The sequence below is a fragment of the Pseudomonas sp. B13(2017) genome, assembly GCF_002113245.1.
Lineage (GTDB): Bacteria > Pseudomonadota > Gammaproteobacteria > Pseudomonadales > Pseudomonadaceae > Aquipseudomonas > Aquipseudomonas putida_Z.
On the sequence record NZ_NEJX01000017.1, the window covers coordinates 54,934 to 112,261 of the forward strand.

Annotated in this window: 52 protein-coding genes (2 of these 52 running past the window's edge); 18 read left to right on the forward strand and 34 right to left on the reverse strand. The window is 63.6% G+C overall.

Features of this window, described 5'->3' with window-relative positions; translation table 11 throughout:
- Positions 1-211, forward strand: the 3' portion of a protein-coding gene (gene fdxA / locus CAG44_RS20490; RefSeq protein ID WP_004375459.1) for a ferredoxin FdxA. The gene continues 113 nt to the left of window position 1, outside the view; 211 of the gene's 324 nt are visible here — the last part of the coding sequence; its start codon lies off the left edge, out of view; its stop codon occupies positions 209-211.
- A gap of 618 nt (positions 212-829) precedes the next feature.
- Here fdxA and rpoS read toward each other — a convergent pair.
- From rpoS to CAG44_RS20530, 8 genes are all read right to left on the reverse strand, one after another.
- On the reverse strand, positions 830-1,837 hold the full coding sequence (rpoS, locus tag CAG44_RS20495) for an RNA polymerase sigma factor RpoS (protein ID WP_013971277.1): 1,008 nt from the start codon (positions 1,835-1,837) through the stop codon (positions 830-832).
- 108 nt (positions 1,838-1,945) lie between these two features.
- Positions 1,946-2,803 carry a peptidoglycan DD-metalloendopeptidase family protein gene (locus CAG44_RS20500; protein ID WP_084785063.1) on the reverse strand — a complete coding sequence of 286 codons (858 nt, stop codon included), beginning with the start codon at positions 2,801-2,803 and terminating at the stop codon, positions 1,946-1,948.
- Positions 2,804-3,023: 220 nt separating this feature from the next.
- Positions 3,024-3,662, reverse strand: a complete 639-nt coding sequence (locus tag CAG44_RS20505; protein WP_015269209.1) for a protein-L-isoaspartate(D-aspartate) O-methyltransferase — start codon at positions 3,660-3,662, stop codon at positions 3,024-3,026.
- 35 nt (positions 3,663-3,697) lie between these two features.
- Positions 3,698-4,447 (reverse strand): 5'/3'-nucleotidase SurE, encoded by a 750-nt coding sequence (gene surE, locus CAG44_RS20510; RefSeq protein ID WP_025337991.1) that lies wholly within the window; start codon positions 4,445-4,447, stop codon positions 3,698-3,700.
- Positions 4,435-5,493 (reverse strand): tRNA pseudouridine(13) synthase TruD, encoded by a 1,059-nt coding sequence (gene truD, locus CAG44_RS20515; protein ID WP_085593278.1) that lies wholly within the window; start codon positions 5,491-5,493, stop codon positions 4,435-4,437. The genes surE and truD overlap by 13 nt, the downstream gene beginning before the upstream one ends.
- Positions 5,490-5,963, reverse strand: a complete 474-nt coding sequence (gene ispF / locus CAG44_RS20520; protein ID WP_015269207.1) for a 2-C-methyl-D-erythritol 2,4-cyclodiphosphate synthase — start codon at positions 5,961-5,963, stop codon at positions 5,490-5,492. The genes truD and ispF overlap by 4 nt, the downstream gene beginning before the upstream one ends.
- A gap of 176 nt (positions 5,964-6,139) precedes the next feature.
- Complete coding sequence (fghA, locus tag CAG44_RS20525) at positions 6,140-6,994, reverse strand: S-formylglutathione hydrolase (RefSeq protein ID WP_085593280.1); 855 nt, start codon at positions 6,992-6,994, stop codon at positions 6,140-6,142.
- Positions 6,995-7,002: 8 nt separating this feature from the next.
- Complete coding sequence (locus CAG44_RS20530) at positions 7,003-8,115, reverse strand: S-(hydroxymethyl)glutathione dehydrogenase/class III alcohol dehydrogenase (RefSeq protein ID WP_016712915.1); 1,113 nt, start codon at positions 8,113-8,115, stop codon at positions 7,003-7,005.
- 107 nt (positions 8,116-8,222) lie between these two features.
- Between CAG44_RS20530 and CAG44_RS20535 the strand changes: the two genes are divergently transcribed.
- Positions 8,223-9,119 carry a LysR substrate-binding domain-containing protein gene (locus CAG44_RS20535; RefSeq protein ID WP_025337988.1) on the forward strand — a complete coding sequence of 299 codons (897 nt, stop codon included), beginning with the start codon at positions 8,223-8,225 and terminating at the stop codon, positions 9,117-9,119.
- A gap of 130 nt (positions 9,120-9,249) precedes the next feature.
- On the opposite strand, the gene ispD is transcribed toward CAG44_RS20535, so the two are convergent.
- The 23 genes from ispD to rpsB all read right to left on the reverse strand — a co-directional run bounded on the left by ispD (position 9,250) and on the right by rpsB (position 35,369).
- Positions 9,250-9,957 carry a 2-C-methyl-D-erythritol 4-phosphate cytidylyltransferase gene (gene ispD, locus CAG44_RS20545; protein ID WP_085593282.1) on the reverse strand — a complete coding sequence of 236 codons (708 nt, stop codon included), beginning with the start codon at positions 9,955-9,957 and terminating at the stop codon, positions 9,250-9,252.
- A complete protein-coding gene (ftsB, locus tag CAG44_RS20550; RefSeq protein ID WP_004375443.1) occupies positions 9,954-10,235 on the reverse strand; it encodes a cell division protein FtsB in 282 nt (93 codons plus the stop codon). Before ftsB ends, ispD begins: the two co-directional genes overlap by 4 nt.
- Positions 10,236-10,403: 168 nt before the next feature.
- Positions 10,404-11,693 (reverse strand): phosphopyruvate hydratase, encoded by a 1,290-nt coding sequence (eno, locus tag CAG44_RS20555; RefSeq protein ID WP_025337986.1) that lies wholly within the window; start codon positions 11,691-11,693, stop codon positions 10,404-10,406.
- A 153-nt stretch (positions 11,694-11,846) separates the two neighbouring features.
- Positions 11,847-12,692, reverse strand: coding sequence for a 3-deoxy-8-phosphooctulonate synthase (kdsA, locus tag CAG44_RS20560; protein ID WP_025337985.1), 846 nt, complete (start codon positions 12,690-12,692; stop codon positions 11,847-11,849).
- A gap of 3 nt (positions 12,693-12,695) precedes the next feature.
- Complete coding sequence (locus CAG44_RS20565) at positions 12,696-14,324, reverse strand: CTP synthase (RefSeq protein WP_025337984.1); 1,629 nt, start codon at positions 14,322-14,324, stop codon at positions 12,696-12,698.
- Positions 14,325-14,593: 269 nt separating this feature from the next.
- Positions 14,594-15,877, reverse strand: a complete 1,284-nt coding sequence (gene tilS, locus CAG44_RS20570) for a tRNA lysidine(34) synthetase TilS (protein WP_085692883.1) — start codon at positions 15,875-15,877, stop codon at positions 14,594-14,596.
- A 140-nt stretch (positions 15,878-16,017) separates the two neighbouring features.
- Positions 16,018-16,965, reverse strand: coding sequence for an acetyl-CoA carboxylase carboxyl transferase subunit alpha (accA, locus tag CAG44_RS20575; protein WP_015269200.1), 948 nt, complete (start codon positions 16,963-16,965; stop codon positions 16,018-16,020).
- Between the two features lie 106 nt (positions 16,966-17,071).
- Positions 17,072-20,596, reverse strand: a complete 3,525-nt coding sequence (dnaE, locus tag CAG44_RS20580) for a DNA polymerase III subunit alpha (RefSeq protein WP_025337982.1) — start codon at positions 20,594-20,596, stop codon at positions 17,072-17,074.
- A 188-nt stretch (positions 20,597-20,784) separates the two neighbouring features.
- Entirely contained in the window at positions 20,785-21,408 is a 624-nt protein-coding gene (gene rnhB / locus CAG44_RS20585; protein WP_085593290.1) for a ribonuclease HII, read from the reverse strand.
- Position 21,409: 1 nt separating this feature from the next.
- On the reverse strand, positions 21,410-22,537 hold the full coding sequence (gene lpxB / locus CAG44_RS20590) for a lipid-A-disaccharide synthase (RefSeq protein WP_085692884.1): 1,128 nt from the start codon (positions 22,535-22,537) through the stop codon (positions 21,410-21,412).
- Position 22,538: 1 nt separating this feature from the next.
- Positions 22,539-23,315, reverse strand: coding sequence for an acyl-ACP--UDP-N-acetylglucosamine O-acyltransferase (gene lpxA / locus CAG44_RS20595; protein WP_025337980.1), 777 nt, complete (start codon positions 23,313-23,315; stop codon positions 22,539-22,541).
- Complete coding sequence (fabZ, locus tag CAG44_RS20600; RefSeq protein WP_004375427.1) at positions 23,312-23,752, reverse strand: 3-hydroxyacyl-ACP dehydratase FabZ; 441 nt, start codon at positions 23,750-23,752, stop codon at positions 23,312-23,314. The genes lpxA and fabZ overlap by 4 nt, the downstream gene beginning before the upstream one ends.
- A 114-nt stretch (positions 23,753-23,866) precedes the next feature.
- The gene (gene lpxD / locus CAG44_RS20605) at positions 23,867-24,922 is read right to left on the reverse strand and encodes a UDP-3-O-(3-hydroxymyristoyl)glucosamine N-acyltransferase (RefSeq protein WP_075043985.1); all 1,056 of its coding nucleotides are present in this window, start codon (positions 24,920-24,922) and stop codon (positions 23,867-23,869) included.
- 1 nt (position 24,923) lies between these two features.
- A complete protein-coding gene (locus CAG44_RS20610; protein WP_015269197.1) occupies positions 24,924-25,427 on the reverse strand; it encodes an OmpH family outer membrane protein in 504 nt (167 codons plus the stop codon).
- Positions 25,428-25,471: 44 nt separating this feature from the next.
- On the reverse strand, positions 25,472-27,832 hold the full coding sequence (gene bamA, locus CAG44_RS20615) for an outer membrane protein assembly factor BamA (protein WP_075043984.1): 2,361 nt from the start codon (positions 27,830-27,832) through the stop codon (positions 25,472-25,474).
- A 74-nt stretch (positions 27,833-27,906) separates the two neighbouring features.
- Positions 27,907-29,259, reverse strand: a complete 1,353-nt coding sequence (rseP, locus tag CAG44_RS20620; protein WP_085587702.1) for an RIP metalloprotease RseP — start codon at positions 29,257-29,259, stop codon at positions 27,907-27,909.
- A 71-nt stretch (positions 29,260-29,330) separates the two neighbouring features.
- Positions 29,331-30,521 (reverse strand): 1-deoxy-D-xylulose-5-phosphate reductoisomerase, encoded by a 1,191-nt coding sequence (gene ispC / locus CAG44_RS20625; RefSeq protein WP_085587678.1) that lies wholly within the window; start codon positions 30,519-30,521, stop codon positions 29,331-29,333.
- A complete protein-coding gene (locus CAG44_RS20630) occupies positions 30,518-31,333 on the reverse strand; it encodes a phosphatidate cytidylyltransferase (RefSeq protein WP_013971253.1) in 816 nt (271 codons plus the stop codon). The genes ispC and CAG44_RS20630 overlap by 4 nt, the downstream gene beginning before the upstream one ends.
- Positions 31,333-32,088, reverse strand: a complete 756-nt coding sequence (gene uppS, locus CAG44_RS20635) for a polyprenyl diphosphate synthase (protein WP_015269194.1) — start codon at positions 32,086-32,088, stop codon at positions 31,333-31,335. The genes CAG44_RS20630 and uppS overlap by 1 nt, the downstream gene beginning before the upstream one ends.
- Positions 32,089-32,103: 15 nt before the next feature.
- The gene (frr, locus tag CAG44_RS20640; RefSeq protein WP_025337974.1) at positions 32,104-32,661 is read right to left on the reverse strand and encodes a ribosome recycling factor; all 558 of its coding nucleotides are present in this window, start codon (positions 32,659-32,661) and stop codon (positions 32,104-32,106) included.
- Positions 32,658-33,401 (reverse strand): UMP kinase, encoded by a 744-nt coding sequence (gene pyrH, locus CAG44_RS20645; RefSeq protein WP_003252294.1) that lies wholly within the window; start codon positions 33,399-33,401, stop codon positions 32,658-32,660. The genes frr and pyrH overlap by 4 nt, the downstream gene beginning before the upstream one ends.
- A 180-nt stretch (positions 33,402-33,581) precedes the next feature.
- Positions 33,582-34,445: a translation elongation factor Ts gene (tsf, locus tag CAG44_RS20650; protein WP_013971250.1), complete on the reverse strand. Its 864-nt coding sequence runs from the start codon at positions 34,443-34,445 to the stop codon at positions 33,582-33,584.
- A gap of 186 nt (positions 34,446-34,631) precedes the next feature.
- On the reverse strand, positions 34,632-35,369 hold the full coding sequence (gene rpsB, locus CAG44_RS20655; protein WP_003252287.1) for a 30S ribosomal protein S2: 738 nt from the start codon (positions 35,367-35,369) through the stop codon (positions 34,632-34,634).
- A 462-nt stretch (positions 35,370-35,831) separates the two neighbouring features.
- Between rpsB and map the strand changes: the two genes are divergently transcribed.
- Genes map through dapC form a run of 3 tightly spaced genes read left to right on the forward strand, consistent with a single transcriptional unit; the run spans position 35,832 to position 40,586 of the window.
- Positions 35,832-36,614, forward strand: coding sequence for a type I methionyl aminopeptidase (gene map, locus CAG44_RS20660; protein ID WP_025337973.1), 783 nt, complete (start codon positions 35,832-35,834; stop codon positions 36,612-36,614).
- A 42-nt stretch (positions 36,615-36,656) separates the two neighbouring features.
- Positions 36,657-39,359, forward strand: coding sequence for a [protein-PII] uridylyltransferase (locus CAG44_RS20665; protein WP_085587676.1), 2,703 nt, complete (start codon positions 36,657-36,659; stop codon positions 39,357-39,359).
- Between the two features lie 30 nt (positions 39,360-39,389).
- Positions 39,390-40,586: a succinyldiaminopimelate transaminase gene (gene dapC, locus CAG44_RS20670; protein WP_085587674.1), complete on the forward strand. Its 1,197-nt coding sequence runs from the start codon at positions 39,390-39,392 to the stop codon at positions 40,584-40,586.
- A gap of 115 nt (positions 40,587-40,701) precedes the next feature.
- Here the strand turns inward: dapC and CAG44_RS20675 are convergent, their stop codons facing one another.
- The gene (locus tag CAG44_RS20675) at positions 40,702-42,348 is read right to left on the reverse strand and encodes a Na+/H+ antiporter (protein WP_085692885.1); all 1,647 of its coding nucleotides are present in this window, start codon (positions 42,346-42,348) and stop codon (positions 40,702-40,704) included.
- A gap of 591 nt (positions 42,349-42,939) precedes the next feature.
- Between CAG44_RS20675 and CAG44_RS20680 the strand changes: the two genes are divergently transcribed.
- The 4 genes from CAG44_RS20680 (at position 42,940) to CAG44_RS20695 (ending at position 46,086) form a co-directional block, all read left to right on the forward strand.
- Complete coding sequence (locus CAG44_RS20680) at positions 42,940-43,287, forward strand: ArsC family reductase (protein WP_170929287.1); 348 nt, start codon at positions 42,940-42,942, stop codon at positions 43,285-43,287.
- Positions 43,288-43,318: 31 nt separating this feature from the next.
- A complete protein-coding gene (dapD, locus tag CAG44_RS20685) occupies positions 43,319-44,353 on the forward strand; it encodes a 2,3,4,5-tetrahydropyridine-2,6-dicarboxylate N-succinyltransferase (protein WP_025337969.1) in 1,035 nt (344 codons plus the stop codon).
- Positions 44,354-44,473: 120 nt separating this feature from the next.
- Positions 44,474-45,679 carry a cysteine desulfurase gene (locus CAG44_RS20690; RefSeq protein WP_085692886.1) on the forward strand — a complete coding sequence of 402 codons (1,206 nt, stop codon included), beginning with the start codon at positions 44,474-44,476 and terminating at the stop codon, positions 45,677-45,679.
- The gene (locus CAG44_RS20695) at positions 45,676-46,086 is read left to right on the forward strand and encodes a SufE family protein (RefSeq protein WP_085692887.1); all 411 of its coding nucleotides are present in this window, start codon (positions 45,676-45,678) and stop codon (positions 46,084-46,086) included. The genes CAG44_RS20690 and CAG44_RS20695 overlap by 4 nt, the downstream gene beginning before the upstream one ends.
- Before the next feature lie 111 nt (positions 46,087-46,197).
- Here CAG44_RS20695 and tcdA read toward each other — a convergent pair whose 3' ends face one another.
- Positions 46,198-47,007, reverse strand: coding sequence for a tRNA cyclic N6-threonylcarbamoyladenosine(37) synthase TcdA (tcdA, locus tag CAG44_RS20700; protein ID WP_162276773.1), 810 nt, complete (start codon positions 47,005-47,007; stop codon positions 46,198-46,200).
- A 119-nt stretch (positions 47,008-47,126) separates the two neighbouring features.
- Between tcdA and CAG44_RS20705 the strand changes: the two genes are divergently transcribed.
- From CAG44_RS20705 to CAG44_RS20720, 4 genes are all read left to right on the forward strand, one after another.
- Positions 47,127-49,718, forward strand: a complete 2,592-nt coding sequence (locus CAG44_RS20705) for a glycosyltransferase (protein WP_075043974.1) — start codon at positions 47,127-47,129, stop codon at positions 49,716-49,718.
- A gap of 200 nt (positions 49,719-49,918) precedes the next feature.
- Positions 49,919-51,070 (forward strand): succinyl-diaminopimelate desuccinylase, encoded by a 1,152-nt coding sequence (gene dapE, locus CAG44_RS20710; RefSeq protein WP_085587666.1) that lies wholly within the window; start codon positions 49,919-49,921, stop codon positions 51,068-51,070.
- Positions 51,070-51,882: a putative RNA methyltransferase gene (locus tag CAG44_RS20715; RefSeq protein WP_025337963.1), complete on the forward strand. Its 813-nt coding sequence runs from the start codon at positions 51,070-51,072 to the stop codon at positions 51,880-51,882. The genes dapE and CAG44_RS20715 overlap by 1 nt, the downstream gene beginning before the upstream one ends.
- A 17-nt stretch (positions 51,883-51,899) precedes the next feature.
- Complete coding sequence (locus CAG44_RS20720; protein WP_003257701.1) at positions 51,900-52,274, forward strand: hypothetical protein; 375 nt, start codon at positions 51,900-51,902, stop codon at positions 52,272-52,274.
- A 122-nt stretch (positions 52,275-52,396) separates the two neighbouring features.
- Here CAG44_RS20720 and CAG44_RS20725 read toward each other — a convergent pair whose 3' ends face one another.
- Positions 52,397-52,606, reverse strand: coding sequence for a cold-shock protein (locus tag CAG44_RS20725; protein WP_003252255.1), 210 nt, complete (start codon positions 52,604-52,606; stop codon positions 52,397-52,399).
- A 231-nt stretch (positions 52,607-52,837) separates the two neighbouring features.
- Between CAG44_RS20725 and plsB the strand changes: the two genes are divergently transcribed.
- The 5 genes from plsB to CAG44_RS20750 all read left to right on the forward strand — a co-directional run.
- The gene (gene plsB, locus CAG44_RS20730) at positions 52,838-55,324 is read left to right on the forward strand and encodes a glycerol-3-phosphate 1-O-acyltransferase PlsB (RefSeq protein ID WP_085692888.1); all 2,487 of its coding nucleotides are present in this window, start codon (positions 52,838-52,840) and stop codon (positions 55,322-55,324) included.
- Positions 55,325-55,405: 81 nt separating this feature from the next.
- On the forward strand, positions 55,406-55,780 hold the full coding sequence (locus CAG44_RS20735; RefSeq protein ID WP_085692889.1) for a YbaY family lipoprotein: 375 nt from the start codon (positions 55,406-55,408) through the stop codon (positions 55,778-55,780).
- A gap of 40 nt (positions 55,781-55,820) precedes the next feature.
- Entirely contained in the window at positions 55,821-56,534 is a 714-nt protein-coding gene (locus CAG44_RS20740) for a hypothetical protein (RefSeq protein ID WP_085692890.1), read from the forward strand.
- Positions 56,535-56,656: 122 nt separating this feature from the next.
- Positions 56,657-57,055 carry a YbaY family lipoprotein gene (locus CAG44_RS20745; RefSeq protein WP_085692891.1) on the forward strand — a complete coding sequence of 133 codons (399 nt, stop codon included), beginning with the start codon at positions 56,657-56,659 and terminating at the stop codon, positions 57,053-57,055.
- A 33-nt stretch (positions 57,056-57,088) separates the two neighbouring features.
- Positions 57,089-57,328: the 5' portion of a DUF4197 domain-containing protein gene (locus CAG44_RS20750; protein WP_085692892.1), read on the forward strand. Its footprint extends 450 nt past the window's final position; the window shows 240 of its 690 coding nt (coding positions 1-240); its start codon is at positions 57,089-57,091; the stop codon falls past the right edge of the window.

The following is a 57,328-nucleotide window of genomic DNA, read 5'->3' on the forward strand; positions in this document are numbered from 1 at the left end:
CGAGTGCATCGACTGCGCCCTGTGCGAGCCGGAATGCCCAGCGCAAGCCATCTTCTCGGAAGACGAAGTGCCTGCGGGCATGGAGAACTTCATCGAGCTGAACGCCGAACTGGCGGAAATCTGGCCGAACATCACCGAGCGTAAGGACGCCCTGCCGGACGCTGAAGAGTGGGATGGCAAGACTGGCAAGATTGCAGACCTGGAGCGCTGATAGCGTCCGGACACGAAAAAGGCCCCTTGGGGCCTTTTTTTGTTTTCTGCGGGCAAAAAAAAGGGGCGGTTTGACCCGCCCACATTTTTTCCGTAGTCCCTGCTTGTCCCAAACATCATCCTGATGAAATCGCCTCTTGCGACGTCCCTGGCTTTCCTCCTGAAAGCCTGTGCATGTCCCTGTGCACAGTTCGAATACTAGCGACTTGAGCCGGGCGAGCAACCGCTAAACCTCACAGGGTGTTGCAGGTGACACATTTCCTCACAGCTGAATAAGCCAGGTTTTTCAATGAGTTGGGAAAACGCAGGATCTGGATACGACAATGATTTACTGAAGCGTACATAGAAGGCTTACAAAACAAGTAAGCAAAGGCTTACACGCGATGTTACTGGGGTAGCGCAGTACATAATGTCTTGGGGCTGCTTTGCAGCCCTTTCGCGACACAAGGCCGCTCCCACAGGATAGTGGTGCATCCAAGGGCGATGAAATACCTGTGGGAGCGGCCTTGTGTCGCGAAAGGGGCGCAAAGCGCCCCCGGCAATTTTGAATGGGCACCTCTGATCGAAACATACAAAAACGCCCCGAAATCATCGGGGCGCTTTGTATTGCAGGCTTCCGCTACTGGAACAACGACTCACTGGACAGGCCGTTCTTCTCGAGGATCTCACGCAAACGCTTGAGCCCCTCGACCTGGATCTGCCGCACCCGCTCACGGGTCAGGCCAATCTCCAGGCCGACATCTTCCAGCGTACTGCTTTCATGCCCGCGCAGGCCAAAGCGGCGCACCACCACTTCACGCTGCTTGTCGGTCAACTCGCCCAGCCATTGGTCGATGCTCTGCGACAGATCGTCATCCTGCAGCAGTTCGCACGGGTCGGTCGGGCGGTCGTCGGTCAGGGTATCGAGCAGGGTCTTGTCCGAGTCCGGGCCGAGCGACACGTCCACCGAAGACACCCGCTCGTTCAGGCCCAGCATGCGCTTGACCTCGGCGACCGGTTTCTCCAGCAGCGTGGCGATTTCTTCTGGCGAGGGTTCGTGGTCCAGTTTCTGGGTCAGCTCGCGCGCAGCGCGCAGGTAGACGTTCAGTTCCTTGACCACGTGGATCGGCAGGCGAATGGTGCGGGTCTGGTTCATGATCGCCCGCTCTATGGTCTGGCGAATCCACCAGGTCGCATAGGTCGAGAACCGGAAACCACGCTCCGGGTCGAACTTCTCGACGGCACGGATCAGCCCCAGGTTGCCCTCCTCGATCAGGTCGAGCAGCGACAGGCCGCGGTTCACGTAACGACGGGCAATTTTTACAACCAGGCGCAGGTTGCTTTCGATCATGCGCTTGCGGCCGGCAGGGTCGCCCTTTTGCGACAGGCGCGCAAAATGCACTTCCTCTTCCGGCGAAAGCAGAGGCGAGAATCCGATCTCGTTGAGATACAACTGGGTGGCATCGAGCGCCCGGCTGTAATCGATATACTTGTGTTGCTTGAGCGAAGAGCCCGACTTGGCCCTCGTCCGAACCGAAGATACAGCAGGTTCGTCTGACACCACATCCGTTTCCAAAACGATACCCGTCTCCATCAGAAGCAGGTCATCGTCGATGTCAAACTCCGGCACTTCTTTACTGAGAGCCATTGTTATAGTCCTTTGCTGAGTTCGAACTCAGACTCGAGCGGCACCTATCTCCCTGGCAGCGCTGGAGCCTGTCCCCTCTACATCACAGGAACAGGCCGGGTACAACGGTCAACGACGTGGCAGGAACTGGAGCGGATCGACGGGTTTGCCCTGGCGGCGAATCTCGAAATGCAGCTTCACCCGATCTGTGCCCGTGGACCCCATTTCAGCAATCGACTGCCCTGCCTTGACCTGCTGCCCCTCCCGAACCAACAGCCTGCGGTTATGGCCGTAGGCACTGACGTAGGTATCGCTGTGCTTGATGATGATCAGTTCGCCGTAGCCCCTCAAGCCACTCCCGGCGTACACCACTGCACCATCAGACGCAGCAAAAACAGGCTGTCCCAAATCACCGGCGATATCAATGCCTTTATTCAAACTACCGTTTGAAGCGAATTTTCCAATCAGCACGCCATTGGCAGGCCAGGTCCAGCCGCCTACCGCGCGCTCCGCGGCAGGCACCGTGGCGACCACCGGGGCGCTGCTGGAGGCTGCCGGCGTGGCCGGTTTGCTGGTGCTGGCAGGCGGTGTGCTGGTGCTTCCCACAGGCCGCCGGATGACCGTGGTCTTGCTCGACGACGACGGGCTGGACACCACCGTGGTGCTACCGGTAGAGCCGCTGCTGAAACGAATAGCTTGCCCCGGGCGAATGGTGTAAGGCGCCGCGATGCCGTTGCGCGCAGCCAGTTCCTTGTAGTCCCAGCCATAACGGAAGGCGATGGAGAACAGCGTATCGCCAGGCTTGACGATGTACTGCCCGGTGGTTACCGCCGGGCGCTTGGGCACGGTGTTATTGCGGTCGACCACCCGCGCGCTGTTGCTGCTGGTGCTCGAGCAACCCACCAGTAGCGTGCCCATGGCCAGTGCAATCACCAGAAGCGTGAAACCCGACCCGTCCTTGCGCTGCCGAATGACTGTGTGACCCACCCGCGCTCCCCTCATGGTGCCGAAAACGATATGAAGACAAGAAATGCAATATTATTGCAATTATAACCAAGCCCGCCCGCATTGGCAGGGTTGGTGAAAGACTGCTGCAAAGCCATGGCACACGCTGTGCGCTAGCGCTTCACCCCGCCAGATAGACAGGGCGTTGCTGCAAGAATTCGGTGCTGGCGCAAAAATATCGCGCGGCTCGAACCAGCAGTGTTCAGGCCAGCGGGCCGTTGAGCAGCGGTACGAAGCGCACTGCCCCCAGCACGCGGCGGGAGAATCCATGCTCCTCGCGCACGATCAGCATCAGCTGCTGGGTTTCGCCGGCCGGCCCCACCGGGATCACCATACGGCCACCGGGCGCCAGCTGGTCGAGCAATGCCTGCGGCACTTCCGGCGCCACGGCGGTGACGATGATGCCGTTGTACGGCGCCAGCGCCGGCCAGCCTTCGCAACCGTCGCCCCAGCGGAACACCACGTTGCGCAGGTTCAGTTCCACCAGGCGCTCCTTGGCCCGGTCCTGCAACACCTTGATGCGCTCCACCGAGAACACCCGCTCGACCAACTGGGCCAGGATTGCCGTCTGGTAACCCGAGCCGGTGCCGATCTCCAGCACCTTGTCCAGCGGCCCGGCCTCGAGCAGCAGCTCGCTCATGTGGGCAACCATGAACGGTTGCGAGATGGTCTGGTTGTGGCCGATCGGCAGCGCGGTGTCTTCGTAGGCGCGATGCGCCAGCGCCTCGTCGACGAACAGGTGGCGCGGGGTACGACGGATCACGTCGAGCACCTTGGTGTTCGAAACGCCCTCCTCGCACAGGCGCTGGATCAGCCGCTCCCGGGTACGCTGGGAGGTCATGCCGATGCCACGCCGCAGCATATCGTCCTCGCGCATCAGAGCAGGCCCTCCAGCCAACCGTCGAGCTGCTCGAAGGCATCACTGAAGGTGCGGTCGAGCTGCAGCGGAGTGATCGATACATAGCCTTGCATCACCGCGTGGAAGTCGGTACCCGGGCCACCATCCTCGGCATCCCCGGCCACGGCGATCCAGTAGCCTTCCTTGCCGCGCGGGTTGACCACCTTGGTCGGCGCCGCCGCCCGCGCCCGGTGACCGAGGCGGGTGAGCTGGATGCCACGAATGTGCTCCAGCGGCAGGTTGGGGATGTTGACGTTGAGCACGGTGCGCGGCGGCAAGGCCAGGCGCGACTGCGCCTCGACCAGGCGGCGGGCGATATGGGCCGCGGTTGGCAGGTTGTCCGGCTGGCGCGACAACAGCGAAAACGCCAGCGAGGTACCGCCGAGGAAACGGCCTTCCAACGCGGCCGCGACCGTGCCCGAATAGAGCACGTCGTCGCCCAGGTTGGCACCGAGGTTGATCCCCGACACGACCATGTCCGGCGCCTGTGGCAACAGCCCATTGAGCCCCAGGTGCACGCAGTCGGTCGGCGTGCCATTGAGGCTGATGAAGCCATTGGCCAAGGTCTGCGGATGCAGTGGCCGGTCCAGCGTCAGCGAACTGCTGGCGCCGCTCTTGTCTTGATCCGGGGCAATAACCACGCACTCGGCGTAATCCGCCAGCGCAGCGTGCAGCGCGGCGATGCCGGGTGCGGTAACACCGTCGTCGTTCGAAATCAGAATACGCATGAGCTGTCCGTCTGCCCCGCCGACACCAGATCCACGACTTCGCGCACCACCACGGTGGCGAAGCATCCGGCCGGAAGGACGAATTCCAGTTGCAGGATATCAGGCTCCGGATAATGCCACGTAAGACCGCCAATAGGGAGCCGCAGAATGCGTCGTTCGTGATCCATGCCCGCCAAGGCCAGCCACTGGCAAAGTGCCGGCTGCCGTGCGGCGATCGCATCCTCTTGTTGCGCAGTACTCCCCGTTGCCGGCGAATCGCCTGCCCCCCACAGCGGGCCGGTCGGATGCAGGTCAAGGATCGCCAGCCGAGGATCGGAACATTCCGACTCCCCAGCAGGAAAGAAGCTACGACTCGTGGTGAACGCCAACAGGTCGCCCACCTGCGCACGCGCCCAGCTGCCGTCGGCAACACGGGCTGCCAGCACCTGGTTGAACAGGTAGCTGCGTCCGGCCGAGAGCAACCGCGAACGCACGTTGCGCTGTTCAGGCAGGGCCTTGCGTGCGGCCCAATCGAGAGCGTCGTGAACGTTGCCGCCACCGTGGCCGAAGCGCTGGGTGCCGAAATAATTCGGCACACCGTGCTGCTTGAGCTGTTCCAGGCGCGCATCCACCGCCTGGTGATCGGCAGCCAGGGCAGTCAGGCGCAGCGTGAAGCCGTTGGCCGAATGCGCACCGCGCTGCAGCTTGCGCTGGTGGCGAACCTGCTTGAGCACACGCAGGCTGGCATCCTCGGCACGCGACAGGTCCGGGTCGGCCTTGCCTGGCAGGTGCAGGCTGAACCACTGGCGGGTCAGGGCCTGGCGGTCCTTGAGGCCGGCGTAGCTGATCGTGCGCACCGGCACCCCAGCGGCACGGGCCAGGCGGCGGGCCGCCTCTTCGGTGTTCAGGTCACGCTTCTCGACCCACAGCCACAGGTGTTCGCCCTGGCCCGAGAGGGGGATGTCCAGCACTTCGTCGACCTGGAAATCCTCGGCCACCGCCTTGAGGACAGCGGTACCCAGTGGTTCGCCCGATGCGCGCGGGCCCAACAGTTCCAGTTCGGTCATGCTGGCAGCAGCAGGGCTACCGAATGCACGGCGATGCCCTCCTCGCGGCCGGTGAAGCCGAGCTTCTCGGTGGTGGTAGCCTTGACGTTGACCTGGTCGAGTTCGACCTGCAGGTCTTCGGCGATCAGCTTGCGCATGGTCTCGATGTGCGGGGCCATCTTCGGCGCCTGGGCGACGATGGTGGCGTCGATGTTGCCGACCTTCCAGCCCTTGGCCTGGACGATGCCGACCACATGGCGCAGCAACACCCGGCTGTCGGCGCCCTTGAACTGCGGATCGGTGTCGGGGAAGTGTTTGCCGATGTCACCCAGCGCCGCCGCGCCAAGCAAGGCATCGCTCAGGGCGTGCAGCAGCACGTCGCCATCGGAGTGGGCCAGGAGGCCGTATTTGTGGGGGATACGCACCCCGCCCAGGGTAATGAAATCACCGTCGCAGAAACGGTGCACATCGTAGCCGTGGCCAATACGCATAGAAAAACGCCCTGAATGAGTCAGGGCGTGATTCTACCTGCTTTTGAGGCATTGGGGCTGCTTCGCAGCCCATCGCCGGCAAGCCAGCTCCCACAGGTACGGCACAGGGCCCGAGGTCCATGCGGTCGAGGTGGGAGCTGGCTTGCCAGCGATGAAGCAAGCACCACAGCTACGCCTTACATCCGCCCCAAGGCCACCGCATGATGACGCAGGTGCTCCTCGATGAAGCTGGCGATGAAGTAGTAGCTGTGGTCATAGCCAGGCTGCAGGCGCAAGTTCAGTTCATGCCCACCTTTGCGTGCCGCCTGCTCCAGGGCTTCAGGCTTGAGCTGCTTCTCGAGGAAGTCGTCGCGGTCGCCCTGGTCCACCAGCAACGGCGGGCATTCGCCGGCCGGGGTCTCGGCCAGCAGCACGCTGGCATCCCACTCGCGCCAGCGTGCACGGTCTTCACCCAGGTAGCGGCTGAAGGCTTTCTCGCCCCACGGGCAATCCATCGGGTTGCTGATCGGCGAGAACGCCGACACCGAGCGGTAGCGCCCCGGGTTGCGCAAGGCGCACACCAGCGCGCCATGCCCACCCATGGAGTGGCCACTGATGCTGCGCTCGCCCGAAGCCGGGAAGTGCGCCTCGATCAACGCGGGCAACTCCTCCACCACATAGTCGTGCATGCGGTAGTGCTGGGCCCAGGGCTGCTGAGTGGCATTGAGGTAGAAGCCGGCACCCAGGCCGAAGTCCCAGGCACCGTCCGGGTCGCCCGGCACCTGCTCGCCACGCGGGCTGGTGTCGGGGGCGACGATGATCAACCCAAGCTCCGCGGCCAAGCGCTGGGCGCCGGCCTTCTGCATGAAGTTCTCGTCGGTGCAGGTGAGGCCGCTGAGCCAGTACAGCACCGGCAGCTTCTCGCCCTGTTCGGCCTGCGGCGGCAGGTAGACGGCGAACACCATGTCGCAGCCCAGCACCTTGGAGTGATGCCGGTAACGCTTGTGCCAGCCGCCGAAGCTCTTCTGGCAGGAGATGTTATCCAGGCTCATGGCAAACCTCAGAAGTGGATCACGCTGCGAATGCTCTTGCCTTCGTGCATCAGGTCGAAGGCCTTGTTGATGTCTTCCAGGCCCATGGTGTGGGTGATGAAGGTATCCAGCGGGATCTCGCCCTTCTCGGACATTTCCACGTAGCTTGGCAGCTCGCTGCGGCCACGTACGCCACCGAACGCCGAACCACGCCATACGCGGCCGGTGACCAGCTGGAACGGACGAGTGGCGATTTCCTGGCCGGCACCGGCCACGCCGATGATCACCGACTCACCCCAGCCCTTGTGACAGCATTCCAGCGCAGCACGCATCAGCTGCACGTTGCCGATGCACTCAAAGGAGAAGTCCACGCCGCCGTCGGTGAGGTCGACGATCACTTCCTGGATCGGGCGGTCGTAGTCTTTCGGGTTGATGCAGTCGGTGGCACCCAGCTGGCGGGCGATTTCGAACTTGGCCGGGTTGATGTCGATGGCAATGATGCGCGACGCCTTGGCCTTGACCGCACCGATCACTGCCGACAGGCCGATGCCGCCCAGGCCGAAGATGGCCACGGTGTCACCCGGCTTGACCTTGGCGGTGTTGAGCACCGCGCCGATACCGGTGGTGACGCCACAACCCAGCAGACAGACCTTTTCCAGCGGCGCTTCTTTCTGGATCTTGGCCACGGAGATTTCCGGCAGCACGGTGTACTCGGAGAAGGTCGAGGTACCCATGTAGTGGAACAGTTGCTGGCCTTTGTAGGAGAAGCGCGTGGTGCCGTCCGGCATCAGGCCCTTGCCCTGGGTGGCGCGGATGGCCTGGCACAGGTTGGTCTTGCCCGAGAGGCAGAACTTGCACTTGCCGCATTCCGGGGTGTACAGCGGGATGACGTGGTCACCGACGGCGACCGAGGTGACGCCCTCGCCTACCGCCTCGACGATCGCGCCACCTTCGTGGCCGAGGATCGACGGGAAGATGCCCTCCGGGTCGGCGCCCGACAGGGTGTAGGCGTCGGTGTGGCAGACACCGCTGGCGACCACGCGCAGCAGCACTTCACCGGCCTTGGGCATGGCCACGTCGACTTCGACGATTTCCAGGGGTTTCTTGGCTTCGAAGGCTACGGCAGCACGGGACTTGATCATCAAAGGTCTCCAGACAGAGGGTCGATTCAGTCTGGCAGTGTAATTCACCGCCTTTTGATGAATAATCCGGCCAAAGACAAAACATTATTGCCATACAGGGATAATCAATGAGCAGCCGCTGGGAAGGCATCGACGAGTTCGTCGCCGTGGCCGAGTCGGGCCAGTTCACCGCGGCCGCCGAGCGCCTGGGGGTTTCCTCGTCGCACATCAGCCGGCAGATCGCCCGGCTGGAGGAACGGCTGCAGACGCGCCTGCTGTACCGCAGTACCCGGCGGGTGACCCTGAGCGAGGCCGGGCAGACATTCCTGCAGCACTGCCAGCGCCTGCAGGATGGCCGCGAGGAAGCCCTGCGCGCCATGGGTGACCTGGCCAGCGAGCCCAAGGGGTTGCTGCGCATGACCTGCGCGGTGGCCTATGGCGAGCGCTTCATCGTGCCACTGGTGACACGGTTCATGGCGCTGTACCCGCAGTTGCGGGTGGATGTGGAACTGAGCAACCACACCCTCGACCTGGTGCATGAAGGCATGGACCTGGCCATCCGCCTGGGCCGGCTGGCCGACTCACGACTGGTGGCAACCCGCCTGGCGCCCCGGCGCATGTACCTGTGCGCTTCGCCGGCCTACCTGGAACGTTACGGTCGGCCACACAGCCTGTCGGAACTGGCGCGGCACAATTGCCTGGTGGGCAGCTCGGATTTGTGGGCGCTGCAGCAGGACGGCCGCGAGATCAGCCAACGAGTCCAAGGCAACTGGCGTTGCAACAGCGGGCAGGCGGTGCTGGACGCGGCGCTGCAGGGGATGGGGTTGTGCCAGTTGCCGGATTATTACGTGCTGGAGCACTTGAACAGTGGTGCGCTGGTGTCGTTGCTGGAGGCGCACCAGCCACCGAATACCGCGGTGTGGGCGCTGTATCCGCAGCAGCGGCACCTGTCGCCGAAGGTACGGCGGCTGGTGGATTACCTGAAGGAAGGGTTGGCGGGGCTGCCGGAGTATCGGCAAGGCTGAAGGGGTGTGTTGGCTGTGCCGGCCTCTTCGCGGGCTCGCCCGCTCCCACAGGTACAGCGCCAACCTGAAGGTATGCGCTGTACCTGTGGGAGCGGGCATGCCCGCGAAGAAACCAGCACTGGTCAAAGCCTCAGCGGCGCCCTGCCCAACGCTGGCGCAACCACTCCAGGTCTTCCGGCCGGGTCACCTTGATGTTGTCGCTGCGCCCTTCGACCAGCCGCGGCGCCTGGCCGGACCATTCGATGGCGGAGGACTCGTCGGTTACCAGCACATCCGACACCAGGCACTCGGCCAGCGCCCGATGCAACGCTCCAAGGCGGAACATCTGCGGCGTATAGGCCTGCCAGATGGTGCTGCGGTCGACGGTAGCGCCCACCCGACCACCGGCATCGGCCCGCTTGAGGGTATCGCGCGCCGGCACCGCCAGCAGGCCACCCACCGGGTCGCCCGCCAGCTCCGACAACAGCTTGTCCAGATCGCTGCGCGCCAGGTTCGGTCGCGCGGCATCATGCACCAGCACCCAGTCGCTGTCCGCCGCCCCTTGGGCATGCAGCATCAGCAAGGCATTGAGCACCGAGTCGGCACGCTCGCGGCCACCTGCGGCGCGCTGGATGCGCGGGTCGCTGGCGCAGCGCAGGCGAGGCCAGTACGGGTCACCTTCGGCAATGCTGACCACCACGCCCTTGAGCATCGGGTGGCCAAGAAAACAGTCGAGGCTGTGCTCGAGAATGGTCTGCCCGGCCAGCTCCAGGTACTGCTTGGGGCGGTCGGCAGCCATGCGGGCACCTACGCCCGCAGCAGGGATCACGGCCCAGAAGGCCGGTAAGGTTTCGATCATTTCTGTGGCAACTGGAAGAGGGTTTCGCCCTCTTTGACCATCCCCAATTCGTGGCGAGCCCGCTCTTCAACGGTCTCCATGCCTTTTTTCAGCTCCAGCACTTCGGCATCGAGCACGCGGTTGCGCTCGAGCAAGCGCTCGTTTTCGGCATGCTGCTCGGCAATCTGCTGCTTCAGCTCGGTCACTTGCGCCAGGCTGCCATTACCCACCCACAGGCGGTACTGCAGGCCACCCAGCAGCAGGAGCAGGACGAGGAACAACCAATAGGGACTGCGCATCACGTTATCCAGGTTAAAAAGGCTGCCGGGTACTTTTTACTTCGGGGCCTCGAATAGCACGAAGCCTGGCCGAGGCCAGGCTTCGTCGACAGAAACCCGTTGGAATGTAGGAAAGAACAGTACGAACGTTCCTACAACTCCGGCTGCTGTCTTTTTACCATCTCTTGCTTAGCCGCGAAACTCGGCACGACCGCGGTAAACCGCTTTGGCACCCAGTTGCTCTTCGATGCGCAGCAGCTGGTTGTACTTGGAAACGCGGTCGGAACGGCACAGCGAACCAGTCTTGATCTGGCCAGCAGCAGTACCCACGGCCAGGTCGGCAATGGTCGAGTCTTCGGTTTCACCGGAACGGTGCGAAATCACCGCGGTGTAGCCAGCAGCCTTGGCCATCTGGATGGCTTCCAGGGTTTCGGTCAGCGAGCCGATCTGGTTGAACTTGATCAGGATCGAGTTACCGATGCCCTTCTCGATGCCTTCCTTGAGGATCTTGGTGTTGGTCACGAACAGGTCGTCGCCAACCAGCTGCACCTTGGTGCCGATCTTGTCGGTGAGGATCTTCCAGCCAGCCCAGTCGGACTCGTCCAGGCCGTCTTCGATCGAGATGATCGGGAAGCGCTCGGTCAGGCCTTTCAGGTACTCGGCAAAGCCTTCGGCGTCGAACGACTTACCTTCGCCAGACAGGTTGTACTTGCCGTCTTCGTAGAACTCGGAAGCCGCGCAGTCCAGGGCCAGGGTCACGTCGGTGCCCAGCTTGTAGCCGGCTTTCTCGACGGCTTCGGCGATGGCGCCCAGGGCGTCTTCGTTGGAAGCCAGGTTAGGGGCGAAACCACCCTCGTCACCAACGGCGGTGTTCAGGCCACGGGCCTTCAGCACGGCTTTGAGGTGGTGGAAGATTTCGGTACCCATGCGCAGGCCGTCGGAGAAGGTCTTGGCGCCAACTGGCTGAACCATGAACTCCTGGATGTCGACGTTGTTGTCGGCGTGCTCGCCACCGTTGATGATGTTCATCATCGGTACCGGCATCGAGTACTGGCCCGGGGTGCCGTTCAGGTTGGCGATGTGCGCGTACAGCGGCAGGTCCTGGTCCTGGGCAGCGGCCTTGGCGGCAGCCAGGGAAACGGCCAGGATGGCGTTGGCGCCCAGCTTGGCCTTGTTCTCGGTACCGTCCAGTTCGATCATGGCGCGGTCCAGGCCCTTCTGGTCGGCAGGGTCCTTGCCCAGCAGCAGGTCACGGATCGGGCCGTTGATGTTGGCAACGGCCTTCAGCACGCCCTTGCCCAGGTAACGGCTCTTGTCGCCATCACGCAGCTCCAGCGCTTCGCGCGAGCCAGTGGAAGCACCGGACGGCGCGCAGGCGCTGCCGATGATGCCGTTGTCGAGCAGTACATCGGCTTCCACGGTGGGGTTGCCACGCGAATCGAGAACTTCACGACCTTTGATGTCGACGATTTTTGCCATTGTTGTAAGCACTCCAGAATTGACGAAAACAACTTAGCTTAGGAAATTCTTGCCGTTCACCGGGCGGACTTGCAGTGGGCAGGCCGGGTGAAGGGAACCCCTGACCGACTGGTCAGGGGTGGATCGGACGGTACTTTACCCGAGAATCGAGCTTTACGCGGTTTCTACCGTCGGAAAACTTTTCACCAGGTCGTCCAGTTGCTTGAGCTGGGCCAGGAACGGCTCCAGTTTGTCCAGGCGCAGGGCGCATGGGCCATCGCACTTGGCGTTGTCCGGATCGGGGTGGGCTTCGAGGAACAGCCCGGCCAGGCCCTGGCTCATGCCGGCCTTGGCCAGGTCGGTGACCTGGGCGCGGCGACCACCGGCGGAATCGGCGCGACCACCCGGCATCTGCAGGGCGTGGGTCACATCGAAGAACACCGGGTACTCGAACTGCTTCATGATGCCGAAGCCGAGCATGTCCACCACCAGGTTGTTGTAGCCGAAGCTCGAACCACGCTCGCAGAGGATCAACTGGTCGTTACCGGCCTCCTCGCACTTGGTCAGGATGTGCTTCATTTCCTGGGGTGCGAGGAACTGGGCCTTCTTGATGTTGATCACCGCGCCGGTCTTGGCCATGGCCACCACCAGATCGGTCTGCCGCGACAGGAAGGCCGGCAGCTGGATGATGTCGCACACCTTGGCTACAGGCTCGGCCTGGTAAGGCTCGTGCACGTCGGTGATGACCGGCACGTTGAAGGTGCGCTTGATCTCTTCGAAGATCTTCAGCCCCTCTTCCATGCCCGGGCCACGGTACGAGGTTACCGACGAACGGTTGGCCTTGTCGAAGCTGGCCTTGAACACGTACGGGATACCGAGCTTCTCGGTCACCCGCACGTATTCCTCGCAGACCTTCATTGCCAGGTCACGGGACTCCAGGACGTTCATGCCGCCGAACAGGACGAACGGCTTGTCGTTGGCGATCTCGATGTTACCGACGCGAATGATCTTCTGGGTCATTGATCAGGCCTTGTTCTTCTGAGCCAGGGCTGCCTTGACGAAGCCGCTGAACAGCGGGTGGCCGTCACGCGGGGTCGAGGTGAATTCCGGGTGGAACTGGCAGGCGACGAACCATGGGTGGTCCTTGGACTCGACCACTTCCACCAGCGCACCGTCTTCGGAACGGCCGGAAACCACCAAGCCGGCGTCGACCAGTTGTGGCAGCAGGTTGTTGTTCACTTCGTAGCGGTGACGGTGACGCTCGGTGATCACGTCCTTGCCGTAGCAGTCGTGCACCTTGGAGCCGGCGGCCAGCTGGCAGTCCTGTGCGCCCAGGCGCATGGTGCCACCCAGGTCGGAGGCTTCGCTGCGGGTTTCGACGGCACCGGTGGCATCGGCCCACTCGGTGATCAGGCCGACGACCGGGTGGCCGCTGTTGCGGTCGAACTCGGTGGAGTTGGCGTCTTTCCAGCCCATCACGTTACGGGCGAATTCGATCACGGCCACCTGCATGCCCAGGCAGATACCCAGGTACGGCACCTTGTTCTCACGGGCGTATTGTACCGCGGTGATCTTGCCTTCCACGCCGCGCAGGCCGAAACCGCCCGGTACCAGGATGGCATCGGCGCCTTCGAGCAGGCTGGTGCCCTGGTTCTCGATGTCTTCCGAGTCGATGTAGCGCAGGTTGACCTTGGTGCGGTTGGTGATGCCGGCGTGGCTCATCGCTTCGATCAGCGACTTGTACGCATCCAGCAGCTCCATGTACTTGCCGACCATGGCGATGGTCACTTCGTGCTCGGGGTTGAGCTTGGCATCGACCACCTTGTCCCACTCGGACAGGTCGGCGCCATTGCACTGCAGGCCGAAACGCTCGACGACGAAGTCGTCCAGGCCCTGTGCGTGCAGCACGCCCGGGATCTTGTAGATGGTGTCGACGTCTTCCAGCGAAATCACCGCACGCTCTTCAACGTTGGTGAACAGCGCGATCTTGCGACGCGACGAAGCATCGACCGGGTGGTCGGAGCGGCAGATCAGCACGTCAGGCTGCAGGCCGATGGAGCGCAGCTCCTTGACCGAGTGCTGGGTCGGCTTGGTCTTGGTCTCGCCAGCGGTGGCGATGTACGGGACCAGGGTCAGGTGCATCAGCATGGCGCGCTTGGAGCCCACTTCGACGCGCAGCTGGCGGATGGCCTCGAGGAACGGCTGCGACTCGATGTCACCCACGGTACCGCCGATTTCCACCAGGGCCACGTCGGCATCGCCGGCGCCCTTGATGATGCGACGCTTGATTTCGTCGGTGATGTGCGGGATGACCTGGATGGTCGCGCCCAGGTAGTCACCACGACGCTCCTTGCGCAGTACGTGCTCGTAGATGCGGCCGGTGGTGAAGTTGTTGTTCTGGGTCATGGTGGTGCGGATGAACCGCTCGTAGTGGCCCAGATCGAGGTCGGTCTCGGCGCCATCGTGGGTGACGAACACTTCACCGTGCTGGAACGGGCTCATGGTGCCCGGATCGACGTTGATGTACGGATCCAGCTTGAGCATGGTGACCTTCAGGCCCCGCGCTTCCAGGATGGCCGCCAGGGAAGCCGAGGCAATGCCTTTCCCCAATGAAGAAACAACACCGCCCGTGACGAATATGTAGCGCGTCATGAAAAACCCTAGAAGTCTGCGTTAAGGCGGCCAGCGCCGCCGGAGAAAGCGAAGGAAGGCCGAAGCCCCCGATCACCTGCGTCAATCACAGTGCATCTCGAAAAACTGCCGCGTCTGTACAGACCAGGGGTATCCCCGGCATGGAGCTCGCTCGTCATTTCCAGAATCAGCCCAGCAAAAAACTGCTTGGTAATCGGCAACTCCTGTGTTTTCGCGGAACCCACAGAAGCTGTATCAAGAAGGGAGGGTAGTCTACCCGAATGTACCCTTCAGCTCAAACCTTGCGCGTTCGTCGGCAACTGCCAGGACAGCTGGCAATCAGCCTGCACCAGCCCGGGCAGGTTGGCCACCGCCAGCAGGCGCTCGCCCTGGTACAGCAGTGGCAGGCGCGGGCGCAGGAAAAGCGGCACCTGCAACTCGTTGAGCAGGCGCTTGAGGTCGCGCCGGCCGCGGCCGGGGAGGTCCAGCACTTCACCGCCCTGACGGTAGGCAATGCGCAAGCCGTGCAGCGGCGCTGCGCCAACAAGACGCACACTGCCGTTACCCGGCAACGGCAAAGGCTTGGCGGGATCGGCCCAGGCCAGTTCGCCGACGGGCAGCTGCAGCCAGTCACCGCTCAACCACCAGATGCGCCCATGACTGCGCAGCAGTTGCCCATCGGCAAGCCGCCAGGCGGGCTGGGCATCGGCGGCGGCATCGCGCAGGTCGGCCCAGCCGGCCCAGTGCCGGGTGTCGGGCAAGCGGGTACGGCGGCTCAGCCAGTATTGCAGGGCATTGCGCTGACGGGCCGGCGACAGCGCCACCAGAGTAGCCAGGTCGAGGGAGTCCAGCCCCGGCCAAGCCACCGGCGCGCCCTCCCCGGCGAGCGCCAGGTCGTCCTGGGCCAGCTCGTCCAGCAGGCCTTGGGCTTCGCCCAGGTGCTCGGCGGCGCGGGCCAGGTTCTGGCTGGCCTGCGGCCAACGTTGCTGAAGCAGCGGAAACACTTCGCTGCGCAGGTAGTTGCGGGCAAATTGTGTGTCAGCGTTTGACGGATCTTCGATCCAGGCCAGCCCATTGGCCTGGGCATGGTCCTGCAGTTGCTGGCGGGAACAGCCCAGCAATGGCCTGACCAGGCTGCCCTGCCCTAGCGCCCGCTGCCCCGGCATTGCAGCCAGGCCACGCAGGCCTGCGCCGCGCAGCAGGCGGAACAGCAGGGTCTCGGCCTGGTCGTCGCGGTGCTGGCCGGTGAACAGGATGTCACCCGGGCCGAGGGCTTGCCTGAAGGCAGCATAGCGGGCGTCGCGGGCGGCTTGTTCGAGGCTGGCACCGGGGGTGACCTGGACGTGGATGACCTGGAGTTCGATGCCGAGATTGTCGCAGACGGTTTGGCAGTGGGCGGGCCAGGCATCGGCGGCGGATTGCAGGCCGTGGTGGACGTGGATGGCGCGCAGTGGAGGGGATGCGTGATTGCGGGCGTAGTCGGCCAGCAGGTGCAGGAGGACGGTGGAATCGAGGCCGCCGGAGAAGGCGATGTACCAGGTGGGGGCGTTGAGCCAGGGGGTGAGGTTGATCATCTAGCCTCGCTCGATTCAAGAACGCATTCGCGGGCACGCCCGCTCCCACAAGTATGGCGCTAGCCCCGAGGGCAGTGCATTACCTGTGGGAGCGGGCGTGCCCGCGAACACCGGCGAAGCCGGTGCCATTCATCTCGCTATCAGAGACCGTAGCTCATCAGGCGATCGTAACGGCGGGCCAGCAGCGCGTCATGGTCGAGCTTGCCGAGCATGTCCAGCTGCTGTACCAGGTCGGCACGGATGCTTTCCGACATCTTCGCCGGGTCACGGTGGGCGCCGCCCAGCGGCTCCTGGATGACCTTGTCGACGATGTTCAGGCTCTTCAGGCGCTCGGCAGTGATGCCCATGGCCTCAGCTGCGTCGGCTGCCTTGTCGGCAGTCTTCCACAGGATCGAGGCACAGCCTTCCGGCGAGATCACCGAGTAGGTGGAGTACTGCAGCATGTTCAACTGGTCGCACACGCCGATGGCCAGCGCACCGCCGGAACCACCCTCACCGATCACGGTGGCGATGATCGGGGTTTTCAGACGCGCCATCACGCGCAGGTTCCAGGCGATGGCCTCGCTCTGGTTGCGCTCTTCGGCGTCGATGCCCGGGTAGGCGCCCGGGGTGTCGATGAAGGTCAGGATCGGCATCTTGAAGCGCTCGGCCATTTCCATCAGGCGGCAGGCCTTGCGGTAGCCTTCAGGGCGCGGCATGCCGAAGTTGCGGCGTACCTTCTCGCGCACTTCACGGCCCTTCTGGTGGCCGATGACCATGACCGGCTTGCCGTCCAGGCGCGCGGTACCACCGACGATGGCAGCGTCGTCGGAGAAGTGGCGGTCGCCGTGCAGCTCTTCGAACTCGGTGAAGATGTGCTCCAGGTAGTCCAGGGTGTAAGGACGACGCGGATGACGGGCCAGGCGGGCTATCTGCCAGCTGGTCAGGTTGCCGAAGATGCTTTCGGTCAGGGTGTTGCTCTTGTCTTGCAGACGGGCAATTTCATCGCTGATGTTCAGCGAGTTGTCGTTGCCTACCAGGCGCAGGCCTTCGATCTTGGCTTGCAGGTCGGCAATCGGCTGTTCGAAATCGAGAAAATTCGGGTTCATAGTCATCCGTCTTGGGTCTACGGCCAGGCGGCCGGCCGGTTGATCCGTTTGGCGCCCTACCTTAAGGGATCAGGCGCATTCAGGTCGAGATTAAATTTTTGTCGGTTCAACGATATTGCAGAAAGACGTTCTCACGCCCGAACTGGTCACGCAGCGCCTGAATCAGCCCATCGGCCGGGTCGATCGCCCACTGCTCGCCGAACTGCAGCATGGCCTTGGCGTCGCTGCCGGTGTACTCGAGGGTGATCGGGCAAGCGCCGCGATGGCGGGTAATCAGCTCGCCCAGCCACTTCAGCCGGTCGCCCTTGAGCGCTTCGTGTGCCACCTTCAGGCGCAGGCTCTCGGCCAGCTTGGTGCGGGCATCCTCCATGGTCATCACCTGCTTCACCCGCAGGCGCAGGCCACCGGAGAAATCGTCGTTGCTGACCTCGCCTTCGACCACCACCATGGCATCGGTCTGCAGCAAGGACTGTGCCGCCATGAAGGCATCGGCAAACAGCGACGCCTCGATGCGCCCGGAGCGGTCATCCAGGGTGACGAAGCCCATCTTGTCGCCCTTCTTGTTCTTCATCACCCGCAGGGCAATGATCATGCCGGCGATGGTCTGGGTTTCGCGTGACGGCTTGAGGTCGATGATGCGCTGGCGGGCGAAGCGGCGGATCTCGGTCTCGTACTCGTCGATCGGGTGGCCGGTGAGGTACAGGCCGAGGGTGTCCTTCTCGCCCTTCAGGCGTTCCTTGAGGGTCAGTTCGCGCACCTTGCGGTGGTTGGCGTAGACGTCGGCATCCGCCTCTTCGAACATGCCGCCGAACAGGTCGACGTGGCCACTGTCGGCGGTGTGGGCGGCCTGCTCGGCAGCCTTGATGGCCTCGCCCAGCGCCGAGAGCAAGGTTGCACGGTTGATGTCGATGTTGGCGTGGTAGGCCTTGATCTCGTCATGGAAGTGCGGGCCCAGACGGTCCAGCGCGCCACTGCGGATCAGCGCGTCGAGGGTACGCTTGTTGACCCGCTTGAGGTCGATGCGCTCACAGAAATCGAACAGGTCCTTGAACGGGCCACCCTGGGCGCGGGCCTCGACGATCGCCTCCACCGGGCCTTCGCCGACGCCCTTGATGGCGCCCAGGCCGTAGACGATGCGCCCGTCATTGTTGACGGTGAACTTGAAGTCGGAGAAGTTCACGTCCGGCGCGTCGAGGCGCAGCTTCATGCTTCGCACCTCCTCGACCAGCACCACCACCTTGTCGGTGTTGTGCATATCCGCCGACAACACCGCAGCCATGAATGGCGCCGGGTAGTGGGTTTTCAGCCAGGCGGTCTGGTACGACACCAGGCCATAGGCGGCGGAGTGGGATTTGTTGAAGCCGTAGCCGGCGAACTTCTCTACCAGGTCGAAAATGTTACCCGCAAGATCCGCATCGATATTGTTGGCCACGCAGCCTTCGATGAAGCCACCGCGCTGCTTGGCCATTTCCTCGGGCTTTTTCTTACCCATCGCACGGCGCAGCATGTCGGCGCCGCCGAGGGTATAGCCAGCCATGACCTGGGCGATCTGCATCACCTGCTCCTGGTACAGGATGATGCCGTAGGTCGGTGCCAGTACCGGTTTCAGGCCCTCGTACTGGTAGTCGGAGTGCGGGTAAGCCAGCTCGGCGCGACCGTGCTTGCGGTTGATGAAGTCGTCCACCATGCCCGATTGCAGCGGGCCCGGGCGGAACAGTGCCACCAGTGCGATCAGGTCTTCCAGGCAGTCGGGCTTGAGCTTCTTGATCAGCTCCTTCATGCCACGCGATTCAAGCTGGAACACCGCCGTGGTTTCGGCCTTCTGCAACAGCTCGTAGGTCTTGCGGTCGTCCAGCGGGATGAAGTCGATGTTGACGTCGGGCAGGTTCTTCTTGGCCTGCTCGCGGTTGATGATCTCCATCGCCCACTTGATGATGGTCAGGGTCCGCAGGCCGAGGAAGTCGAACTTCACCAGGCCGGCAGCCTCGACGTCATCCTTGTCGAACTGGGTTACCAGGCCGCCACCCTCTTCGTCACAGGCGATCGGCGAGAAGTCGGTGAGCTTGGTCGGGGCGATGACCACACCACCGGCGTGTTTGCCGGTACCGCGCGTCACGCCCTCGAGCTTCAGGGCCATGTCCCAGATCTCGCGGGCGTCTTCGTCGCCCTTGAGGAAGTCACGCAGGATCTCTTCCTGCTCGTAGGCCTTCTCCAGGGTCATGCCCACTTCGAAGGGGATCATCTTCGACAGGCGGTCGGCCAGGCCGTAGGACTTGCCCTGTACCCGCGCCACGTCTCGCACCACCGCCTTCGCCGCCATGGTACCGAAGGTGATGATCTGGCTGACCGCGTTGCGACCATAGGCTTCGGCCACGTAGTCGATCACCCGGTCACGGCCATCCATGCAGAAGTCGACGTCGAAGTCGGGCATGGAAATACGTTCAGGGTTGAGGAAGCGCTCGAACAGCAGGTCGTAGGCCAGCGGATCGAGGTCGGTGATCTTCAGCACGTACGCCACCAGCGAGCCGGCACCCGATCCTCGGCCCGGGCCAACCGGTACGTCGTTGTTCTTGGCCCACTTGATGAAGTCCATGACGATCAGGAAGTAACCGGGGAAGCCCATCTGGATGATGATGTCCAGTTCGAACTTCAGGCGGTCCAGGTAGACCTGGCGCTTCTCTTCGTAATTGGGTGTGGTCTCTTTCGGCCACAGCACCGCCAGGCGCTCTTCCAGGCCTTCGTGGGACACATGCCGCAGGTAGTCATCGATGCCCATGCCGTTGGGCGTGGGGAAGTCGGGCAGGAAGTACTTGCCCAGCTGCACCTGGATGTTGCAGCGCTTGGCGATCTCGACAGTGTTGGCGATGGCATCGGGCAGGTCGCTGAACAGCTCGGCCATTTCCTCGGCCGACTTCAGATACTGCTGGTCGCTGTACATCCTTGGCCGACGCGGGTCGTCGAGGGTCCACCCCTCACCGATGCATACGCGGGTTTCGTGGGCGTCGAAGTCGGACTGCTTGATGAAGCGCACATCGTTGGTTGCCACCAGCGGAGCGCCGAACTTGTCGGCCAACGCCACGGCGGCGTGCACGTACTCTTCGTCACGGGCACGGTTGGTACGCTGCACTTCGACGTAGAAGCGCTCGGGGAACATGCCCATCCAGTCTTGCAGCAGGGCCTCGGCTTCATCGTCCTTGCCGGCCAGCAAGGCCATGCCGATATCGCCTTCCTTGCCTGCGGAAAGGGCGATCAGGCCCTCGCTGGCGGGGGCGATCCATTCACGCTGGAGGATGACCAGGCCGTTGCGCTGGCCCTCGGTCCAGCCGCGCGAGATCAGCTCGGTGAGGTTGCGGTAGCCCTTGGGGTTCATGGCCAGGAAGCAGATACGCGACAGCGGTGCTTCCGGGTCGGCAGCGGCCAGCCACAGGTCGGCGCCGCAGATCGGCTTGATGCCGGCGCCCATGGCAGTCTTGTAGAACTTTACCAGCGAGCACATGTTGCTCTGGTCGGTGATCGCCACCGCCGGCATGTTCATCCCGGCCAGCGCCTTGGCCAGCGGCTTGATCCGCACCAGGCCGTCGACCAGCGAGAATTCGGAGTGGACGCGCAGGTGAACGAAGGGAACCGACATGGAAGATCCTGTAGCAGTGCTGAACGACAAGGGCGGGATTGTAGCTTAAATGGGGATGTTTTTTGGGGCTGCTTCGCAGCCCATCGCGGGCACGCCCGCTCCCACAGGGACCGCGTAGCTGTCAGGGATTGTACGATCCGTGTGGGAGCTGGCTTGCCGGCGATGGGCCGCAAAGCGGCCCCGGGGGTTCAGATCAGGGAATCGAGAACACCGGCACGCGCTTCCCACGCGGCTCGCACCGGGGCAAAGGAACGCCGATGAATGGGCGTAGGCCCCAACCGTGCCAGCGCCTCGAGGTGCACCGGGGTCGGGTAGCCCTTGTGCCCGCCAATGCCATAACCCGGGTAGATCAGCTCGAATGCGCTCATCTCCCGGTCACGGGTCACCTTGGCCAGGATCGACGCCGCCGCGATGGCCGGCACCTGGCTGTCGCCCTTGACTACCGGCGACGCCGGTACGGCCAGTTTCGGGCAGCGGTTGCCGTCGATCAGGGCCAGCTTCGGTGTAATGTGCAGGCCTTCCACGGCGCGCTGCATGGCCAGCATGGTCGCGTGCAGGATGTTCAGGCGGTCGATTTCCTCGACCTCGGCGCGGGCGATGCAGAAGCTCAGGGCCTTTTCGCAGATCTCGTCGAACAGCGCCTCGCGCTTGGCTTCGGTGAGCTTTTTCGAGTCGTTCAGGCCGAGGATCGGGCGCGCCGGGTCGAGGATCACCGCAGCGGTCACCACCGCGCCGCACAGCGGGCCACGGCCCACTTCGTCGACGCCGGCGACCAGGTCTTCGACCAGGTTGAAGTCCAGTCCAATTTGCATGTCAGCGGTCCTTGAGCAAGGCCAGTACCGCCTCTGCCGCCTGGTTGGAGGCGTCACGGCGCAGGGTGCGGTGAATTTCGTCGAAACTTTCGGTCTGCTGGCTGCCATCGGCCACCAGCGGCGCCAGGGTATTGGCCAGGGCTTCGCTGGTGGCGTCGTCCTGCAGCAACTCGGGTACCAGCGCCCGCTGGGCCAGCAGGTTCGGCAACGACACGTAGGGGCTCTTTACCAGGCGCTTGAGGATCCAGTAGGTCAGGGGCGCGAGGCGATAGGCCACCACCATCGGTCGCTTGTACAGCAGTGCTTCGAGGGTGGCGGTACCCGAGGCGATCAGCACCGCGTCACAGGCCGCCAGGGCCTGGTGCGACTGGCCATCGAGCAGGGTCAGCGGCAGCTGGCGCCCTTCGAGCATCTGCTCGACCTGGGCGCGACGCGCGGCATTGGCGCAGGGCAGCACGAAACGCACGCCCGGTACCTGCTGGCGCAGCCGTTCGGCAGCATCCAGGAACAGTGCGCCCAGCCGCCCTACTTCGCCGCCCCGGCTGCCCGGCATCAACGCGACCACCGGCCCTTCGCCCAGGCCCAGCGCGGCACGTGCGGCAGGGCGGTCGGCTTCGAGCGGGATGGTGTCGGCCAACGGGTGGCCGACGAAGCGCACCGGTACGCCCTGCTCTTCATAGAACCGCGCCTCGAATGGCAACAGCGTCAGCATCAGGTCGCAGCCTTCGCGAATCTTCAGCACACGCTTCTGCCGCCAGGCCCAGACCGACGGGCTGACGTAGTGCACGGTCTTGATCCCGGCCTGACGCAGTTTCAGTTCGATGTTGAGGGTGAAGTCGGGGGCATCGATGCCGATGAACACATCGGGCTTTTCGCCGATCAGGGTCTCGATCAGCAGCTTGCGGCGCTTGAGCAGCTCGCGCAGGCGCCCCAGCACTTCGACCAGACCCATGACGGCCAGGCGTTCCATGGGGAAATTGGATTGCAGGCCTTCGGCTTCCATCAAGGGGCCGCCAACGCCGATGAACCGTACGTCGGGGTGGCGCGCCTTGATGGCACGCATCAAGCCGGAACCGAGAATGTCGCCGCTGGCCTCACCTGCGACCAAGGCTACGCAAAGCTGGGCCATGTCAGCGGGTGATGCCGCGGGCGGAGTTCACGATCGACTGACGGAACAGATCGACCTCAGGGTGCTTCGCAGCCAGTTCGTCCAGCTCCTTGAGCGCGTCTTCGACGGTCAGGCCCTGGCGATAGACGATCTTGTAGCAACGGCGCAGCACATGGATCACCTCGTCGCTGAAACCCCGGCGGCGCATGCCTTCGAAGTTCATGCTGCGGGCTTCGGCCGGGCTGCCGAACACGGTGACGAAGGCCGGGACATCCTTGCCGATCGCCGTGCCCATGCCGGAAAACGCGTGGGCACCGATATGGCAGTACTGGTGCACCAGGGTGTAGCCGGACAGGATCGCCCAGTCCCCCACGTGCACATGGCCGGCCAGGGCCGTGTTGTTTACCAGGATGCAGTGGTTGCCGATGACGCTGTCGTGGCCGATGTGGGCATAGGCCATGATCAGGTTGTGGTCGCCCACGGTGGTTTCCGCACGATCCTGGACGGTGCCGCGGTGAATGGTCACCCCTTCGCGGATCACATTGTGATCGCCGATCACCAGGCGCGTCGGCTCACCCTTGTACTTGAGGTCCGGGGTGTCTTCGCCGATCGAGGAAAACTGAAAGATACGGTTGTGCTTGCCGATGCGGGTCGGCCCTTTGAGCACAACATGCGGGCCGATAACGGTGCCCTCCCCGATTTCCACATCGGGGCCAACGATCGACCAGGGGCCGACCTCGACACCATCGGCCAGCTTGGCCGACGGGTCGATAATGGCCCGAGGATCAATCGAATTCATAGGGAGCGTTCCGCGCAGGTGATTTCTGCCGAGCAAACCGGCTTGCCGTCGACCAGGGCGCGGCACTCGAATTTCCAGATCATGCTCTTGCGGCTGAGGAACTTGGCTTCCAGCACCAACTGGTCACCCGGCAGTACCGGCTGACGGAAACGCAGCTTGTCGGAGCCGACGAAGTAGTACAGGGTGCCATCGGCCGGCTTGGCGTCGAGCATCTTGAAACCGAGGATACCCGCGGCCTGTGCCATGGCTTCGATGATCAGGACGCCCGGCATGATCGGGTGAGCCGGGAAATGGCCGTTGAAGAACGGCTCGTTGATGCTGACATTCTTGTAGGCACGAATGCTCTGGGCCTCGTAGTCCAGCTCCGTCACGCGGTCCACCAGCAGGAACGGGTAACGGTGAGGCAGGTATTCGCGAATCTCGTTGATGTCCATCATTTCGGGGGGGAAGCCTGTAATAAGAATAGGGAGCGCAGGTGCTGACCACACGCTCCTTTTGCAGTCCAAAGAGGAGCCAGCTAGCGACTGTTCACTCTTGCTCAGGGAATGGTATCAGCCTTCTGATGTCGGCTGGCCACCTGAGGTCACGGTATCGACGCGTTTTTCCAGCTGCTGGAGACGCTTGGCCATGTCGTCCAGGTGGCGGATACGCGCGGCGCTCTTGCGCCATTCAGCCAGTGGCTGCATGGCAGTGCCGGAAGAATAGGCACCCGGTTCGGTGATCGAACGGGTCACCATGGTCATCCCGGACACGAAAACGTTATCACAGACATCGATATGACCCACCATGCCGACACCTCCGGCAATGGTGCAATGCTTGCCGATGCGCGTGCTGCCGGAAATTCCGACACAGGCGGCCATGGCCGTGTGCTCACCGATCTGCACGTTGTGGGCGATCTGGATCTGGTTGTCGAGCTTGACCCCATCAGCGATCCGCGTATCCGACAGCGCGCCACGATCGACCGCGGTGTTGACACCGATTTCCACGTCGTCGCCGATGGTTACACCACCGATCTGGGCGATCTTGCGCCACACGCCCTTCTCGTTGGCAAAGCCGAAGCCTTCACCGCCGATCACCGCACCCGACTGGATGACCACACGCTTGCCGATGGTCACATCATGGTACAGGGTGACCCGTGGAGCCAGCCAGCCACCCTCACCGATCACGCAACGAGCACCGACCACGCAGTGTGCACCCACGCTGACATTGGCCGCGATGCGCGCACCGCTTTCGATGACCGCGAACGGCCCGATGCTGGCACTGGCGTCCACCTGCGCGTCCTCGGCCACCACGGCGCTGGGATGAATACCCGCCACAGCCTTGGGTTTGGGGTCGAACAGGTGGGAAATGCGCGCGTAGGCCAGGTACGGATCGGCGACGATCAGCGCATTGCCGGCAAAGCCTTCGGCGTCCACCGCCTTCAGCAGCACCGCGGCCGCCTGGCTGCTATCCAGGAATTTGCGGTACTGCGGGTTGGCGAGGAAGCTCAACTGACCTGGGCCAGCCTCCTGCAAGGTGGCCAGCCCGGTAATCTGCAGCGCCTCGGGCCCCTTGAGGGTGGCGCCGAGGGCCTCGGCCAACTGGCCTAGCGTCATGGTCACGGTCATATCAACGGGCTTGGTTCATGCGCTCGATGACCTGGCGGGTGATGTCGTACTGAGGCTTGACATCGATGACCGCGCCACGCTCGAGGACCAGGTCGTAACCGCCTTTCTTGATCACTTCCTCGACAGCGCCATCCAGCTTCGGCTTCAGCTGCTTGAGCATGTCGCGGTCAGCAACGGCCTTGGCTTCGTTCAGTTCCTTGGACTGGAACTGGAAGTCACGGGCCTTCTGCTTGAACTCGAGCTCCAGGCGCTCGCGCTCCTGCTGCTGCATCTTGTCGCCGCCCTTGATCAGACGGTCCTGGATGCCCTTGGCGCTGCTTTCCAGGCTTTTCAGCTTGGTCAGTTGCGGGCCGAACTTCTTCTCGGCATCCACCGCGTATTTCTTGGCGGCATCCGACTCCAGCAGGGCCATCTGATAGTTCAGGACGGCAACCTTCATTTCGGCGAAAGCCGGGGTGGCGACCAGCGCCGCGGCCACTACGGCCAGTTGGGTCAACTTACGCACGATGCACTCCTGGATAAACCGTTGTCATTAAGCGAGGGCCGACCTCAGAAGGTCTGGCCCAGAGAGAATTGGAACACCTGGGTGTCGGCATCGTCCGGCTTCTTGACCGGCATTGCCAGGCTGAAGCTCAGCGGGCCCAGTGCGGTGATCCAGGTCACGCCCAGGCCGACCGAACTGGCCATGCCCGAGAAACCGACCTTCTCGCAATCCGGCTGGTTGCCGCAATTGGTGTCGAACACGTTACCCACGTCCCAGAACACGGAGGTGCGCAGCGAACGCTGGTCCTTGACGAACGGCAGCGGGAACAACAGCTCGACACCGCCTTGCACCAGCACGTTGCCACCAAACGGCAACGGATCCTGATCCGGGTCGGCGAGGGTGCCTTCGTTGCCAGTCACTGCTGCACCACGGCTCGGCGTGCTGCGCGGGCCCAAGCTGCTGTCCTTGAAGCCACGGACCGAGTTGAAGCCACCCGCGAAGTAGTTCTCGTAGAACGGCAGGCCGGAGGTACTGCCGTAACCGTCACCATAACCCAGCTCGGTGTGCAGGCGCAGGGTGTAGTCGTTGGTAATCGGCTTGAACAGCTGGCCGCGGTAGTCGAGCTTGAAGAACGACAGGTCGCTGCCCGGAATGGTGGATTCCAGGGTCAGGCTCTGGGAGTGACCACGGGTTGCCAGCACACCTTTGTTCAGGGTCGACTCGGACCAGCCGATCGAGGCCTTGAAGTTCAGGAAGTTATCGCCTTCCTGCTCCAGGAAGTCGAAGATCTCATCAACTGTATAACGGCCAGTCTTGATCTTGTCCTGCTGCACGCTCAGGCCATAGGTCAGGCGCGAGGTCTCGCTGATCGGGTAACCGAGGCTGACGCCCGCACCGTAGCTGTCCACCGCGTAGCTGGCCACGTCGACGTCGAGGTCGTCGTAGTCGGTGCTGCGGTAGAAGGCGTTGTAGCCCAGGCTCACGCCATCGGCAGTGAAGTAGGGGTCAACGAAGCCGAAGTTGTAGCGGGTCTGGTATTCCGAACGGGTCAGGCCGATGGACACCTTGTTACCGGTACCGAGGAAGTTGCTCTGGCTGATCGAACCACCGAGGATCAGGCCGGCGCTCTGGGCGAAACCGACGCTGGCGGTGATCGAGCCGGAGGCCTGCTCCTCGACGCTGTAGTTGACGTCGACCTGGTCGTCGGTGCCCGGCACCGGCGGGGTCTCGACGTTCACTTCCTTGAAGAAGCCCAGGCGTTCCAGACGGGTCTTGGACTGGTCGATCAGGTAGGTCGAGGCCCAGCCGCCTTCCATCTGGCGCATTTCGCGACGCAGCACTTCGTCTTCGGTCTTGGTGTTGCCGCGGTAGTTGATGCGGTTGACGTAGGCACGCTTGCCCGGGTCGACCACGAACATGATGTCGACGGTGTGGTCTTCATCGTTCGGCTGCGGCACGCCGTTGACGTTAGCGAAGGTGTAGCCTTCGTTACCCAGGCGGCGGGTGATCAGCTCGGAAGTGCTGGTCATCACCTTGCGCGAGAACACCTGGCCAGGCTGCACCAGCAGCAGCGACTTGACCTGGTCTTCCGGCACCTTCAGGTCACCGGACAGCTTCACATCGCGGACGGTGTACTTCTCGCCTTCGTTGATGTTGACGGTGATGTAGACGTGTTTCTTGTCCGGCGTGATGGACACCTGGGTGGAGGCGATGTCCATGTTGATGTAGCCGCGGTCCAGGTAGTAGGAACGCAGACGCTCCAGGTCACCGGAGAGCTTTTCGCGGGCGTACTTGTCGTCGTTCTTGAAGAACGACAGCCAGTTGGTGGTCTTCAGCTCGAACAGCTGCGCCAGGGTCTCGTCGTCGAACACGTTGTTGCCAACGATGTTGATGTGCTGGATGGCGGCGACGGTGCCTTCGTTGATCTTGATCTTCAACGCCACGCGGTTGCGCGGCTGCGGCACCACCTCGGCGTCGACCTCGGCCGAGTAGCGGCCCTGGGCCACGTACTGGCGCTGCAGCTCGTTACGCACACCTTCGAGGGTGGCACGCTGGAAGATCTCGCCTTCGGCCAGGCCGGATTGCTTCAGGCCCTTCATCAGGTCTTCGGTGCTGATGGCCTTGTTGCCTTCGATCTCGATGCTCGACACCGACGGGCGCTCGACCACGTTGATGATCAGGACATTGCCATCGCGGTTCAGCTGGATGTCCTGGAAGAAGCCGGTCTTGAACAGGGAACGGGTCGACTCCACCAGTCGGCGGTCATCGGCCTGGTCGCCGACGTTCAGCGGCAAGGCACCGAAGACACTGCCGGCGGAAACCCGCTGCAGGCCGTTGACGCGGATATCGGAGATGGTGAAGGACTCGGCGTGAACTTCAGCGATCATCAGTGCGGACATGACCGCAGTTAGCAGCAGACGTTTCATGAAGTCCTTTTATTCCAACTGGCAATAAACAGCCCGCCGCAACAAGACGGCAGGTTTCGCAATTGAGCGAAGCTTTATAGTCGACCCAGATCGTTGATCAGGGCGAGCAACATCACCCCTATGACCAAACTGATACCGATCTGGACCCCCCAACCTTGCACCCGATCCGACAGCGGACGACCGCGCGCCCACTCGACCAGGTAAAACAGCAAATGCCCCCCATCCAGAACCGGGATGGGCAGCAGGTTAAGAACCCCCAGGCTTATGCTCAGGTAGGCCAGGAAATTCAGGAAATCCCCCACGCCGGACTGGGCTGAAGCGCCCGCCACTTTAGCAATGGTTATCGGTCCGCTCAAGTTTTTTACCGAGAGCTCCCCGAACAGCATTTTCTTCAGCGATTCAAGGGTCAGGACGCTCATGTTCCAGGTGCGTGACAAGCCCTCACCCACCGCATCCAGCGGGCCGTAGCTGACTTCGCGGAGCATGTTGGCAGGCCATTCGCCACCTTTTACCCCGGCGCCAAGATAGCCGCCGGCCGCCTTGCCCTCGCCCTTGCGCGCCAGGGTGACCGGGACGTCCAGCGCAGCACCATCGCGCTCGACACGCACCACAACCTTGGCTTGTGGGCGGGCCCGCACGGCATCGACCACCTGCTGCCATTCGCTCACTGCCACGCCATCGAGGGCCAGCAGTTTGTCACCTGTTTTAAGGCCCGCAGCGGCAGCCGGCCCCTTCGGATCGATCTCGGCCAACACCGGCACGATCGCCGGGCGCCAAGGGTGCAGCCCAAGGGACTGGATCGGGTCCGGCTCGTCGGCGCCCTTGAGCCAGCTGTCCAGCTTCACCTGCAGCTGGCGCTCGGCACTGGCGCCCTCTTCACGCACGCCAACCTGCAGGGTGCCGCTCTCGCCCAGGCGGCGAACCAGTTGCAGGTTGACCGCAGACCAACCATTGGTCGGCTTGCCGTCGATGGAGACGATTTCCTGACCTGCGGTCAGGCCTGCCGATGCTGCCAGGCTGCCGGCATCGACCGCACCGATCACCGGGCGGATCTGCTGGGTACCCAGCATCGCCAGCACCCAGAAGAACAGGATGGCCAGCAGGAAGTTGGCAACCGGGCCCGCCGCGACGATCGCGATGCGCTGGCGCACGGACTTGCGGTTGAACGACTGCTCGATCAGCGCCGGCGGCACGTCACCCTCGCGCTCGTCGAGCATCTTGACGTAACCACCCAGCGGGATCGCAGCGACCACGAACTCGGTGCCATGGCGGTCGTGCCAGCGCAGCAGCGGCGTGCCGAAGCCCACCGAGAAGCGCAGCACCTTGACACCACAGCGGCGCGCCACCCAGAAGTGGCCGAATTCATGGAAAGTGACCAGTACACCCAAGGCTACGAGGGTGCCGATAATCATGTAGAGCGCTGTCATATCCATCTCCGAATGATGTTCAGCGGGCTGGCATCATGCCCAGCCCCCTCGTGAACCGTGGCGGGCCTGCATCAGCGACCGTGACGCCTCAGCCACTCACGGGAAAGCTCCCGGGCACGCTGGTCGGCGGCGAACACCGCGTCCAGCGACGGCAGCGGTACGACGGGCTCCTGATCGAGCACCTGTTCGATCATACCCGCGATCTCCGGGAAGCGGATACGCCGCTGGAGAAATGCCTCGACCGCAACCTCGTTGGCCGCATTGAGCACGGCCGGTGCGCTGTTGCCGGCCTCGGCAGCCTGCCGCGCCAGGCGCAGGCAAGGGAAGCGCTGTTCGTCGGGCGCCTGGAAATCCAGACGGGCGATGGCGAACAGGTCCAGCGGTGCCACTCCGGAATCGATCCGCTCGGGCCAGGCCAGGGCGTTGGCGATGGGCGTACGCATGTCCGGGTTACCCAGCTGCGCCAGCACCGAACCGTCGACATAATCCACCAGGGAGTGGATCACGCTCTGCGGGTGCACTACCACCTCGACCTTGGCCGGTGCGGCATCGAACAACCAGCAGGCCTCGATCAGTTCCAGGCCCTTGTTCATCATGCTGGCCGAATCCACGGAAATCTTGCGCCCCATGGACCAGTTGGGGTGCGCGCAGGCCTGTTCCGGGGTGACGTCCAGCAGCGCCTCGACGGGAGTCTCGCGGAACGGGCCACCGGAGGCGGTGAGCAGGATCCGGCGTACACCGACGGCACTCAGGCCGCGCGCGTAGTCGCCGGGCATGCACTGGAAGATCGCATTGTGCTCGCTGTCGATCGGCAGCAGCACGGCGCCACTGCGCCGCACCGCCTCCATGAACAGCGCGCCGGACATCACCAGCGCCTCCTTGTTGGCCAGCAACACCTTCTTGCCCGCCTCGACCGCCGCCAGGGTGGGGCGCAGGCCGGCGGCGCCGACGATGGCCGCCATCACTGCGTCCACTTCCGACGCAGAAGCCACCTGGCACAGCCCGGCCTCGCCTTCCAGCACCTCGGTGGCGCAGCCCGCCGCTACCAGGCTTTCGCGCAGTCGCGCGGCCGCCTCGGCGCTCGGCACCACGGCGAATGCCGGGCGATGGCGCACGCACAGGGCCTGCAATTCGTCGATACGCGAATAGCCACTCAGGGCGAACACCTGGTAGCGGTCGGGATGGCGCGCAATGACATCCAGCGTGCTCAGGCCGATGGAGCCGGTGGCCCCGAGCACGGTAATACGCTGCGGGCGGCTCACATAACACCCCATTCGGCAGCCCACAGCAGTACGGCGAAAATCGGAATCGCCGCAGTCAGGCTGTCGATGCGGTCGAGCACCCCGCCATGGCCGGGCAACAGGTTGCTGCTGTCCTTGATGCCGGAACGGCGCTTGAACATGCTTTCGGTCAGGTCACCGACCACCGAAGACATGACCACCAGCGCGGCACTCAGAAGGCCCAGCAGGATCTGACCGAAGCCCCAGTCGCGGCTGATACCGACCACCAGGGTGATCACCAGGCTGACCGCCAGGCCGCCATACACGCCTTCCCAGCTCTTGCCAGGGCTGACCTGAGGCGCCAGCTTGCGCTTGCCGAAGGCACGGCCGGAGAAGTACGCGCCAATATCGGCAGCCCACACCAACACCATGACCGACAGGATCAGCCAGTTACCCAGCGGCCAGTGCTTGAGCAGCACCAACCCCTGCCAGGCCGGCAGCAATACCAGCAGGCCGATCAGCAACCGGCAGGCAGCACTGGCCCACAGCTCGCTGCTGCGCGGGTAGGTAAGCACCAGCCAGGTGGCCAACCCCCACCAGATCACCGCAGCGCCCAGCACCCAGGGCGCCAGCTCCGGAAGGATGTACAGCAACATCAGCGCTCCGGCGACGACCACGGCATAGGCGATGCGCAGTGGCTGGGCCATGAGCCCGGCCAGGCGCGCCCACTCCCAGGCGCCGAGGGTCACCACGAAGCCGATGAACAGGGCGAAATCCCCACCATTGAGCAGGAAGAAGCCACCCAGCGCGATCGGCAGCAGGATCAGCGCGGTAATGATGCGTTGTTTAAGCATTAAGCACGAGCTCCAGCCTCGACCTGCTCGCTGGTCTTACCGAAGCGGCGCTGGCGCGAAGCGAAATCGGCCAGGGCGTTGCGCATGGCCTCGTGTTTGAAGTCCGGCCAGTACAGGTCGGAGAAATACAGCTCGGCGTAGGCCAGCTGCCACAACAGGAAGTTGCTGATGCGGTGCTCGCCACCAGTGCGGATGCACAGGTCCGGCAGCGGCAGCTCGCCAGTTGCCAGGCAGGTCTGCAGCAGGCCCGGGGTGATGTCTTCCGGGCGCAGGTGCCCGGCTTGCACTTCCCGCGCCAGCCGCTGGGCGGCCTGGGCGATGTCCCACTGGCCACCGTAGTTGGCCGCGATCTGCAGGATGAAGCGGTTGTTGCCGGCGGTCAGCGCCTCGGCCTCGCGCATGGCGGCTTGCAGCTCGGGATGGAAACGCGAACGGTCACCGATGATACGCAGGCTGATGTTGTTCTCGTTGAGGCGCTTGGCCTCGCGGCGCAGGGCCGAGAAGAACAGCTCCATCAGCGCACCGACCTCTTCGGCGGGACGCTGCCAGTTCTCGCTGGAGAAGGCGAACAGGGTCAGCACCTCGACCCCGGACTCGGCACAGACTTCGATGACCGCGCGAACGGCGTCGACACCCGCCTTGTGCCCGGCAACGCCGGGCAACAGGCGCTTTTTCGCCCAGCGGTTGTTGCCATCCATGATGATCGCGACATGACGCGGCACCGAGGACGGCGCCGCTGGCTTGGTCTTTTCCATTAAAAAACCCCGGCCTTAGACGGCCATCAGGTCCTTTTCCTTGGCTTTGAAGGCGGCATCGACTTCGGCAACGTACTTGTCGGTCAGTTTCTGGATTTCGTCAGCGGCACGACGCTCTTCGTCTTCGCTGATTTCCTTGTCCTTGGTCAGCTTCTTCAGGTCGGCCAGGGCGTCACGGCGCACGTTGCGCACGGCTACCTTGGCATCCTCGGCAACGCCGCTGGCCTGCTTGGTGTAGCCCTTGCGGGTTTCCTCGGTCAGGGCCGGCATCGGCACGCGGATGGTGGTGCCGGCGCTGGACGGGTTCAGGCCCAGGTCGGAGGTGAGGATGGCCTTCTCGATGGCGGCGCTGAGGTTCTTGTCGTGGGCGACGATCTTCAGGGTGCGGGCATCTTCGACGGTGATCGCGGCCACCTGGTTCAGCGGCATCTCGCTACCCCAGGCCGGGACCTTGACGCTGTCCAGGATGCTCGGGTGGGCGCGACCGGTGCGGATTGCCGCCAGGTTGCGGGCCAGGGCCTCGAGGGACTTGGTCATGCGCTCCTGCGCGTCTTTCTTGATGTCGTTGATCATGCTTGGCCTTCCTCGATCAGAGTACCTTCAGCGCCACCCACCACGATGTTCAGCAGGGCGCCAGGCTTGTTCATGTTGAATACCCGCAATGGCATCTTGTGGTCACGGCACAGGCAGATTGCGGTCAGGTCCATCACACCCAGCTTGCGATCCAGGACCTCGTCGTAGGTCAGGTGATCGAACTTCTCGGCATGCGGGTCCTTGAATGGATCGGCAGTGTACACACCATCGACCTTGGTCGCCTTCAGCACCACGTCGGCATCGATTTCGATGGCGCGCAGGCAGGCCGCGGAGTCGGTGGTGAAGAACGGGTTGCCGGTACCGGCGGAGAAAATTACCACATCCCCGGAGTTGAGGTGGCGAATAGCTTTGCGACGATCGTAATGATCGGTGACACCGACCATGGAAATGGCCGACATGACCAGGGCCGGGATGTTCGAGCGCTCCAGCGCGTCGCGCATGGCCAGGCCGTTCATCACGGTGGCCAGCATGCCCATGTGGTCACCGGTGACGCGGTCCATGCCGGCTGCGCTGAGCGCGGCGCCGCGGAACAGGTTGCCACCACCGATCACCAGGCCGACCTGGACACCGATCCCTACCAGCTGGCCAACTTCGAGAGCCATGCGATCCAGCACTTTCGGGTCGATCCCGAAGTCTTCCGAGCCCATCAGGGCCTCGCCGCTAAGTTTGAGCAAAATGCGTTTATAGCGAGGTTGGCGACCACTCACCTGCTGAGCCATTGCGAGTCTCTCCTGCGGCGTACTTTTAGAAAATTCGTGCGGGCTGTTTGCAGCCTGCTAACTGTAGCGTGGCACCGTTTTGGTGCCAGCGGCGGCAGGTTTTATAAACCCTTCGCCGTTTTGACAAAGAGGCTGCGCGCGTGAGCGGGCAGCCTCTTCGGGGCGACAGACGGGGCTGTCTTACTGCTTGGCAGCAGCTACCTGAGCGGCAACTTCAGCAGCGAAGTCGTCGACTGGCTTCTCGATGCCTTCGCCTACCTTGAAGTAGGTGAAGGAAACGATTTCAGCACCGGCTTTCTTGGCCAGCTCGCCAACCTTGACTTCCGGGTTCATGACGAAGGCTTGCTCGACCAGCGAGGCTTCGGCCAGGAACTTCGAGATACGACCTTTGATCATGTTCTCGACGATGTTTTCCGGCTTGCCGGCGATCTTGTCAGCGTTCAGCTGCAGGAAGACGCCCTTCTCGCGCTCGATGGCTTCGGCCGATACTTCCGACGGCAGCAGGAACTCAGGGTTCGAAGCTGCAACGTGCATGGCGATGTTCTTGGCCAGATCGACGTCGCCGCCTTTCAGGACAACGGCAGCGCCGATCTTGTTGCCGTGCAGGTAGGCACCGACAACGTCACCTTCAACGCGCACCAGGCGACGGATGTTGACGTTCTCGCCGCACTTGGCAACCAGGGCTTCACGAGCAGCTTCACGCGAGGCGATCAGCGGAGCAGCGTCGGTCAGCTTCTGGGCGAAGGCTTCTTCGATGCTGTCGGCGACGAAGTTCTTGAAGTCGTCTTGCAGGGCCAGGAAGTCGGTCTGCGAGTTCACTTCCAGCAGGACGGCGGATTTACCGTCGGTCTTGACGGCGATAGCGCCTTCAGCAGCGACGTTGCCAGCCTTTTTGGCGGCCTTGATGGCGCCCGAGGCACGCATGTCGTCAATGGCTTTTTCGATGTCGCCGCCGGCCTTTTCCAGGGCCTTCTTGCAATCCATCATGCCTTCGCCGGTACGCTCGCGCAGTTCTTTGACCAGCGCTGCAGTAATTGCTGCCATTTCAAAATCCTCTTGGAAAGTTTTTCAACCATTCCACCCGTTCGTCACGGGCGTTCAATTCTGCAAATCCGCTGTGTTTATCTCAGCGAGCCCATGATGCGGGGCCGATGCTGACAGCAGGATTTCAAGGTGGCAAAAAGGGGGCAGAGCCCCCTTTTTGCGTGCCAAGTCGACGCTAGCGTCTAATTACTCGGCAGCAGGTGCAGCCGCTTCTTCAGCGTAAACTTCGGTGCCGCCGGCAACGTTGTTACGGCCGCGGATGACTGCGTCAGCCATCGAAGTCATGTACAGCTCGATAGCGCGGATGGCGTCATCGTTACCTGGGATGATGTAGTCAACACCTTCCGGGCTGCTGTTGGTATCGACAACGCCGATAACCGGGATGCCCAGCTTGTTGGCTTCGGTGATCGCGATGCGCTCGTGATCAACGTCGATAACGAACAGAGCGTCTGGCAGACCGCCCATGTCCTTGATGCCGCCCAGGCTGCGATCCAGTTTTTCCAGGTCGCGGGAGCGCATCAGGGCTTCTTTCTTGGTCAGCTTGGCGAAAGTGCCGTCTTCGGCCTGGGTTTCCAGGTCGCGCAGACGCTTGATCGAAGCGCGGATGGTCTTGTAGTTGGTCAGCATGCCGCCCAACCAACGGTGATCAACGTACGGCGAACCGCAACGAGCAGCTTGCTCGGCGACGATCTTGCCGGCGGAACGCTTGGTGCCGACGAACAGGATCTTGTTCTTGCCCTGGGCCAGGCGCTCTACGAACGACAGAGCGTCGTTGAACATTGGCAGGGTTTTTTCCAGGTTGACGATGTGGATCTTGTTACGCGCGCCGAAAATGTACTTGCCCATTTTCGGGTTCCAGTAACGGGTCTGGTGGCCGAAGTGCACACCGGCCTTCAGCATATCGCGCATGTTGACTTGGGACATGATAGTTCCTTGATAAGTCGGGTTGGGCCTCCACGTATCCCAATGACCAACCCGCGAATTCTGCAACTCGGGGCACCCAGGTCATCGTGTCGACACGTGTGTGGGTTAAGTGCTGACGGGGTCGTCCCCGAAAGCGGCGCATTTTATACCACAGACCGCGGCCGAACGGAACCCGGATACTGTTGCGTCCGTCAGCGGTTTTTGCAGCACCCCGGCTTTCGCGCCAGAATGCCAGTTCATGGATGGCAGCTTTCAGGGCAGTTGGGGCCGCTGCGCGCCCCATCGCCGGCAAGCCAGCTCCCACAAGCGTAATACGATTCCTGTGGGAGCTGGCTTGCCGGCGATGGACTGCGCAGCAGTCCCAATTCTCCATCCGTATGCCGACCGATCGGCGCCCTGCTCTGCTAGAATCCGGCCTTTCCCGTTTGTTCGCGCCGCATGCGGCGCTGTAGAGAGCCTGTAATGACCGTCACCATCAAGACCGCAGAAGACATCGAGAAGATGCGCATCGCTGGCCGCCTGGCCGCCGACGTGCTGGAAATGATCGAGGAACACGTCAAGCCCGGTGTCACCACCGAAGAGCTGGACCGCCTGTGCCACGACTACATCGTCAACGTCCAGCAGGCCATCCCGGCACCGCTCAACTACAAGGGCTACCCGAAGTCGATCTGCACCTCGATCAACCATGTGGTCTGCCACGGCATCCCCAACGACAAGCCGCTCAAGGACGGTGACACGCTGAACATCGACGTCACCGTGATCAAGGACGGCTACCACGGCGACACCAGCCGCATGTTCCACGTCGGCACCGTGCCGGTATGGGCCGAGCGCCTGTCCAAGGTCACCCAGGAGTGCATGTACAAGGCCATCGAACTGGTCAAGCCGGGCTGCCGCCTGGGCGACATCGGCGAAGTGATCCAGAAGCACGCTGAAAAGAACGGCTTCTCGGTGGTGCGCGAGTTCTGCGGCCACGGCATCGGCAAGGTGTTCCACGAAGAGCCGCAGATCCTGCACTACGGCCGCGCCGGCACCGGCATGGAGCTGAAGGAAGGCATGACCTTCACCATCGAGCCGATGATCAACCAGGGCAAGGCCGACACCAAGGTGCTGGGCGACGGCTGGACCGCCATCACCAAGGACCGCAAGCTCTCGGCCCAGTGGGAACACACCCTGGTGGTGACCGCGACCGGCTACGAGATCTTCACCCTGCGCAAGGACGACACCATCCCGCGCACCTCGGCCTGACCGCACTCCCACAGGCCACCCCCACGACAGGAACGTGACGCGATGCCCCAGGTGGACCCCGAGCTGTTCGACCGCGGCCAGTTCCAGGCGGAACTGGCCCTCAAGGCGAGCCCCATCGCCGCCTTCAAGAAAGCCATCCGCCAGGCCGGCGAGGTGCTCGACAAGCGTTTTCGCAGTGGCAGCGAAATCCGCCCACTGATCGAGGCCCGCGCCTGGCTCGTCGACAACATCCTGCAACAGGCCTGGAACCAGTTCGACTGGGGCGACCAGAGCGGCATCGCCCTGGTCGCGGTGGGTGGCTACGGGCGCGGTGAGCTGCACCCGCATTCGGACATCGACCTGCTGATCCTGCTGGGTGCTGCCGAACACGAGCAGTATCGCGATGCCATCGAGCGGTTTCTCACCCTGCTGTGGGACATCGGCCTGGAAGTGGGCCAGAGCGTGCGCACCGTCGACGAGTGCGCCGAGCAGGCCCGTGCCGACCTGACGGTCATCACCAACCTGATGGAAAGCCGCACCGTTGCTGGCCCCGAGGCCCTGCGCCAGCGCATGCTGGAGGTGACCAGCACTGCGCACATGTGGCCGAGCAAGGACTTCTTCCTGGCCAAGCGGGCCGAACTCAAGGCCCGCCACCACAAGTACAACGACACCGAGTACAACCTCGAACCCAATGTGAAAGGTTCACCCGGCGGCCTGCGCGACATCCAGACAGTGCTGTGGGTGGCCCGCCGCCAGTACGGCACCCTCAACCTGCACGCACTGGCCGGCGAAGGTTTCCTGCTGGAAAGCGAGAACGAGCTGCTGGCCTCGTCCCAGGACTTCCTGTGGAGGGTGCGCTACGCCTTGCACATGCTGGCCGGGCGCGCCGAGGACCGCCTGCTGTTCGACCACCAGCGCAGCATCGCCGCGCTGCTGGGCTACAGCGACGACAACCCCAAGCGGGCGATCGAGCAGTTCATGCAGCAGTACTACCGGGTGGTGATGAGCATCAGCCAGCTGTGCGACCTGATCATCCAGCACTTCGAGGAGGTCATCCTCGCCGATGACGACAGCGGCACCACCCAGCCGCTGAACGCGCGCTTCCGCCTGCATGACGGCTACATAGAAGCGGCCAGGCCGAACGTGTTCAAGCGCACGCCTTTCGCCATGCTGGAAATCTTCGTGCTGATGGCCCAGCACCCCGAGATCAAGGGCGTACGCGCCGATACCGTGCGGCTGCTGCGCGAGCATCGGCACCTGATCGACGATACCTTCCGCACCGATATCCGCAACACCAGCCTGTTCATCGAGCTGTTCAAGTGCGAAATCGGCATCCACCGCAACCTGCGGCGGATGAACCGCTACGGCATCCTCGGCCGCTACCTGCCGGAGTTCGGCCTGATCGTCGGGCAGATGCAGCACGACCTGTTCCACATCTATACGGTCGATGCGCACACCCTCAACCTCATCAAGCACCTGCGCAAGCTGCAATACACGCCGGTGTCCGAGAAATTCCCGCTGGCCAGCAAGCTCATGGGCCGCCTGCCCAAGCCCGAGCTGATCTACCTGGCCGGCCTGTACCACGACATCGGCAAGGGCCGCCAGGGCGACCATTCCGAGCTGGGCGCCGTGGATGCGCAGAAGTTCTGCGAGCGCCACCAGTTGCCGGCCTGGGACAGCCGGCTGATCGTCTGGCTGGTGCAGAACCACCTGGTGATGTCGACCACCGCCCAGCGCAAGGACCTGTCCGACCCTCAGGTGATCAACGATTTTGCCCTGCACGTGGGCGACGAGACACGCCTGGACTACCTGTACGTGCTGACCGTGGCCGATATCAACGCCACCAACCCCAGCCTGTGGAACTCGTGGCGGGCCAGCCTGCTGCGCCAGCTGTACACCGAGACCAAGCGCGCCCTGCGCCGTGGCCTGGAAAACCCGCTGGACCGCGAGGAGCAGATTCGCCAGACCCAATCGGCGGCGCTGGATATCCTGGTGCGCGAAGGCACCGACCCGGACGACGTCGAGCAGCTGTGGTCGCAGCTGGGCGATGACTACTTCCTCAAGCACACCGCCGCCGACGTGGCCTGGCACAGTGACGCGATCCTCCAGCAGCCGGCCGATGGCGGGCCGCTGGTGCTGATCAAGGAAACCACCCAGCGCGAGTTCGAGGGTGGCACGCAGATCTTCATCTATGCCCCCGACCAGCACGACTTCTTCGCCGTGACGGTGGCGGCCATGTCGCAGCTGAACCTGAACATTCATGACGCGCGGATCATCACCTCGAGCAGCCAGTTCACCCTCGACACCTACATCGTGCTGGACAACGACGGCGGCTCGATCGGCGACAACCCGCAGCGGGTCAAGCAGATTCGCGACGGCCTGACCGAAGCGCTGCGCAACCCCGAGGACTACCCGACCATCATCCAGCGCCGGGTACCGCGCCAGCTCAAGCACTTCGACTTCCCGCCACAGGTGACCATCCTCAACGATGCCCAGCGGCCGGTGACCATCCTCGAAATCACCGCGCCCGACCGCCCAGGCCTGCTGGCCCGGCTGGGGCGGATCTTCCTGGAGTTCGACCTGTCGCTGCAGAACGCCAAGATCGCCACCCTTGGCGAACGGGTGGAAGACGTGTTCTTCATCACCGATGCCGACAACCAGCCGCTGTCCGACCCACAGCTGTGCAGCCGACTGCAGGAGGCCATCGTCCAGCAGCTGCAGGCCGGCCAGGCCAGCGATGCCAGCCCCACCCGCGTGACCTTTTAACGACTAGACGATTGACGAGACCTTGCGCCGATGAACCATGCCTTGACCCAGCTTCAGCCCTACCCGTTCGAGAAACTCCGCGCCCTGCTGGGCAGCGTTGCACCTGCGGCGGACAAGCGCGCCATCGCCCTGTCGATCGGTGAGCCGAAGCACGAATCGCCGGCGTTCGTCGCCCAGGCCATGGCCGACAACCTCGACAAGCTTGCGGTGTACCCGAGCACCATCGGCCTGCCCGCCCTGCGCCAGGCCATCGGCCAGTGGTGCGAGCGGCGCTTCGGCGTACCGGCCGGCTGGCTGGATGCCGACCGCCACATCCTGCCGGTCAACGGCACCCGTGAAGCGCTGTTCGCCTTCACCCAGGCCGTGGTCAACCGCGCCGATGACGGCCTGGTGGTCAGCCCCAACCCGTTCTACCAGATCTACGAAGGCGCAGCGCTGCTGGCCGGTGCCACCCCGCACTACCTGCCGTGCCTGGAAAGCAACGGTTTCAACCCCGACTTCGACGCCGTGCCGGCTGAAGTGTGGAAGCGTTGCCAGATCCTGTTCCTGTGCTCGCCGGGCAACCCCACCGGCGCACTGGTGCCGATGGACACCCTGAAGAAGCTGATTGCCCTGGCCGACGAGCACGACTTCGTGATTGCCGCCGACGAGTGCTACAGCGAGCTGTACTTCGACGAGGATGCCCCGCCACCAGGCCTGCTGACTGCCTGTGCGGAACTGGGCCGCAGCGACTTCAAGCGCTGCGTGGTATTCCACAGCCTGTCCAAGCGCTCCAACCTGCCGGGCCTGCGCTCGGGCTTCGTCGCCGGTGACGCCGAGATCATCAAGCCGTTCCTGCTGTACCGTACCTACCACGGCTGCGCCATGCCGGTACAAACCCAGCTGGCAAGCATCGCTGCCTGGCAGGACGAGGCGCATGTGCGCGAGAACCGCGACCAGTACCGCGCCAAGTACGATGCCGTGCTGGATATCCTGCAGCCGGTGCTGGACGTGCAGCGCCCGGATGGCAGCTTCTACCTGTGGGCCAAGGTACCCGGCGGCGATGCCGAGTTCACTCGCGACCTGTTCGAGGCCCAGCATGTGACAGTGGTGCCGGGGTCGTACCTGTCGCGCGAAGTGGATGGCGTGAACCCGGGCGCCGGGCGTGTGCGCATGGCACTGGTTGCACCGCTGGCCGAGTGCATCGAGGCGGCGGAGCGGATTCGCGCATTTCTGCAGAACCGCTGACCGCCCAATTCGCGGGCATGCCCGCTCCCACACGTACAGCACAAGCCGAGAAAGCGGTGCAGTACCTGTAGGAGCGGGCAAGCCCGCGAAGGGCCGCGAAGCGGCCCCCTGCGGTCTACCTGACCGACCCCAGGTTTGCCTCACTCATATCCAGCTCACCCAGCACCTGCCGCACCACTTCATCCCCCACCAGATGCTGGCGATGCAGTTCATACAGCTCCAGCCGCTGCGCCCGCAGCGCCCGCAAGCGCAAACGCCGCTCCAGCAGGTCCATCTGCTCGGCCAGCGCCTTGGCTTCGGCACTGTCGTTGTAGCTGTCCAGCTCATCGCGGTATTCCGCCATCAAGCGCGCCTTCAACTCGGTCGCCAGGGTCGCCTGCGCGGCATCCTGCGGCGCATTGCTGTCGATCACTTCCTCTGCCTCCAGTGCATGGATCGCCGCCTCGGCCGTGCGTCGCCAGGCCTCCTGCACCTCCTGGTGCAAGCGCTCGTCCGGGCTCTTGGTCACCCCGCGCAGCAACAGCGGCAACGCGATACAGGCACTGATCAACGACAGCAGGATCACCCCGGCAGCAATGAAGATCAGCAGGTCACGCTCCGGGAAGGCCTTGCCTGCTTCCATCAGCAACGGAATCGACATCACGCCGGCCAGGGTGACCGCACCGCGCACACCACCCAGGGTAAGCAACCAGCAGGAGCGCGCCGTGGGCATCAGCACCAGCGCCGGCTTGCCGCGCCAGCGGCGTACCACACCGATCGAGCGCCAGATGCTCTGGACCCAGATGAACCGCAGCAAGATCAGCGCCACAAAGATCGCCACCACGTCCAGGCAGCGCCAGGCCAGGGTCGGCCAGACGGTGGGTTCATGGCTGACCACAGCCTTGATGATGTCCGGTAACTGCAGGCCCAGCAGCAGGAAGATCAGGCCGTTGAAAGCGAACTCCAGCAGCGACCACACGCTGCGGTTGAGCAGGCGCGTGCTGGTCTGCCGTGGCAGCAGGTCCAGCCAGCTCTGCATCATGCCGGCCGCTACCGCCGAAAGGATGCCCGACACGCCCAGGCGCTCGGCCAGCACGTAGGCAGCGAACGGCAGCAGCAACATGAACACCACGTGGGTGGCCGGGTCGTCCCAGCCGCGGGCGATCATCCAGGCACGCAGGCGGCCGATCAGCCAGCTCAGGGCCACGCCCACCGCCAAGCCGCCCAGGGCGACCAGCACGAAGCTGAAGCTTGCGTCGGTCAGCGAGAACACCCCGGTGATCGCCGCCGCCAGGGCGAACTTGAAGGTCACCAGGCCCGAGGCATCGTTCATCAGGGCCTCGCCCTGGAGCATGTGCATCAGCGGGGTGGGCAGGCGGTCCTGGGTAATGGCCGAAACCGCCACGGCGTCGGTCGGCGACAACACTGCGGCCAGGGCGAAGGCCACGGGCAGCGGGATGCTCGGCAGCAGCCAGTGAATGAAGTAACCGGCCCCGACCACGGTAAACAGCACCAGCCCCACGGCCAGCGCCACCACCGGCCCACGAATGCGCCACAACTCGCGCTTGGGAATGCGCCAGCCGTCGGCGAACAGCAACGGCGGCAGGAACAGGAACAGGAACAGCTCGGGGTCCAGTGCCACATGCAGGCCCAGTGTCGGCCACGCAAGCAAGGCGCCGGCGGCGATCTGTACCAGCGGCAAGGGCAGCGGAATCATGCGGCCGACCAGCTTCGAAACGCTGACCAGCGTCAGCAGGATGAGGACGGTGTAGGCGGACTGCATCCGGGAAAGCTTCCTTTGTGAACCAGAAACGACAACAGGGCGAAACATCGCCATTGAAACAATATGTTAGCGGCGATGTGGGATTCGGGGCCGCTGCACGATAGTCGCAGGGGGCGGATGAATATGTAACATGATGATACTTGGGGCTGATGGCGGCGTAGGGTCGAGGTCGTATCGGCTTGGAGGCGCATGCCTTGAGTGCTATGGGGCTGCTGAGATCGAGCGCCGCCCGCGCGGCGCATCGCCGGCAAGCCGGCTCCCACATCTGTTTCGGGCCAGTATCTTCTGTGAAATTACCGCTGCCCGCCCTGTTTGTTCCCTTCGATATTGAAGGTATCGCTTCTGCTTCTCACCAAAATTCAGTCATGCACTAAGGGTTCGCGCGGCTGAGGTGCAGGAATAACTGGCCCGAAACAGATGTGGGAGCCGGCTTGCCGGCGATGCGCCGCGCGGGCGGCGCTCGGTCTCCGACACACTGCAAGACCCAAGACATGCACACCCGTGGCGCTCACAGGATCGTTCCCGCATAATCCCGCGACTGAAATCGGAAAACGGAGAGATTGGGGCAGCCTGTGATCCCCAATGCACACAATGACCTACACGCTCTACGGCATCAAAGCCTGTGACACCATGAAAAAGGCACGTACCTGGCTCGAAGACCAGGCCATCACCTACGAATTCCACGACTACAAGGCCCAAGGCATCGACCGCGACAGCCTGAACCGCTGGTGCGACGAACACGGCTGGGAAGTCATCCTCAACCGTGCCGGCACCACCTTCCGCAAGCTGGACGACGCCAGCAAGGCCGACCTCGACCAGGCCAAGGCCGTCGAGCTGATGCTGGCCCAGCCGTCGATGATCAAGCGCCCGGTGCTCGACCTTGGCGCGCGTACCCTGGTCGGCTTCAAGCCCGACCTGTACGCCGCTGCCCTGGCCTGAGCCCCTACCCTATTTCGCACGAGGTAATCACATGTCCAATACCCTGTTCAGCCTGGCCTTCGGTGTCGGCTCCCAGAACCGCCAGGGCGCCTGGCTGGAAGTGTTCTACGCACAACCGCTGCTCAACCCGAGCGCCGAACTGGTCGCTGCAGTAGCCCCTGTTCTCGGTTACCAAGGTGGCAACCAGGCCATCGCCTTCAGCAACGCCCAGGCCGCGCAACTGGCCGAAGCCGTGAAAGGCGTGGATGCCGCCCAGGCCGCCCTGCTGACCCGCCTGGCCGAAAGCCACAAGCCGCTGGTCGCCACCCTGCTGGCCGAAGACGCCGCGCTGACCTCGACCCCAGAGGCCTACCTCAAGCTGCACCTGCTGTCGCACCGCCTGGTCAAGCCGCACGGCGTGAGCCTGGCCGGCATCTTCCCGCTGCTGCCGAACGTGGCCTGGACCAACCAGGGCGCGGTCGACCTGGCCGAACTCGCCGAACTGCAACTGGAAGCACGCCTGAAGGGCGAGCTGCTGGAAGTGTTCTCGGTGGACAAGTTCCCGAAAATGACCGACTACGTGGTCCCGGCCGGCGTGCGTATCGCCGACACCGCCCGCGTGCGCCTGGGCGCCTACATCGGCGAAGGCACCACCATCATGCACGAAGGCTTCGTCAACTTTAACGCTGGCACCGAAGGCCCGGGCATGATCGAAGGCCGCGTTTCCGCTGGCGTATTCGTCGGCAAGGGCTCGGACCTGGGCGGCGGCTGCTCGACCATGGGCACCCTGTCCGGTGGCGGCAACATCGTCATCAAGGTTGGCGAAGGCTGCCTGATCGGCGCCAACGCCGGTATCGGCATTCCGCTGGGCGACCGCAACACCGTCGAAGCCGGCCTTTACATCACCGCCGGTACCAAGGTGAACCTGCTGGACGAGAACAACCAGCTGGTCAAAGTGGTCAAGGCCCGCGACCTGGCCGGCCAGACCGACCTGCTGTTCCGCCGCAACTCGCTGAACGGCGCGGTGGAGTGCAAGACCCACAAGTCGGCCATCGAGCTGAACGAGGCGCTGCACGCGCACAACTGAGAACCCTTCAACCGCTGCCGGAGCGAGCTTGCTCGCGAACAGCGGATTCTCAGCGTTTGAAATGTTAAGATCGGGTCTGGCACCACGCCAGACCCGATTTTCATTCCAGGCCCCGCGACCATGTTTCAGCCCTCCCCCTGGCGTGCCGATTTTCCCGCCATCGCCGCCCTGCAACGGCAGCACCAGACCTACCTGGACAACGCCGCCACCACCCAGAAGCCGCAAGCCCTGCTCGATGCCCTGAGCCATTACTACGGCCATGGCGCAGCCAACGTGCACCGTGCCCAGCACTTGCCCGGCGCACTGGCGACTCAGGCCTTCGAAACCAGCCGCGACAAGGTTGCCGCCTGGCTCAATGCGGCAGACTCGCGGCAGATCATCTTCACCCACGGTGCCACTTCGGCGCTGAACCTGCTGGCCTATGGCCTGGAACACCGCTTCGAGGCCGGTGACGAAATTGCCGTCAGTGCCCTGGAGCACCATGCCAACCTGCTGCCCTGGCAACAGCTGGCGCGCCGGCGCAACCTGCGCCTGGTGGTGCTGCCGCTGGATGCCCATGGCCGCATCGACCTGGACCAGGCGCTGCAACTGATCGGCCCGCGCACCCGGGTGCTGGCGGTGAGCCAGCTGTCCAACGTACTGGGTACCTGGCAGCCGCTGCCGGCGCTGCTGACCCATGCCCGCTCCCAAGGCGCGCTGACCGTGGTCGACGGTGCCCAGGGCGTGGTGCATGGCCGCCATGATGTGCAGCAGCTTGGCTGCGACTTCTATGTGTTCTCCAGCCACAAGCTGTACGGCCCGGAAGGCGTCGGTGTGCTGTACGGCCGCAGCCAGGCACTGGAACTGCTGCACCACTGGCAGTTCGGTGGCGAGATGGTGCAACTGGCCGAATACCACAGCGCCAGCTTCCGCCCGGCGCCGCTGGGGTTCGAGGCAGGCACGCCGCCGATCGCCGGGGTGATCGGCCTGGGTGCAACCCTGGACTACCTGGCCAGCCTCGATGTCCAGGCGCTCGAAGCCCATGAAACCAGCCTGCACCAGTACCTGCTGCGCGGCCTGGCGGACCGCGATGGCGTGCGCATCCTGGGCACGCCACAGGCGGCCCTTGCCAGTTTCGTCATCGAGGGCGTGCATAACGCCGACATCGCCCACCTGCTGACCGAGCAAGGCATTGCCGTGCGTGCCGGGCACCACTGTGCCATGCCGCTGCTGCAGGGCCTGGGCCTGGAGGGCGCGATCCGCGTGTCATTGGGGCTGTATAACGACAGCGATGACTTGCAGCGTTTCTTCGCGGCGCTGGATCAAGGCCTGGAGCTGTTGCGATGACCCTGCCGGATCAGGCGCGCCAGGCGCTGGAAGCTTTCGAGCAGGCCAAGGGCTGGGAACAGCGTGCGCGGCTGCTGATGAAGTGGGGCGACCGGCTGGAACCGCTGGCTGACACTGAAAAGACCGAGGCCAACCGGGTGCATGGCTGCGAAAGCCTGGTATGGCTGGTGGCCGAGCAGGTCGAGGGCCTGTGGCGGTTCAAGGCCAGCAGCGATGCACGCCTGTTGCGTGGGCTGCTGGCGTTGTTGCTGGTGCGGGTGCAGGGGTTGGCCAGTGAAGAACTCGCCGGGCTCGATCTGCGTGAGTGGTTCACTCAGCTGGGCCTGGAGCGCCAGCTTTCGCCATCGCGCAGCAATGGGCTGCATGCGGTGTTGCAGCGGATGGCGGAGCTGGCGTCCAACCGTTGAATCGGTGCTGGCCTCTTCGCGGGCTCGCCCGCTCCCACTGGACCTTCACCTTTCTGGAGAGAGATGCAGTACCTGTGGGAGCGGGCAAGCCCGCGAAGAAGCCCACGCGGTCTATTCAGGCTTGACCCGCTCCGAAGGCCGCCGCGCCCCCGCTACCAGTTTTTCCACCGCCTTGCTCGCCGCCACCATGCCAAAGGTCGCGGTCACCATCATCACCGCGCCAAAGCCACCCGAGCAGTCCAGCCGCACGCCCTCGCCCACGAAGCTTTTCTGCAGGCAAACGCTGCCATCGCCCTTGGGGTAGCGCAGCTGTTCGCTGGAGAACACGCATGGCACGCCATAGTTGCGGCTGACATTGCGCGAGAAGTTGTAGTCGCGGCGCAGGGTGGAACGCACCCGCGAGGCCAGCGGGTCGTTGAAGGTCTTGTTCAGGTCGGCGATCTGGATCTGTGTCGGGTCGATCTGCCCACCAGCGCCACCCGTGGTGACGATGGCGATCTTGCGCCGCCGGCACCAGGCAATCAGCGCCGCCTTGGCCATGACGCTGTCGATGCAGTCGATCACACAGTCGAGGTTCTCGGTAATGTACTCGACCATGGTGTCGCGGGTGACGAAGTCGGCCACTGCATGCACCGTGCACGCCGGGTTGATCGCCCGCAGGCGCTCGGCCATGACCTCGACCTTGGGCCGCCCCACCTGCCCATCCAGGGCATGGGCCTGGCGGTTGGTGTTGCTGACGCACACGTCGTCGAGGTCGAACAGGGTGATCTCGCCCACGCCACTGCGGGCCAGCGCTTCCGCCGCCCACGAGCCTACCCCGCCAATACCGACCACGGCCACATGGGCCTGGCCCAGACGGTGCAACCCCTGGTCGCCATACAGCCGGGCAACGCCGGCGAAGCGTGGATCTTCTGTGCTCATGTTCATACCCCAAAAAACCGGCGCGCATTATATGCCAGCGGGCCCATGGCCTGCATCGTTAGGAAAGAGACTATCAACCCTGCTTTAATGTCCTATCACTTCGACACATATGGACGACAATGTCTTCACGTAAATTCGGCCTGAACCTGGTCGTGGTCCTGGCCATCGCCGCGTTGTTCACCGGGTTCTGGGCGCTGATCAACCGCCCGGTCTCCGCCCCCGCCTGGCCAGAACAGATCTCTGGATTCTCGTATTCACCGTTCCGTCTGGGCGAAAGCCCGCAGAAGGGCCAGTACCCCAGTGACGACGAGATGCGCCAGGACCTGGAGCAGTTGAGCAAACTGACCGACAGCATCCGGATCTACACCGTGGAGGGCACCCAGGCGGATATCCCGCGCCTGGCCGAGGAATTCGGCCTGCGGGTGACGCTGGGCATCTGGATCAGCCCGGACCTGGAGCGCAACGAACGCGAAATCGCCACGGCCATCCAGCTGGCCAACACCTCGCGCAGCGTGGTGCGGGTTGTGGTCGGCAACGAGGCACTGTTCCGCGAAGAAGTCACCCCGGAAAACCTGATCAAGTACCTGGACCGGGTACGCGCAGCGGTCAAGGTGCCGGTGACCACCAGTGAGCAGTGGCACATCTGGAAGGAAAACCCGCAGCTGGCCAAGCACGTCGACCTGATTGCCGCGCACATCCTACCGTACTGGGAGTTCGTGCCGATGAAGGATTCGGTCGAGTTCGTGCTCGACCGCGCCCGCGAACTGAAGCACCAGTTCCCGCGCAAACCCCTGCTGCTGTCGGAAGTCGGCTGGCCGAGCAACGGCCGCATGCGCGGCGGCGCCGATGCTACCCAGGCCGACCAGGCCATCTACCTGCGTACCCTGGTCAACACCCTCAACCGCCGTGGTTACAATTACTTCGTCATCGAGGCCTACGACCAGCCGTGGAAGGCCAGCGACGAAGGCTCGGTGGGCGCCTACTGGGGCGTGTACAACGCCGAACGCCAGCAAAAATTCAACTTTGACGGCCCGGTGGTGGCGATCCCGCAATGGCGCGCCCTGGCGGTTGCCTCGGTGGTGCTGGCGATGATTGCCCTGATGGTGCTGTTCATCGACGGTTCGGCCCTGCGCCAGCGCGGCCGCACCTTCCTGACCTTCATCACCTTCCTGTGCGGGTCGGTGCTGGTATGGATCGCCTACGACTACAGCCAGCAATACAGCACCTGGTTCAGCCTGACCGTGGGCGTGCTGCTGGCCCTCGGCGCGCTGGGCGTGTTCATCGTGCTGCTGACCGAGGCCCACGAACTGGCCGAGGCGGTATGGATACACAAGCGCCGGCGCGAATTCCTGCCGGTGCAGGCCGACAGCGCCTACCGGCCCAAGGTGTCGGTGCATGTACCGTGCTACAACGAGCCGCCGGAGATGGTCAAACAGACCCTGGATGCCCTGGCCGCGCTGGACTACCCCGACTACGAAGTGCTGGTGATCGACAACAACACCAAGGACCCGGCCGTGTGGGAGCCGCTCAAGGCCCATTGCGAGAAGCTCGGCGAGCGCTTCAGGTTCTTCCACGTCGCGCCCCTGGCCGGTTTCAAGGGCGGCGCGCTGAACTACCTGATCCCGCACACCGCCAAGGATGCCGAAGTGATCGCGGTGATCGACTCGGACTACTGCGTCGACCGCAACTGGCTCAAGCACATGGTGCCGCACTTCGCCGACCCGAAGATTGCCGTGGTGCAGTCGCCGCAGGACTACCGCGACCAGCACGAAAGCGCCTTCAAGAAGCTTTGCTACAGCGAGTACAAGGGTTTCTTCCACATCGGCATGGTCACCCGCAACGACCGTGACGCGATCATCCAGCACGGCACCATGACCATGACCCGGCGCAGCGTGCTGGAAGAGCTGGGCTGGGCCGAGTGGTGCATCTGCGAGGACGCCGAACTGGGCTTGCGGGTATTCGAGAAGGGCCTGTCGGCCGCCTATGCCCACAACAGCTACGGTAAAGGCCTGATGCCCGACACCTTCATCGACTTCAAGAAGCAACGCTTCCGCTGGGCCTATGGCGCCATCCAGATCATCAAGCACCACGCCAGCGCCCTGCTGCGCGGCAAGGGCAGCGAGCTGACCCGCGGCCAGCGCTACCACTTCCTGGCCGGCTGGTTGCCATGGATCGCCGATGGCATGAACATCTTCTTCACCATCGGCGCGCTGCTGTGGTCGGCGGCGATGATCATCGTGCCGCACCGGGTCGACCCGCCGCTGATGATCTTTGCCATTCCGCCGCTGGCACTGTTCTTCTTCAAGGTCGGCAAGATCATCTTCCTCTACCGTCGCGCGGTAGGGGTGAACCTGAAGGATGCCTTTGCTGCGGCGCTGGCCGGGCTGGCGCTGTCGCATACCATTGCCAAGGCGGTGCTGTACGGGTTCTTCACCAGCAGCATGCCGTTCTTCCGCACACCGAAGAACGCCGACAGCCACGGGCTGCTGGTGGCGATTTCCGAGGCGCGAGAAGAGCTGTTCATCATGTTGCTGCTGTGGGGCGCAGCGCTGGGCATCTACCTGGTACAGGGGCTGCCGAGCTCGGACATGCGCTTCTGGGTGGCGATGTTGCTGGTGCAGTCGTTGCCTTATGTGGCGGCACTGGTGATGGCGTTCCTGTCTTCGCTGCCCAAGCCAGGGGAAAAGGCCGTCGAGGCGCAGCAGGCTTAAGAATGCCGGGGGCGCTTTGCGCCCCTATCGCGACACAAGGCCGCTCCCACAGGTATTGCACACGCCTGATGGGCTGTGGTGATCCTGTGGGAGCGGCCTTGTGTCGCGATAGGGCCGCAAAGCGGCCCCAATGGCCCATCGGTTTGATATAAGATAACGCCCCTCAGATTTCCCCGCCTTGCCTTGCCCCGGAGTCCCCCATGACGGCCCCTGCCGAGCTCTCGCCTACCCTTCAACTGGCCTGCGACCTGATCCGTCGCCCCTCGGTCACCCCCGTCGACGCCGACTGCCAGGCGCAGATGATGAACCGCCTGGGCGCCGTGGGCTTCCAGCTCGAGCCGATGCGCTTCGAGGACGTCGACAATTTCTGGGCCACCCACGGCAGCCAGGATGGCCCGGTGCTGTGCTTTGCCGGCCACACCGATGTGGTACCCACCGGCCCGGTGCAGCAATGGCAGCATGAGCCGTTCGAAGCGCTGATCGACGCCGACGGCATGCTCTGCGGCCGTGGCGCCGCCGACATGAAAGGCAGCCTGGCCTCCATGGTGATCGCCAGCGAGCGCTTCGTGCAGGACTACCCGGACCACCGCGGCAAGGTCGCGTTCCTGATCACCAGCGACGAGGAAGGCCCGGCCCACCATGGCACCAAGGCCGTGGTCGAGCGCCTGAAAGCACGCAACGAGCGCCTGGACTGGTGCATCGTCGGCGAACCCTCCAGCACCACCCTGCTGGGTGACGTGGTCAAGAACGGCCGCCGTGGCTCGCTGGGCGCCAAGCTGACCGTGCGCGGCAAGCAGGGCCATGTGGCCTACCCGCACCTCGCGCGCAATCCGATCCACCTGGCCGCACCGGCCTTGGCTGAACTGGCGGCCGAGCACTGGGACGAAGGCAATGCGTTCTTCCCGCCGACCAGCTTCCAGATCTCCAATCTCAACTCCGGCACCGGCGCCACCAACGTGGTCCCGGGCGAGCTGACCGCACTGTTCAACTTCCGCTTCTCCACCGAGTCCACCGTCGAAGGCCTGCAGGCGCGGGTGTCGGCGATCCTCGACAAGCATGAACTGGACTGGTCGATCGACTGGGCGCTGTCGGGTCTGCCGTTCCTCACCGAACCGGGCGAACTGCTGGACGCCGTCTCGGCCAGCATCAAGGGCGTCACCGGCCGCGACACCCAGCCGTCCACCAGCGGTGGTACCTCTGATGGCCGCTTCATCGCCACCATGGGCACCCAGGTGGTCGAGCTCGGCCCGGTCAACGCCACCATCCACCAGGTGGATGAGCGGATCCTGGCCAGCGACCTCGACCTGCTGACCGAAATCTATTACCAGACCCTGGTCCGGTTGCTCGCCTGATGCTCGCCTGCCCTCTTTGCCAGGCACCGCTGAGCCGGCTCGACAACGGTGTGGTGTGCCCGGCCGGCCACCGCTTCGACCGCGCCCGCCAGGGTTACCTGAACCTGCTGCCGGTGCAGCACAAGAACAGCCGCGACCCGGGTGACAACCAGGCCATGGTCGAAGCCCGCCGCGATTTCCTCGACGCCGGCCACTACGCGCCGGTGGCGCGCCGCCTGGCCGAGCTGGCCGCCGAGCGCCAGCCCGGTGCCTGGCTGGACATCGGCTGTGGCGAGGGTTACTACACCGCGCAGATCGCCCAGGCCCTGCCGGCTGCCGACGGCTACGCCCTGGACATCTCCCGTGAGGCGGTCAAGCGTGCCTGTCGCCGCGCGCCCGAGGTTACCTGGATGGTCGCCAGCATGGCCCGCGTGCCGCTGGCCGACGCCAGCTGCCAGTTCATCGCCAGCGTGTTCAGCCCGCTGGACTGGGCCGAGGCCAAACGCCTGCTCAGCCCCGGCGGCGGCCTGATGCGGGTCGGCCCCACCAGCGGCCACCTGATGGAGCTGCGCGAAGTGCTCTACGATGAAGTACGCCCTTACGCCGACGACAAACACCTGGCCCTGGTCCCCGAAGGCATGGCCCATGCCCACAGCGAAACCCTGGAGTTCCGCCTGAGCCTGGCCGCGCCCAAGGCCCGCGCCGACCTGCTGGCCATGACCCCGCACGGCTGGCGTGCCAGTGCCGAAAAGCGTGCCCGGGTGATCGACCAGCCCGAGCCGTTCGAGGTCACGGTTTCCATGCGTTATGACTATTTCGTGCGCCAAGACTGAGCACACCCGGAGCCCTTATGCGCCAACCTGATATCGAGATCTACCTGAAGGACGCCGACGTCGACCACAAGCAGATTGCCGAGTGGCTCGCCCAGGCAATCGGCCCATGCAGCGAATGGAAGCAGAAAGGCCATACCTTCAAATGCCAGGCCGGTAACATTCCGGTCACCTGGTTACCCAAGGCTGTAGGGAAATGGAACAGCCTGTACCTGGAAAGCGACCAGACGCCGTGGGCCGATGACGTTGCCTGCGCCCGCGCCGCATTCGCCGCACTGGGCGTGGAAGTGCGCTGCGCGCCAGGTGGCTGGGTGGAGGAAGATGGGGAAGAAGATGCCGACCGCTGGGTCCGCATCAGCGCCGACGGTGAAGAGGAAATCACCTGGCGTACCTGAATGCACTGCATTCTTTGTGGGAGCCCGGCTTGCCGGCGATGCAGGCAACACGGTGCCTGGCACCGGCTTCGCCGGTGATCGCCGGCAAGCCAGCTCCCACAACAAGCCTTACAGCATGAGGCTCAGAGGCCTACTACGTCCTCGGCTTGCAGGCCTTTCTGGCCCTGCACGCAGGCGTATTCCACCCGCTGTCCTTCGACCAGGGTACGATGCCCCTCACCACGGATCGCCCGATAGTGGACGAATACATCCGCACCACCTTCGCGCTGAATGAAGCCATAACCCTTGGCATCGTTGAACCACTTTACATTCCCAGTCTCACGAGACGACATCTGAACTACTCCGGATTTTTATTGTGAAGATCGCCTTGCAGACACAGAGTCCCTCCCTGTGTCGACGCCGCTTGCGCAAATATCTTGCAAGTGGCAGGCCGAGTATATGACACAGAACAAAAAAATTTGATGACCGTCGCGCCGTTCGGCGATTTTTGCTGAACTTGCGCGGATACGGCAGACTAATTGGCTGGATACCCACCTGAAAATCACACCCAGGGCACACACCCCATGACCCGTTCCCCCCTGCGCCGCCTGATCTTCGGCGCCCTGCGTCGCCTGTTGTACCTGTGGGTGCGCTCCGAGACCATCAACCAGTCCTCCCTCACCCTCAAGCTCGACCGCAGCCGCCCGGTGTTCTATGCCCTGCCCTCGCCCGCGCTCACCGACCTGGCCGTGCTCGACCATGAATGCACCAAGGCAGGCCTGCCGCGCCCGGTGCTGCCGGTGGCGGTTGGCCCGCTGCAGGAACCGGCGGCGTTCTTCTACCTGACCCCAGACCCGGACTGGCTCGGCCGCCATGACAAGCGCGGCGCCCCGCCTACCCTGGAGCGCCTGGTCGCCGCCGTCAGCCAGCATGCCGAAGAGGATGCGCAGATCATTCCGGTCAGTGTGTTCTGGGGCCAGACCCCGGCGAGCGAATCCAGCCCGTGGAAGTTGCTGTTCGCCGACAGCTGGGCGGTTACCGGGCGCCTGCGCCGGCTGCTGACCGTGCTGATCCTCGGGCGCAAGACCCGGGTGCAGTTCTCCGCGCCCATCCACCTGCGTGAACTGGTACAGCACAACAAGGGCCACGAGCGCACCGTGCGCATGGCCCAGCGCCTGATGCGCGTGCACTTTCGCAACCTCAAGACCGCCGTCATCGGCCCGGACATCTCGCACCGGCGCAACCTGGTCAAGGGCCTGATCCACGCACCCCAGGTGCGCCAGGCCATCGTCGATGAGGCGCAGCGCGAAAACCTGCCGCTGGCCAAGGCCGAAGCCCAGGCTCTGCGCTATGGCAACGAGATCGCCTCGGACTACACCTACACCGCCATCCGCTTCCTCGAAGTGGTGCTGAGCTGGTTCTGGAACAAGATCTACGACGGCATCAAGGTCAACCATATCGAGCAGGTACAAGGCATCGCCCCCGGCCACGAAGTGATCTATGTGCCGTGCCACCGCAGCCATATCGACTACCTGCTGCTGTCGTACCTGCTGTTCCGCAACGGCCTGACACCGCCGCACGTGGCCGCGGGCATCAACCTCAACATGCCGCTGGTGGGTAACCTGCTGCGCCGTGGCGGTGCCTTCTTCATGCGCCGCACGTTCAAGGGCAACCCGCTGTACACCGCGGTGTTCAACGAGTACCTGCACACCCTGTACACCAAGGGCTTCCCGGTCGAGTACTTCGTCGAAGGCGGCCGCTCGCGCACCGGTCGCATGCTGCAGCCACGCACCGGGATGCTGGCCATTACCCTGCGCAGCTTCCTGCGCTCGTCGCGCACGCCGATCGTGTTCGTGCCGGTGTACATCGGCTACGAGCGCGTGCTCGAAGGCCGCACCTACCTGGGCGAGCTGCGCGGTGCCAGCAAGAAGAAAGAGTCGATCTTCGATATCTTCAAGGTGTTCGGCGCGCTCAAGCAGCGCTTTGGCCAGGTATACGTGAACTTCGGCGAGCCGATCCGCCTGGCCGGCTTCCTCGACCAGCAACAGCCCGGCTGGCGTGAACAGGACCACGGCCCGCAGTACCGCCCGGCCTGGCTCAACGCCACCACCACCCGCCTGGGTGAAACCGTGGCCCGCCATCTCAACGAGGCGGCCGCGATCAACCCGGTCAACCTGGTGGCCCTGGCGCTGCTGTCCACCAGCCGCCTGGCCCTGGACGAGCGCGCCCTGACCCGCGTGCTCGACCTGTACCTGGCCTTGCTGCGCCAGGTGCCCTACTCGCCGCACACCACCCTGCCCGACGGCGAAGGCCAGGCGCTGATCGAGCACGTGCGCGGGATGAACCTGGTGGCCGAGCAGAAGGACGCCATGGGCCGCATCCTGTATCTGGATGAAGGCAACGCGGTACTCATGACCTATTACCGCAACAACGTGCTGCACATCTTCGCCCTGCCGGCGCTGCTGGCCAGCTTCTTCCTCAGCAGTTCGCGCATGAGCCGCGAACTGCTGGGCCAGTATGTGCACGCGCTGTACCCCTACCTGCAGGCCGAACTGTTCCTGCGCTGGACGCCGGAGCAACTGGATGCGGTGATCGACCAGTGGCTGACCGCACTGGTCGAGCAAGGGCTGCTGCGCCAGGACAACGACACCTACATTCGCCCGGCACCCAGCTCGCGGCAGTTCGTGTTGCTGACCCTGCTCGCCCGCACCATCACCCAGACCCTGCAGCGTTTCTACATGGCCACCTCGCTGCTGCTGAACAGGGGGCAGAACAGCCTCAGCGCCGAAGAACTGGAAGACCTGTGCGTGATGATGGCCCAGCGCCTGTCGATCCTGCACGGCCTGAACGCCCCGGAGTTCTTCGACAAGACCCTGTTCCGCCACTTCATCCAGACCCTGCTCGAGCAAGGCGTGCTGCATGCAGATGCCCAGGGCAAGCTGGGTTATCACGACAAGCTCGGCGAGCTGGCCGAGGGCGTGGCCAAGCGCGTGCTGTCGGCGGAACTGCGCCTGTCGATCCGCCAGGTGGCATTACACCGAGATGAGCCTGCGGAGGTTATGCAAAGGTAGTTTTTCAGGCTGCTCTCGGCCCTTGGGAGGGATCAGGATCACGGCGCTACTTCAAGCCCATCCCTCTCAAGGAGCACCAACATGACTCAAATGAAGACGCTGGACGTTGAAATAGTTTCCTCAGGCGATAACACGCTCGCACCGTCCGGCCTGGTTGAATTGAAGCTGATCGATATCTCGAAGGCAGATGCGCGCTCCATCAGCCTTGCCGAGTTGCGTCTGCGCTGTGGCGGCCTGATGCCGATCAATCTGCCGCTGACTTTTGATACCAGCCTTATCGACCCACGCCGCAGCTATGCCCTCGCCGCGCGCATCGAGATAAACGGCCAGCTGCGCTACATCAACACCAGCCGTCACTCGATAGAACCAGCCACGGTATCGGGTACACAACGGGTAACTGTCGATCTGGTTGCCACCGAAAACGGTCCCCTGCTCAGCGACGACCTCGCTGGTTGACTGGCCACCTGTACCCAAGACTGAACCGAGGAAAATCAACATGCTCCCCGCCAACTTCATCGAGATTTGCGGGACCGTGGTGGTCCCGTCGTGCATCCATACAGCTGAAGGCGCACCACACGTTGGCGTACGCGTACAGCTGGGCACGGATGAGAACAAGATCATCCTGGCCACCTGGGGATGCCAGACACTTGGCGCCACAATGCCATTCAGCTTGCTGCTGGACCGCAATAGCCTGCCGGAAGGTGCCAAACCAACGCTGGTGGCCAGTTATGGCGTTGGCGTCAATGAAGAGCCAAACGGCTTGAACCTGTCGATGCCACTTGCAATCAACCAGTCTGAGCCAAACCCTCCCATGGTCCTGAGGATACCCGCCCAGCCTGGCGAGCAAGGTCAGCCGCCCCTGTCGCCCGCGATCATCGAGATGAAGAACATCATTGAGATTCCCGAAGAGTTGCTAAAGCGGCAGGCGCTCATGACACTCGGCCTGTATCGGACCCAGGAAGACGGTTACAGCAACAGAAACTCCAGCTACATTGCCGGTGCCACCCTGTGGCCGACGCAGGCCCCCCTGACGCTTACCACATACCTGGATGGCAACACAGTCAATGACGACGAACCCTTGCTTCTGCGCGTGGCCTACTACGACCCACAGACCATGACCCCATATGCCGGGCGAACGCTGCGCGGCCTGACCCTTCCAAGCGTTACCGAACTGGAGACAATCAGCCTGCGACCGCCGCGCCGTAGCTGAATATTGCGCTTCGCCTTGCTCTCCCCACTCTTTGTCGCATCTTCATCAAGGACCCACCAGAAGAAATCCGCTAAAGTCCCTGGGGTTGGCCACAAGCCAACGCCAAGGACTTCGGAGATACCATGAAAAAGCTCTTTATGCTGTGTTGCGCATCCTTGCTCGCAGCCTGTTCCAGCCACACCCCGTCCAACCAGGCCAGCCTGGATGGCGAAGTCTTCTACCTGCAGCGCAGCGCCCTGCCACCTGCCGCCACCCTCAGCGTGGAACTGCAGGACGTTTCGCTGATGGACGCCCCGGCGGTGACCCTGGCCCGTCAGGCCGGCCCGGTCAAAGGCAACGTACCGCTGCCGTTCCACCTCACCTACGACCCGGCCCAGGTCAAGCCCGGCCACCGCTATGCGGTAAGCGCGCGCATCGAGCTGGACGGCAAGCTGCTGTTCATCAACACCGAACACCACGGCGTCATGCTCGACGGCAGTGCCCCACAGCCCGTGCGGATCAAGGTCGATCCAGTCCGCTGATACCCGTATTCATCTGTCTACAAGGAAAGCTTCATGATCCGCACCTCCCTGCGTTTCACCACCCTGTGCGCCGGCCTGCTGCTGTCGGCCAGTGCCCTGGCCCTGTCGCTGGGCGACCTGACCCAGAAAGACGCCACCGGCGGCCTGAAGGATGCCCTGACCCAAGGCGCACAACTGGCCGTCAAGCAGCTGAGCACCCCGGGCGGCTTCAGCAACAACCCGGACGTGCGTATCGAACTGCCAGGCGACCTGGGCAAGGCCGCCAAGGCGATG

Bases quoted from the DNA above. Each gene is read 5' to 3' on its own strand.
- rpoS (WP_013971277.1), bottom strand. From the start codon at position 1,837: ATGGCTCTCAGTAAAGAAGTGCCGGAGTTTGACATCGACGATGACCTG.
- CAG44_RS20505 (WP_015269209.1), bottom strand. From the start codon at position 3,662: ATGACCTCCCAGCGTACCCGGGAGCGGCTGATCCAGCGCCTGTGCGAG.
- surE (WP_025337991.1), bottom strand. From the start codon at position 4,447: ATGCGTATTCTGATTTCGAACGACGACGGTGTTACCGCACCCGGCATC.
- truD (WP_085593278.1), bottom strand. From the start codon at position 5,493: ATGACCGAACTGGAACTGTTGGGCCCGCGCGCATCGGGCGAACCACTG.
- ispF (WP_015269207.1), bottom strand. From the start codon at position 5,963: ATGCGTATTGGCCACGGCTACGATGTGCACCGTTTCTGCGACGGTGAT.
- fghA (WP_085593280.1), bottom strand. From the start codon at position 6,994: ATGAGCCTGGATAACATCTCCTGCCAGAAGAGCTTCGGCGGCTGGCAC.
- CAG44_RS20530 (WP_016712915.1), bottom strand. From the start codon at position 8,115: ATGATCAAGTCCCGTGCTGCCGTAGCCTTCGAAGCCAAGAAACCCCTG.
- CAG44_RS20535 (WP_025337988.1), top strand. From the start codon at position 8,223: ATGAGCAGCCGCTGGGAAGGCATCGACGAGTTCGTCGCCGTGGCCGAG.
- ispD (WP_085593282.1), bottom strand. From the start codon at position 9,957: ATGATCGAAACCTTACCGGCCTTCTGGGCCGTGATCCCTGCTGCGGGC.
- ftsB (WP_004375443.1), bottom strand. From the start codon at position 10,235: ATGCGCAGTCCCTATTGGTTGTTCCTCGTCCTGCTCCTGCTGCTGGGT.
- eno (WP_025337986.1), bottom strand. From the start codon at position 11,693: ATGGCAAAAATCGTCGACATCAAAGGTCGTGAAGTTCTCGATTCGCGT.
- kdsA (WP_025337985.1), bottom strand. From the start codon at position 12,692: ATGACCCAGAAGATCATTCGCGTCGGTAACATCGAGATCGCCAACGAC.
- CAG44_RS20565 (WP_025337984.1), bottom strand. From the start codon at position 14,324: ATGACGCGCTACATATTCGTCACGGGCGGTGTTGTTTCTTCATTGGGG.
- tilS (WP_085692883.1), bottom strand. From the start codon at position 15,877: ATGATCAACCTCACCCCCTGGCTCAACGCCCCCACCTGGTACATCGCC.
- accA (WP_015269200.1), bottom strand. From the start codon at position 16,965: ATGAACCCGAATTTTCTCGATTTCGAACAGCCGATTGCCGACCTGCAA.
- dnaE (WP_025337982.1), bottom strand. From the start codon at position 20,596: ATGTCGGTTCCCTTCGTTCACCTGCGCGTCCACTCCGAATTCTCGCTG.
- rnhB (WP_085593290.1), bottom strand. From the start codon at position 21,408: ATGCAAATTGGACTGGACTTCAACCTGGTCGAAGACCTGGTCGCCGGC.
- lpxB (WP_085692884.1), bottom strand. From the start codon at position 22,537: ATGGCCCAGCTTTGCGTAGCCTTGGTCGCAGGTGAGGCCAGCGGCGAC.
- lpxA (WP_025337980.1), bottom strand. From the start codon at position 23,315: ATGAATTCGATTGATCCTCGGGCCATTATCGACCCGTCGGCCAAGCTG.
- fabZ (WP_004375427.1), bottom strand. From the start codon at position 23,752: ATGATGGACATCAACGAGATTCGCGAATACCTGCCTCACCGTTACCCG.
- lpxD (WP_075043985.1), bottom strand. From the start codon at position 24,922: ATGACCGTGACCATGACGCTAGGCCAGTTGGCCGAGGCCCTCGGCGCC.
- bamA (WP_075043984.1), bottom strand. From the start codon at position 27,832: ATGAAACGTCTGCTGCTAACTGCGGTCATGTCCGCACTGATGATCGCT.
- rseP (WP_085587702.1), bottom strand. From the start codon at position 29,259: ATGACAGCGCTCTACATGATTATCGGCACCCTCGTAGCCTTGGGTGTA.
- CAG44_RS20630 (WP_013971253.1), bottom strand. From the start codon at position 31,333: ATGCTTAAACAACGCATCATTACCGCGCTGATCCTGCTGCCGATCGCG.
- uppS (WP_015269194.1), bottom strand. From the start codon at position 32,088: ATGGAAAAGACCAAGCCAGCGGCGCCGTCCTCGGTGCCGCGTCATGTC.
- frr (WP_025337974.1), bottom strand. From the start codon at position 32,661: ATGATCAACGACATCAAGAAAGACGCGCAGGAGCGCATGACCAAGTCC.
- pyrH (WP_003252294.1), bottom strand. From the start codon at position 33,401: ATGGCTCAGCAGGTGAGTGGTCGCCAACCTCGCTATAAACGCATTTTG.
- tsf (WP_013971250.1), bottom strand. From the start codon at position 34,445: ATGGCAGCAATTACTGCAGCGCTGGTCAAAGAACTGCGCGAGCGTACC.
- rpsB (WP_003252287.1), bottom strand. From the start codon at position 35,369: ATGTCCCAAGTCAACATGCGCGATATGCTGAAGGCCGGTGTGCACTTC.
- map (WP_025337973.1), top strand. From the start codon at position 35,832: ATGACCGTCACCATCAAGACCGCAGAAGACATCGAGAAGATGCGCATC.
- CAG44_RS20665 (WP_085587676.1), top strand. From the start codon at position 36,657: ATGCCCCAGGTGGACCCCGAGCTGTTCGACCGCGGCCAGTTCCAGGCG.
- dapC (WP_085587674.1), top strand. From the start codon at position 39,390: ATGAACCATGCCTTGACCCAGCTTCAGCCCTACCCGTTCGAGAAACTC.
- CAG44_RS20675 (WP_085692885.1), bottom strand. From the start codon at position 42,348: ATGCAGTCCGCCTACACCGTCCTCATCCTGCTGACGCTGGTCAGCGTT.
- CAG44_RS20680 (WP_170929287.1), top strand. From the start codon at position 42,940: ATGACCTACACGCTCTACGGCATCAAAGCCTGTGACACCATGAAAAAG.
- dapD (WP_025337969.1), top strand. From the start codon at position 43,319: ATGTCCAATACCCTGTTCAGCCTGGCCTTCGGTGTCGGCTCCCAGAAC.
- CAG44_RS20690 (WP_085692886.1), top strand. From the start codon at position 44,474: ATGTTTCAGCCCTCCCCCTGGCGTGCCGATTTTCCCGCCATCGCCGCC.
- CAG44_RS20695 (WP_085692887.1), top strand. From the start codon at position 45,676: ATGACCCTGCCGGATCAGGCGCGCCAGGCGCTGGAAGCTTTCGAGCAG.
- tcdA (WP_162276773.1), bottom strand. From the start codon at position 47,007: ATGAGCACAGAAGATCCACGCTTCGCCGGCGTTGCCCGGCTGTATGGC.
- CAG44_RS20705 (WP_075043974.1), top strand. From the start codon at position 47,127: ATGTCTTCACGTAAATTCGGCCTGAACCTGGTCGTGGTCCTGGCCATC.
- dapE (WP_085587666.1), top strand. From the start codon at position 49,919: ATGACGGCCCCTGCCGAGCTCTCGCCTACCCTTCAACTGGCCTGCGAC.
- CAG44_RS20715 (WP_025337963.1), top strand. From the start codon at position 51,070: ATGCTCGCCTGCCCTCTTTGCCAGGCACCGCTGAGCCGGCTCGACAAC.
- CAG44_RS20720 (WP_003257701.1), top strand. From the start codon at position 51,900: ATGCGCCAACCTGATATCGAGATCTACCTGAAGGACGCCGACGTCGAC.
- CAG44_RS20725 (WP_003252255.1), bottom strand. From the start codon at position 52,606: ATGTCGTCTCGTGAGACTGGGAATGTAAAGTGGTTCAACGATGCCAAG.
- plsB (WP_085692888.1), top strand. From the start codon at position 52,838: ATGACCCGTTCCCCCCTGCGCCGCCTGATCTTCGGCGCCCTGCGTCGC.
- CAG44_RS20735 (WP_085692889.1), top strand. From the start codon at position 55,406: ATGACTCAAATGAAGACGCTGGACGTTGAAATAGTTTCCTCAGGCGAT.
- CAG44_RS20740 (WP_085692890.1), top strand. From the start codon at position 55,821: ATGCTCCCCGCCAACTTCATCGAGATTTGCGGGACCGTGGTGGTCCCG.
- CAG44_RS20745 (WP_085692891.1), top strand. From the start codon at position 56,657: ATGAAAAAGCTCTTTATGCTGTGTTGCGCATCCTTGCTCGCAGCCTGT.